The sequence below is a fragment of the Streptomyces longispororuber genome (assembly GCF_014656095.1).
Taxonomy (GTDB): domain Bacteria; phylum Actinomycetota; class Actinomycetes; order Streptomycetales; family Streptomycetaceae; genus Streptomyces; species Streptomyces longispororuber.
Map to the genome: position 1 here is coordinate 85667 of NZ_BNBT01000001.1, position 57671 is coordinate 143337.

At 71.7% G+C, this 57671-nt stretch carries 46 protein-coding genes and 1 riboswitch (1 of these 47 cut by a window edge); of the genes, 31 read left to right on the plus strand and 15 right to left on the minus strand.

Going from position 1 to position 57671, the window contains the following annotated elements; genetic code table 11:
* Nucleotides 1-68: 68 nt before the first annotated feature.
* Nucleotides 69-890 carry an arylamine N-acetyltransferase family protein gene (locus tag IE330_RS00315; protein ID WP_190133732.1) on the plus strand — a complete coding sequence of 274 codons (822 nt, stop codon included), beginning with the start codon at nt 69-71 and terminating at the stop codon, nt 888-890.
* Nucleotides 891-923: 33 nt separating this feature from the next.
* Nucleotides 924-1529, plus strand: coding sequence for a YdbC family protein (locus IE330_RS00320; RefSeq protein WP_190133733.1), 606 nt, complete (start codon nt 924-926; stop codon nt 1527-1529).
* Between the two features lie 87 nt (nt 1530-1616).
* Here the strand turns inward: IE330_RS00320 and IE330_RS00325 are convergent, their stop codons facing one another.
* Nucleotides 1617-2408, minus strand: coding sequence for a TetR/AcrR family transcriptional regulator (locus tag IE330_RS00325; RefSeq protein WP_229925225.1), 792 nt, complete (start codon nt 2406-2408; stop codon nt 1617-1619).
* A gap of 456 nt (nt 2409-2864) precedes the next feature.
* On the opposite strand from IE330_RS00325, the gene abc-f reads away from it, so the two are divergent.
* Genes abc-f through IE330_RS00340 form a run of 3 tightly spaced genes read left to right on the plus strand, consistent with a single transcriptional unit; the run spans nt 2865 to nt 6090 of the window.
* Nucleotides 2865-4475 (plus strand): ribosomal protection-like ABC-F family protein, encoded by a 1611-nt coding sequence (abc-f, locus tag IE330_RS00330; protein WP_190133734.1) that lies wholly within the window; start codon nt 2865-2867, stop codon nt 4473-4475.
* Between the two features lie 34 nt (nt 4476-4509).
* Complete coding sequence (locus IE330_RS00335; protein WP_190133735.1) at nt 4510-5169, plus strand: histidine phosphatase family protein; 660 nt, start codon at nt 4510-4512, stop codon at nt 5167-5169.
* A 12-nt stretch (nt 5170-5181) separates the two neighbouring features.
* Nucleotides 5182-6090 (plus strand): ADP-ribosylglycohydrolase family protein, encoded by a 909-nt coding sequence (locus IE330_RS00340; protein ID WP_190133736.1) that lies wholly within the window; start codon nt 5182-5184, stop codon nt 6088-6090.
* 287 nt (nt 6091-6377) lie between these two features.
* Here the strand turns inward: IE330_RS00340 and IE330_RS00345 are convergent, their stop codons facing one another.
* Nucleotides 6378-7934: an MFS transporter gene (locus IE330_RS00345; protein ID WP_190133737.1), complete on the minus strand. Its 1557-nt coding sequence runs from the start codon at nt 7932-7934 to the stop codon at nt 6378-6380.
* Nucleotides 7935-8059: 125 nt separating this feature from the next.
* Between IE330_RS00345 and IE330_RS00350 the strand changes: the two genes are divergently transcribed.
* The 3 genes from IE330_RS00350 to IE330_RS00360 all read left to right on the plus strand — a co-directional run bounded on the left by IE330_RS00350 (nt 8060) and on the right by IE330_RS00360 (nt 10330).
* Nucleotides 8060-8674 (plus strand): TetR/AcrR family transcriptional regulator, encoded by a 615-nt coding sequence (locus tag IE330_RS00350; protein WP_190133794.1) that lies wholly within the window; start codon nt 8060-8062, stop codon nt 8672-8674.
* 211 nt (nt 8675-8885) lie between these two features.
* Entirely contained in the window at nt 8886-9587 is a 702-nt protein-coding gene (gene rnhB, locus IE330_RS00355) for a ribonuclease HII (RefSeq protein WP_190133738.1), read from the plus strand.
* Nucleotides 9588-9664: 77 nt separating this feature from the next.
* Nucleotides 9665-10330, plus strand: a complete 666-nt coding sequence (locus IE330_RS00360; RefSeq protein WP_190133739.1) for a hypothetical protein — start codon at nt 9665-9667, stop codon at nt 10328-10330.
* 233 nt (nt 10331-10563) lie between these two features.
* On the opposite strand, the gene IE330_RS00365 is transcribed toward IE330_RS00360, so the two are convergent.
* Nucleotides 10564-11292, minus strand: coding sequence for a hypothetical protein (locus tag IE330_RS00365; RefSeq protein WP_229925226.1), 729 nt, complete (start codon nt 11290-11292; stop codon nt 10564-10566).
* 216 nt (nt 11293-11508) lie between these two features.
* Nucleotides 11509-13695 carry a RecQ family ATP-dependent DNA helicase gene (locus tag IE330_RS00370; protein ID WP_190133740.1) on the minus strand — a complete coding sequence of 729 codons (2187 nt, stop codon included), beginning with the start codon at nt 13693-13695 and terminating at the stop codon, nt 11509-11511.
* 133 nt (nt 13696-13828) lie between these two features.
* Here IE330_RS00370 and IE330_RS00375 point away from each other — a divergent pair, with 133 nt between their 5' ends.
* The 7 genes from IE330_RS00375 to IE330_RS00405 all read left to right on the plus strand — a co-directional run bounded on the left by IE330_RS00375 (nt 13829) and on the right by IE330_RS00405 (nt 25453).
* Nucleotides 13829-15427, plus strand: a complete 1599-nt coding sequence (locus IE330_RS00375) for a DUF4192 domain-containing protein (RefSeq protein ID WP_229925227.1) — start codon at nt 13829-13831, stop codon at nt 15425-15427.
* A gap of 273 nt (nt 15428-15700) precedes the next feature.
* Nucleotides 15701-17803 (plus strand): glycogen debranching N-terminal domain-containing protein, encoded by a 2103-nt coding sequence (locus tag IE330_RS00380; protein WP_190133741.1) that lies wholly within the window; start codon nt 15701-15703, stop codon nt 17801-17803.
* A 119-nt stretch (nt 17804-17922) separates the two neighbouring features.
* A complete protein-coding gene (locus IE330_RS00385; protein ID WP_190133742.1) occupies nt 17923-18684 on the plus strand; it encodes an NUDIX hydrolase in 762 nt (253 codons plus the stop codon).
* A 244-nt stretch (nt 18685-18928) separates the two neighbouring features.
* Nucleotides 18929-20980, plus strand: a complete 2052-nt coding sequence (locus tag IE330_RS00390) for an ABC transporter ATP-binding protein (protein ID WP_190133743.1) — start codon at nt 18929-18931, stop codon at nt 20978-20980.
* A 229-nt stretch (nt 20981-21209) separates the two neighbouring features.
* Nucleotides 21210-22097: a FadR/GntR family transcriptional regulator gene (locus tag IE330_RS00395; RefSeq protein ID WP_190133744.1), complete on the plus strand. Its 888-nt coding sequence runs from the start codon at nt 21210-21212 to the stop codon at nt 22095-22097.
* A gap of 735 nt (nt 22098-22832) precedes the next feature.
* Nucleotides 22833-24383: an RNA polymerase sigma factor gene (locus tag IE330_RS00400; RefSeq protein WP_190133745.1), complete on the plus strand. Its 1551-nt coding sequence runs from the start codon at nt 22833-22835 to the stop codon at nt 24381-24383.
* Between the two features lie 221 nt (nt 24384-24604).
* Nucleotides 24605-25453, plus strand: coding sequence for a S1 family peptidase (locus IE330_RS00405; RefSeq protein ID WP_190133746.1), 849 nt, complete (start codon nt 24605-24607; stop codon nt 25451-25453).
* Between the two features lie 475 nt (nt 25454-25928).
* Here the strand turns inward: IE330_RS00405 and IE330_RS00410 are convergent, their stop codons facing one another.
* Nucleotides 25929-26159 carry a DUF7455 domain-containing protein gene (locus IE330_RS00410; RefSeq protein WP_190133747.1) on the minus strand — a complete coding sequence of 77 codons (231 nt, stop codon included), beginning with the start codon at nt 26157-26159 and terminating at the stop codon, nt 25929-25931.
* A 453-nt stretch (nt 26160-26612) separates the two neighbouring features.
* On the opposite strand from IE330_RS00410, the gene IE330_RS00415 reads away from it, so the two are divergent.
* The 6 genes from IE330_RS00415 (at nt 26613) to IE330_RS00440 (ending at nt 33645) form a co-directional block, all read left to right on the plus strand.
* Nucleotides 26613-28736 carry a DNA gyrase/topoisomerase IV subunit B gene (locus IE330_RS00415; RefSeq protein ID WP_190133748.1) on the plus strand — a complete coding sequence of 708 codons (2124 nt, stop codon included), beginning with the start codon at nt 26613-26615 and terminating at the stop codon, nt 28734-28736.
* A gap of 167 nt (nt 28737-28903) precedes the next feature.
* On the plus strand, nt 28904-29392 hold the full coding sequence (locus IE330_RS00420) for a DUF1453 domain-containing protein (protein WP_190133749.1): 489 nt from the start codon (nt 28904-28906) through the stop codon (nt 29390-29392).
* 28 nt (nt 29393-29420) lie between these two features.
* Nucleotides 29421-30569, plus strand: coding sequence for a sensor histidine kinase (locus tag IE330_RS00425; RefSeq protein ID WP_190133750.1), 1149 nt, complete (start codon nt 29421-29423; stop codon nt 30567-30569).
* A gap of 221 nt (nt 30570-30790) precedes the next feature.
* Nucleotides 30791-31447, plus strand: coding sequence for a response regulator transcription factor (locus IE330_RS00430; RefSeq protein ID WP_373314518.1), 657 nt, complete (start codon nt 30791-30793; stop codon nt 31445-31447).
* A gap of 112 nt (nt 31448-31559) precedes the next feature.
* Complete coding sequence (locus IE330_RS00435) at nt 31560-32066, plus strand: DUF485 domain-containing protein (protein WP_229925228.1); 507 nt, start codon at nt 31560-31562, stop codon at nt 32064-32066.
* Nucleotides 32056-33645: a monocarboxylic acid transporter gene (locus tag IE330_RS00440; RefSeq protein ID WP_190133752.1), complete on the plus strand. Its 1590-nt coding sequence runs from the start codon at nt 32056-32058 to the stop codon at nt 33643-33645. The genes IE330_RS00435 and IE330_RS00440 overlap by 11 nt, the downstream gene beginning before the upstream one ends.
* An 84-nt stretch (nt 33646-33729) precedes the next feature.
* Here the strand turns inward: IE330_RS00440 and IE330_RS00445 are convergent, their stop codons facing one another.
* The 4 genes from IE330_RS00445 to IE330_RS00460 all read right to left on the minus strand — a co-directional run bounded on the left by IE330_RS00445 (nt 33730) and on the right by IE330_RS00460 (nt 38809).
* On the minus strand, nt 33730-34410 hold the full coding sequence (locus IE330_RS00445; protein WP_190133753.1) for a response regulator: 681 nt from the start codon (nt 34408-34410) through the stop codon (nt 33730-33732).
* Nucleotides 34407-36233 carry a sensor histidine kinase gene (locus tag IE330_RS00450; protein WP_190133754.1) on the minus strand — a complete coding sequence of 609 codons (1827 nt, stop codon included), beginning with the start codon at nt 36231-36233 and terminating at the stop codon, nt 34407-34409. Before IE330_RS00450 ends, IE330_RS00445 begins: the two co-directional genes overlap by 4 nt.
* Nucleotides 36234-36547: 314 nt before the next feature.
* On the minus strand, nt 36548-37504 hold the full coding sequence (locus IE330_RS00455) for a ferredoxin family protein (protein WP_190133755.1): 957 nt from the start codon (nt 37502-37504) through the stop codon (nt 36548-36550).
* 33 nt (nt 37505-37537) lie between these two features.
* Nucleotides 37538-38809 (minus strand): citrate synthase, encoded by a 1272-nt coding sequence (locus IE330_RS00460; protein ID WP_190133756.1) that lies wholly within the window; start codon nt 38807-38809, stop codon nt 37538-37540.
* A gap of 120 nt (nt 38810-38929) precedes the next feature.
* Between IE330_RS00460 and IE330_RS00465 the strand changes: the two genes are divergently transcribed.
* Nucleotides 38930-40102 carry a citrate synthase/methylcitrate synthase gene (locus IE330_RS00465; protein ID WP_190133757.1) on the plus strand — a complete coding sequence of 391 codons (1173 nt, stop codon included), beginning with the start codon at nt 38930-38932 and terminating at the stop codon, nt 40100-40102.
* A gap of 14 nt (nt 40103-40116) precedes the next feature.
* Here the strand turns inward: IE330_RS00465 and IE330_RS00470 are convergent, their stop codons facing one another.
* The 4 genes from IE330_RS00470 to IE330_RS00485 form a co-directional block, all read right to left on the minus strand.
* On the minus strand, nt 40117-40812 hold the full coding sequence (locus tag IE330_RS00470) for a DUF6082 family protein (protein ID WP_229925229.1): 696 nt from the start codon (nt 40810-40812) through the stop codon (nt 40117-40119).
* Between the two features lie 131 nt (nt 40813-40943).
* A complete protein-coding gene (locus IE330_RS00475) occupies nt 40944-41180 on the minus strand; it encodes a hypothetical protein (RefSeq protein ID WP_190133758.1) in 237 nt (78 codons plus the stop codon).
* Nucleotides 41181-41330: 150 nt separating this feature from the next.
* Complete coding sequence (locus IE330_RS00480) at nt 41331-41567, minus strand: hypothetical protein (RefSeq protein ID WP_190133759.1); 237 nt, start codon at nt 41565-41567, stop codon at nt 41331-41333.
* Nucleotides 41568-41698: 131 nt separating this feature from the next.
* Complete coding sequence (locus IE330_RS00485; RefSeq protein ID WP_229925230.1) at nt 41699-42160, minus strand: DUF6082 family protein; 462 nt, start codon at nt 42158-42160, stop codon at nt 41699-41701.
* Between the two features lie 396 nt (nt 42161-42556).
* Between IE330_RS00485 and IE330_RS00490 the strand changes: the two genes are divergently transcribed.
* Nucleotides 42557-43942 carry a CobW family GTP-binding protein gene (locus tag IE330_RS00490; RefSeq protein ID WP_190133761.1) on the plus strand — a complete coding sequence of 462 codons (1386 nt, stop codon included), beginning with the start codon at nt 42557-42559 and terminating at the stop codon, nt 43940-43942.
* Nucleotide 43943: 1 nt separating this feature from the next.
* Here IE330_RS00490 and IE330_RS00495 read toward each other — a convergent pair whose 3' ends face one another.
* Nucleotides 43944-46400: a DNA gyrase/topoisomerase IV subunit A gene (locus tag IE330_RS00495; protein ID WP_190133762.1), complete on the minus strand. Its 2457-nt coding sequence runs from the start codon at nt 46398-46400 to the stop codon at nt 43944-43946.
* A gap of 410 nt (nt 46401-46810) precedes the next feature.
* On the opposite strand from IE330_RS00495, the gene IE330_RS00500 reads away from it, so the two are divergent.
* The 4 genes from IE330_RS00500 (at nt 46811) to IE330_RS00515 (ending at nt 51934) form a co-directional block, all read left to right on the plus strand.
* Nucleotides 46811-48256: a M16 family metallopeptidase gene (locus IE330_RS00500; RefSeq protein ID WP_229925231.1), complete on the plus strand. Its 1446-nt coding sequence runs from the start codon at nt 46811-46813 to the stop codon at nt 48254-48256.
* Nucleotides 48253-49647, plus strand: coding sequence for a M16 family metallopeptidase (locus IE330_RS00505; RefSeq protein WP_190133763.1), 1395 nt, complete (start codon nt 48253-48255; stop codon nt 49645-49647). The genes IE330_RS00500 and IE330_RS00505 overlap by 4 nt, the downstream gene beginning before the upstream one ends.
* A gap of 268 nt (nt 49648-49915) precedes the next feature.
* Nucleotides 49916-50076, plus strand: a riboswitch (cyclic di-AMP (ydaO/yuaA leader).
* A gap of 13 nt (nt 50077-50089) precedes the next feature.
* Nucleotides 50090-50923: a M23 family metallopeptidase gene (locus tag IE330_RS00510; RefSeq protein WP_190133764.1), complete on the plus strand. Its 834-nt coding sequence runs from the start codon at nt 50090-50092 to the stop codon at nt 50921-50923.
* A 336-nt stretch (nt 50924-51259) separates the two neighbouring features.
* On the plus strand, nt 51260-51934 hold the full coding sequence (locus tag IE330_RS00515; protein WP_190133765.1) for a GntR family transcriptional regulator: 675 nt from the start codon (nt 51260-51262) through the stop codon (nt 51932-51934).
* A gap of 325 nt (nt 51935-52259) precedes the next feature.
* On the opposite strand, the gene IE330_RS00520 is transcribed toward IE330_RS00515, so the two are convergent.
* A complete protein-coding gene (locus IE330_RS00520) occupies nt 52260-52541 on the minus strand; it encodes an HPr family phosphocarrier protein (protein WP_121406547.1) in 282 nt (93 codons plus the stop codon).
* A 179-nt stretch (nt 52542-52720) separates the two neighbouring features.
* On the opposite strand from IE330_RS00520, the gene IE330_RS00525 reads away from it, so the two are divergent.
* The 4 genes from IE330_RS00525 to IE330_RS00540 form a co-directional block, all read left to right on the plus strand.
* A complete protein-coding gene (locus tag IE330_RS00525) occupies nt 52721-55597 on the plus strand; it encodes a bifunctional acetate--CoA ligase family protein/GNAT family N-acetyltransferase (RefSeq protein WP_190133766.1) in 2877 nt (958 codons plus the stop codon).
* Between the two features lie 63 nt (nt 55598-55660).
* Nucleotides 55661-56266, plus strand: coding sequence for a DUF5998 family protein (locus IE330_RS00530; protein ID WP_190133767.1), 606 nt, complete (start codon nt 55661-55663; stop codon nt 56264-56266).
* Nucleotides 56266-57465: an alkaline phosphatase family protein gene (locus IE330_RS00535; protein WP_190133768.1), complete on the plus strand. Its 1200-nt coding sequence runs from the start codon at nt 56266-56268 to the stop codon at nt 57463-57465. The genes IE330_RS00530 and IE330_RS00535 overlap by 1 nt, the downstream gene beginning before the upstream one ends.
* A 70-nt stretch (nt 57466-57535) precedes the next feature.
* Nucleotides 57536-57671 carry the 5' end (the start) of a thymidine kinase gene (locus IE330_RS00540; RefSeq protein WP_190133769.1) on the plus strand. Its footprint extends 539 nt past the window's final position, so only the first 136 of its 675 coding nucleotides appear in the window; the start codon lies at nt 57536-57538; its stop codon lies beyond the right edge, outside the window.

Sequence of the window (57671 nt, forward strand, 5' to 3'; positions counted from 1 at the left end):
TCCCACTGACATCGGTGTTCCGAACCCTCCGCTTTGCCTGCGCCGCCCCGGCGGCGATCATTGTGCCCATGACATGGAACGGGGAAGCACTGGATGTCGAGGCCTATCTGGCCAGGATCGGCTACGACGGGGAAGTGAAGCCGGACCTGGCGACGCTGCGCGCGCTGCACCACGCGCACGTGACGGCGATCCCCTTCGAGAACTTGGAGATCATGCTCGGCCGCCCCGTCCTGCTGGACGTGGCCGCCCTTCAGGACAAGATGGTGCGCCGCCGGCGCGGTGGCTACTGCTACGAACAGAACCACCTGTTCGCCGCGGCGCTGGAACGTATCGGCTTCGCCGTGACAGGGCTCGGCGCCCGGGTCAGGGCCGGAGCCTCCTCCACGCGCCCCGTCACGCACATGCTCCTGAAGGTCGAGGCGGAGGGCGAACTCTGGCACTGCGACGTCGGCTTCGGTGGTGAGGGGTTGCTCGAACCCCTCCTGTTGCGCGACGGCGTTGACGCACGACAAGGAGAGTGGCGGTTCAGCCTGGAGCGCGAGCCGAGCGGCGAGATGGTGCTGCGCACCGAGCACCCCGATGGCTGGTTCGGCCTCTATGCGTACACGCAGACGCCGTACCTCCCCGTCGACTACACCGTCATGAACCACTACACGGCGACGCACCCCCTGTCCCCCTTCGTACGCCGCCCTGTACTGCAACGGGCCACCCCGGAGCTGCGCCGCCGACTGACCGGGGCGGATCTGTCCGTCACGGGGCCCGACGGGAAACCGGACGAACGACAGGTTCCGGTGGACGAGTTGCGGAACGTGCTCGTGGGCCAGTTCGGTATCGATCTCACCGACCAGGAGTTCGCGGATCTGATCCGGGTGCACTACCCCGGAGCGTGACGCGCGCCACGCGCTCCGCCGTACGATGGCGCGGTGCTGGTCAAGTGGATTCGCTGCACCGTCGTGGACCGCCGGGGATTCGAGCGGGCGCAGCGAAAGTGGGCGGGGCTTCTGGGGGAGCCGGGATTCCGGGGACAGGGCGGAGGGTGGAGCCGCAGTCGGCCGAACGTGGCGCACGTCTTCGCGTTCTGGGAGAGCCGGGCCTTCTACGACTCCTTCATGGCGCGCTCGCACGACCGGCTCGCGGCGGCGCAGGTGGGCACGTACAAGGACGCCCAGGTGAAGCTCTTCGACTACCGGTTCGACGTGAAGACGGGCTTTGAGCCGCGCTTCACGGACACCGACGTGGTGCGGGTGGCGCACTGTCGCGTCCACGAGGAGCGCGTGGAGCACTTCGCGCTGATGCAGGAGAAGATCTGGAACCCGGCGATGGCCGGCTCGCCCGGAATGGTCCGGGGACTCTTCGGCGAGGCCCCGGGCCATGAGTTCCTGGTCCTGTCGATGTGGCAGTCCGCAGCCGAGCACGGCAAGTACCGCGTAGAGCGGGTGGAACGTCTCTCGCTGCGGGCCCAGACGGAGGCCGACATCGCGGCGCTCACAGGCGATGTCGTGGAACTGGAGCCGTCGTGGACGGTCTGACCTGAGCCGGCGGTACGCGCCCTGAGGCGCGCTCCGCACGCCCCGGGTCTCCCGTGCCGGGGCCGCGGGGCCCCGGCACGGCTGTTGTCATCGCCGGGCGAAGGCCCCCGCGCGCGTGGCGGCCAGTACCGCTGCGGCCGACTGGTCGGCGAGTGCCGTGTCGATGGGCTCCCGAGTGATGAACAGGCGCAGCATCAGGGGCGCCGACACGGCACGGACGAGCGCCCCGGCGTCGGTGTCCGCGGCCGCCTCGCCGCGCGCGACGGCACGCGCGACGACGGCCTCGCAGCGCGTGAACCGCTCCGCGTAGAAGGCGCGCAAGGCGTCGGCGGCGCGCGGGGACTGGAAGGCGGCCGCCACGAAGGCGGTGGACGCCGCGGCGTCGGCCCGGTCGCCGAACGCGTCGACGACCTCGCGCGCGAGCGCGCGCAGGTCGCCCTCCAGGGTGCCCGTGTCCGGCGGTGTCCAGGTGTCCTCGCCCGCCAGGTCCAGGGCATCGGCCACCAGGCCTTCCAGGCCGCCCCAGCGCCGGTAGAGCGTGGTCTTGTGGACGCCGGAGTGCTCGGCCACGTACTCGATGGTGAGCCCCGGGTAGCCGTGATCGCTGAGACCGCTGAGGACGGCGTCACGCACGGCCGCGCGGGTGCGGGCGGTACGGCCGCCGGGGCGGCGGGTGCCGGGGGGCTGGGGCTTTGTTTGGGACTGCGGCTGAGGGGTGGCGCGGGTCGGCTTCGTGTCGTCGGGGGCGTGGGTGAGGCCGGGGTTGGCGGCGGGAGCGGGGGTGGAGGCGGAGGTGGAGGCGGAGGCGGAGGTGAGGGCGGTGGCGGAGGTGAGGGGGGTGGGTGGCGTGGCCGAGGCTTGGTCGGTCGCTGAGGTCACCGCGGCACCGGGCTTGCCGGGCCTGCTCGCAGAGCTCCTGCCCGGCTTCCTCGTACGGGTTCTCCCCGGCTTGGTCGCGCGACGGGGCCTGCCGTCCCCACCTGCGGAAACTGCCTCTTCTTCCATGTCTGGTCCCTGCGCTCCTCGGTCTCGGCCACATCGACCACGCTCTCAATCGCTACATCTGTTGCATTAGCGAGGCGAGCGTGCCACACTCATCGTAATGCGACAGGAGTCGCGTTAGCTGATGCCGTGCCGTGCGCGGACTCACGCGGTCGGCACGGCGCGCGTGTCCTGCGCGCTCGCGGACTCGTGTGAACCTGCCTCGCGCGCGGAGTGGGCGTGACCTACGACGGCACGGCGCGCGCTGACATGGCCTACGCCGGCTCTCGCCGGTGGACGGCTCGCGGCGGCTTGGTGGCGGTGGATGTGGCTTGTACGGACACGGGGGTGCCTATGCCTACTCAGATCTCAGTACGCGACGTGACCAAGACCCGGGGTGACCGGCTGCTGTTCGACGGTGTCTCCTTCGCCGTCCGGCCGGGCGAGCGTGTGGGCGTGGTGGGGGAGAACGGAGCCGGCAAGTCCACCCTCCTGCACCTCCTGGCAGGCAGCGAGCGGCCCGACACCGGTGAGGTGGTGACGGTCGCGGAGGGCGGCGCCGGGCTCCTGGCGCAGACGCCCCAGCTCCCCGCGGACCGCGGTGTGGGCGACGCGATCGACGCCGCCCTGGCCGAGCTGCGCGCCATGGAGCGGCGCCTGCGCGAGCTGGAAACGGATCTCGGAGCGGCGTCCGATACGGCCTTGGGGGAGTACGGCGATCTGCTCACCGCCTTCGAACTCCGTGGGGGCTACGAGGCCGACGCCCGGGTCGACAAGGCCATGCACGGCCTGGGGCTCGCCCACATCGACCGTGACCGTCGCCTGGGCAGCCTCTCCGGCGGCGAGCAGGCAAGACTCGGCCTGGCCTGCCTCATCGCTGCGGCCCCCGAAGTGATGTTCCTGGACGAGCCGACCAACCACCTCGACGAGGGCGCCCTGGACTGGCTGGAGACCGCCCTGCTCGCGCACCGGGGCACGGTCGTCGCCGTCTCGCACGACAGGACGTTCCTGGAGCGCGTCGCCACAGCGATCCTCGAAGTGGACGAAGCGCGTCGCACGGTCGTGCGGTACGGCGACGGCTACCGAGGCCTGCTGGCCGAGCGCGCGGCGGCGCGGCAACGTTGGGAGCAGGCCTACACCGAGTGGTGCGAGGAGACACGGCGCCTGGAGGAGTTCACCGCGACCACGGCACACGCCGTGGGCGGCGGCCGGGCCATGAAGGACAACAACAAAATGGCGTACGACCGCGCGGGCGGCCGGGTGCAGGCTTCCATCGCGGGTCGCGTACGCAACGCCCAGGAACGCCTCCGCCGCCTGCGCGAGCACCCGGTCCCCAAGCCGCCCGAGCCGCTGCGCTTCACCGCGAGGCCGGCCACCGGAGCGGCCGAGGGGACCCTCGTGGCGCTGCGGGACGTGCGGGTGGCCGACCGCCTCGACGTGCCGGAGCTCACGGTCTCCGCGGGTGAGCGCCTGCTCGTCCACGGGGACAACGGCGCGGGCAAGTCCACCCTCCTGCGCATCCTGGCGGGCGTCCTCGAACCGGACGAGGGCACGGTCCTCCGCCGGGGCCGTATCGGCTATCTCGCACAGGAGATCCCCGTGCGCCGCCCCACCGAGCGTGTGCTGGAGACCTTCGGCCGGGGCCTGCCGCTCACCGAGGAGGAGCGAGCCGAACTGCTTCTCTCCTACGGCCTGTTCCGTCCCCGCGACCTTCACGTGCCCGTGGGCTCGCTCTCCGCCGGGCAGCGCCGCAGACTCGCCCTCGCGCGGCTGCTCGCCCGCCCCGCCGACCTGCTCCTGCTCGACGAACCGGCCAATCACCTGGCCCTCACGCTCGTCGAGGAGCTGGAGCACGCCCTTGACCGGTGGACCGGTGCCCTCGTCGTCGTTTCGCACGACCGGCTCCTCAGGCGCCGCTTCACCGGGCGAATACGCCGGATGGAGGCCGGACGGCTACCCGGCTGAGCCGCGCCCGGAGCCCTCGATCTAGGGTCGACCCATGGCCCGACCCCGGCGCATCGTTCTCGTCCGACACGGCGAGTCGGCAGGAAACGCCGACGACACCGTGTACGAGCGCGAGCCCGACCACGCGCTCGCCCTGACCGAGACGGGCCTCCGACAGGCGGAAGAGGCGGGCAAAGGGCTGCGGGAGCTGTTCGGGCAGGAGCGGATCAGCGTGTACGTCTCGCCCTATCGCCGCACCCACGAGACGTTCCAAGCCCTCCGCCTCGACCCGCAACAGGTACGCGTACGCGAGGAGCCCCGGCTGCGGGAACAGGACTGGGGAAACTGGCAGGACCGGGACGACATCCGGTTGCAGAAGGCCTACCGGGACGCCTATGGCCACTTCTTCTACCGCTTCGCCCAGGGCGAGTCGGGCGCCGACGTCTACGACCGGGTCGGCTCCTTCCTGGAGAGCCTCTACCGCAGCTTCGAGGCGCCTGACCACCCGCCGAACGTCCTGCTCGTCACGCACGGGCTGACCATGCGCCTGTTCTGCATGCGGTGGTTTCATTGGTCAGTGGCCGAATTCGAATGCCTGTCCAACCCGGGCAACGGCGAGACGCGGGCCCTGCTGCTGGGTGAGAACGGCCGATACAGACTCGACCGACCGTTCGAGCGCTGGCGTGAGCCGGAGCCGTACGGCATCACCGGATAGAGTGACAAGGCGATGACCGCTGACCTCTCTCCCGACCAGCGCCTGGGCCGCGCTCTGGCCAGCCTGCGCAGCCTGGCGGTGGGAGACGCGCTGGGCTCCCAGTTCTTCACGCCGGCGCACTACCCACTGCTCAAGCGACGCGAGCTGCCGGACGGCCCCTGGCCGTGGACCGACGACACCGAGATGGCGTGCTCCGTGCTGGCCGTCCTCGCCACGCACGGCAGGATCGACCAGGATGCCCTGGCGCGCTCCTTCGCCGAGCACCAGAACGTGGACCGGGGCTACGGCCCTGCCGTCAGCCGCCTCCTCGCCCAGATCCGGAGCGGAGGGGACTGGCGGGAGCTGGCCTCCGCGATGTTCAAGGGGCAGGGGTCCTGGGGCAACGGCGCCTCGATGCGGATCGCGCCGCTCGGCGCCTGGTACGCCTCTGACCCGGAGCAGGCCACCCACCAGGCCGAGATCTCCGCTTACACGACCCATCAGCACCGGGAAGCCGTCGTCGGGGCCATGGCGGTCGCGGCCGCCGCGGCGCTGGCGGCCGACCCGACGGGACCGCCGGCCGCCAAGGCGCTCCTCGACGGGGTCGTCGACCTGGTGCCGCGCAGTGCCGTGGGGGCAGGACTCCGTCGGGCGCGGGACATGCTCGACTACGACGACCCCGCGACGGTCGCCGCCGTCCTGGGCTGTGGACGCCGTACGACCGCGCACGACACGGTGCCGTTCGCGCTGTGGTCGGCTGCTCGCGCGCTGGACGACTACGAGAAGGCGTTCTGGACCACTGCCGGAGTGGGCGGTGACATGGACACCACCTGCGCGATCGTCGGTGGCGTCGTCGCGGCCGCCGGTGGGAGGCCACCGACGCTGTGGCTCGACCGCACGGAGCCGCTGCCCGGGTGGGTGCCCACCACGGCGGGCTGCTGACCGAGAGCCGGGGAACCGGGCCGGGCAGGACCGGTCGCTTCGTACGGAGGGAAAAGCTTGCTCGTCGGCTTGGGTGAGGGCCTGAGCGAAGCGAGCCGTACGGGCACCCGGGCAGTGACTCGCGCTTGCGGCGGCGGTGTCCGGTGGTGGCCGGCTCCGAGGCGAGGTCGCGCGCGCCTGCGTGTGTGCGGCAGGGGCTGAGCGGCGTACGCCCTGACGGTCGGTGCGGCTCCGTGTGTGCCGGGCCGGGGCCGCCGTCGCGGAGGTCCGGCACACACGGTCCCCCGTCAGCCCCCGGAGGGCCCCGCGGCGCTCGCCGTACCCGCCAGCGCGTCCAGGTCGCTCTTGCGTACCCGGATCACCACGACGGCGGTCAGCAGAGCGAGGAGCGCCATCGCGACGGCCGGCAGGAAGGCCGTGGAGATGCCCTTGGAGAGCACCTCGTGGCCCCACGGCGCCGGGAGCTCGTGCGACTTCGCGAAGGCGGCCTTCTGCTCAGGGGAGGCCTTCGCCAGGAAGTCGGGTATCTGCTCCTTGGCCTCGTCCCGGCTCGCCGTACCGAACACCGTGGTCAGGATGGACAGGCCCAGCGATCCGCCGACCTGCTGCGTGGCGTTGAGCAGCCCGGACGCGGCGCCCGCCTCGTGCACCGCGACTCCGGACACCGCCGTCAGCGTCAGCGTCACGAAGTTCAGGCCCATGCCGAAGCCGAAGAGCAGCATCGGGCCGAGCACCCCGCTGACGTACGAGCTGTCCGGCGTGATGAACGTCTGCCAGCCGAGCCCCAGCGCGACGATCGCCGACCCGGTCACCATGAACGGCTTCGGTCCAAGCACCGGCAGCAACCGCTGGGAGAGTCCCGCGCCGATCACGATCGCGACAGTGACGGGCAGGAAGGCGAGGCCTGCCTCGATGGGCGTGTAGTCCAGCACGTTCTGGACGAAGAGCACGATGAAGAAGAACATGCCGAACATCGCCGCCGCCAGGCTCAGCATGATCACGTACGTGCCCGAGCGGTTGCGGTCGGCGAACATCCTGAGCGGAGTGATCGGTTCCTTGGCCCGGCTCTCGATGACCACGAACGCCAGGAGCAGCACGATGGCGGCGCCGAACGACCCCAGCGTGAGACCGTCGCGCCAGCCGTCCTCGGAGGCGCGGATGAACCCGTAGACCAAGGACGCCATGCCGAGCGTCGAGGTGAGGGCGCCCACGAGGTCGAAGCGCCCCGGGTGGCGCTCGGACTCGCTGATGTAGAGCGGGGTCAGGAACGCGATCAGCACACCGATGGGGACGTTGACGAACAGCACCCAGCGCCAGTCGAGCCACTCGGTGAGCATGCCGCCCGCCAGCAGACCGATCGCGCCGCCTCCGGCGGACACCGCCGCGAAGACACCGAACGCGCGGTTCCGCTCGGGACCTTCGGGGAACGTCGTCGTGATCAGCGCGAGCGATGTGGGTGACGCGATCGCGCCACCGACGCCCTGCAGGGCCCGCGCCGCCAGCAACTGCCACGGCTCCTGGGCGAATCCCCCGAGGAGTGAGGCGAGCGTGAACAGCAGGATGCCGAACATGAAGACCCGGCGGCGCCCCAGGATGTCACCGGCGCGCCCGCCGAGCAGCAGCAGACCGCCGAATGTGAGCGTGTACGCACTGACCACCCACGTGAGGTCCGTCGTCGAGAACTCCAGCGCGTCCTGAATGTGCGGAAGTGCGATGTTCACAATCGTCGCATCCAGGACCACCATGAGTTGGCAGGCGGCGATGATGGTGAGGGCGATGCCGGGATGTCCTTCCCGGCGTGCGGCACCTGGTTGCTGGTCTTGCTTCAACGGAGAGGTTGTCACGATGAGTCCCCCGCAAGTGCGTTAATGAACGCGCCCGTTCACTGTCGCGTCCTACGGTAGTGAAGCCCGGACAGGGAACGCAAGCGTTCACTGGACTTCCTCGAAAGCTCAACGGAGAGATGCAGATGGTTACTTCGCGTTGGAAGACCGCTTCCGCTCAGGCGGTCTCCTCGCGCCGTCGTGGTCCTGTGCTGGAGCGCGCGATCCTGGAGTCCGCGCTGGAGCAGCTCAGTACGGTCGGCTGGAACGGTCTGACGATGGAGGGCGTGGCGGCGGGCGCCCAGACGGGCAAGGCCGCGGTGTACCGCCGCTGGCCCTCCAAGGAGGACCTCGTCGTCCACGCCCTGCAGGCCGGGCTGCCGAAGTTCGACGAGGTGCCGGACTGTGGCAGTGTCCGGGAGGACCTTCTCCGTCTGTGCCGCCAAATGCGCGCGGCCCTGACCTCCCGCCCCGGATACGCGCTGCTGGCGGTCCTTCACGAATGTGATGTCGAGACCGCCGCGCGCTTCCACGGAGTGATCGTCGAGGGCGTCGTCGAACCGAGTGTGGAACTCATCCGGCAGGTGATGCGGCGCGGAATCGAGCGCGGAGAGGTGCGTTCCGGTGCGACGGACCAGTACGTCTGCGAGGTGATCCCCGCGATGATGATGTACCGCTCCAAAGTGTGCGGGAGCGAATGGTCGGACGAGGAATTCGTGGCACTCGTCGATCAGGTCATGGTTCCGCTGCTGCGCCCGTAAGCCGGTTTCGACTGCCCAGGGTGGCGCCTCTCCGGCAGGGGAGGCAGGGGAGGCAGGGGGCAGGAGGGGCACCGTGCGCGCGGAAGGGGAATGTCCGCTCCCGGGAAGGGCGGCCGCGCGGCCCGTGGAGGTGCCGTGGCGCGAAGCCGTCCAAGCCTTGGCCAACCAGGGTGTCGCGAGTGGTCACCGGCGGCGTACGCTGTCAAACGCCATGCCGTACGAAGCACCCACCCATACCGTCGAGCGCTCCTTGCGCGCCACCACCGGAGCGAAGATCATCGCCGGTGTCGACGAAGTCGGACGCGGAGCGTGGGCGGGCCCGGTCACCGTCTGCGCGGCGATCACGGGGCTGCGCAGGCCGCCCGCCGGCCTCACCGACTCCAAACTGATCAGCCCCAAGCGACGCACCGAGCTCGCCGCGGAGCTGGAGGGGTGGGTCACGTCACACGCCTTGGGGCACGCGTCGCCCGAGGAGATCGACGACATGGGCATGACGGCCGCCCTGCGGCTGGCCGCGGTCCGTGCCCTCGACGCGCTTCCGGTCCGGCCGGACGCGGTCATCCTCGACGGGAAGCACGACTACCTCGGCGCTCCCTGGCGGGTCCGTACGGTGATCAAAGGTGACCAGTCCTGCGTCGCTGTCGCGGCGGCGTCGGTCATCGCCAAGGTTCAGCGCGACAAAATGATGGCCGAACTGGGCATCGAACATGCAGACTTCGGTTTTGCGGCCAACGCCGGTTATCCGTCGCCGGTGCACAAGGCCGCGCTGGCGGAACGGGGCCCCACCCCGTACCACCGGCTTTCGTGGGCGTATCTTGATGCGCTGCCCCAGTGGCGGCACCTCAAGAAAGCCCGCGCCTGGGCGGAGGGAAACGTTCCGGAAATCGAGGGCCAGCTCGGCTTTGAGTTCTGATGTTTTCCGCAGTTCCGGTCGCACTCATGTGCCACCCGCCGACGCGTGTCGCATCGGCGTTTGATAGACAACAACGCATGCCTCTCATTCCCGAGGAGCCTCAGATTCACGAGAGTGCCCAGGGTCCCCGCGCCACTCCGGCCACCGGCCGTACCGCGCCGACCCCCCGCCCCGTACCCGGTCCGCGTCCCGCGGCTCCGTCGCGGCCCGGCCGCCCGGGTCCCGTGCGGCCGACGCCGCCCGCGCAGCGCGCGACGCGTGAACCGGCTGTCAAGCCTGGGCCGCCCGCCCAGGCCGCCAAGCCGGGGCCGTCCGCCCCGGCCGCCCCGGAAGCCGCCGCCAACGGTGCCGCGGTCCCGCAGATCCAGTTGATCCCGGCCTCCGCCGACGGCGCTCTCGACGCCGCCGAGGAAGCCGTCGACCTGCTGCTCGACTCGGGTCGCGCCCCGGGCGACGTCCTGGTGATCACCACAGGCGAGCCCCACCCGTGGTCCACGCACGAGCTGTCCTTCGGCGAGGACGCCTACTGGGCCCAGCACGACGCCGGCGACGACGTGTTCTACGCCGACGCCGCCGCCCTGCCGCGCGCCGCGACCCGCCCTGTGGTCGTCGTCGCGCTGAACGGCGGCAGCGAGGAGACCGCGGTCACGGCCCTGCCCGCCGCGCTCAACCGGGCCGGCACCCTGCTGATCGTCTGCGGCGACCCGCAGCGGATCAACACCATGCTGGGCGCGGGCGTCTGACGCTCCCGGCGGGCAGGCCGCGGCGCGTGCGCCGTGGCCGCGGGGTGCCGTGCCGTGCTCGGCTGTGCCCTCCGCGGGTGTGCCCGTACCCGGCCGCGGGCGGGTCCGCCGCAGAGGCGGCATGCCCACGGGAGACGACGTAGAGGCACGGTGGGGCGCGGCTGCCTGCCCTCAGGGGCGCCGCCGCCATGCGGAGGACGACGCAGGGTGCGGTGCGGCGGGACCGTGCGGTCTCACCGCGCCGCCACGCGCCGCGACAGCTCCGACGCCGCACCTCCGGGTGAGGACGGCGACGCCTCGCCTCCGGTCGGTGGCTGGGGTGCCGCACCGTCGGAGGGCGACCGGCGCCGACCGCCGTCGGCTCCAGCGCCTTCCTCGGCGCCCGTGCCGGACGCACCGGCCCTTCCGTCGGGCGCGGGCACGGCGTGCGGCCGACGGCCTCCGCGACCTTCACCGAGGACCTGCCAGCCCTCCCGGGTGAGCGTGATGTACGCCCCACACCTCAGCCCGTGCAGCGTGCACGCGTCCCGCAGGCCCCACATCCACGCGCCGTCCTCCTGCGTCCAACGCGCGTCGCCGTCACGGCAGTAGAGCAGTACGGCGGTGCGAACCGGGGTGCGGCGCCGCAGGTCGTGCGGGATCACCCTGCGCAACTGGGCCAGCAGCGCGTTGCGGAACACCCACCCGTCCACCGTGCTCGCCCGACGCACGAACGAGGCGGACGCCCTGACCCGTTCCTCCGGATCGAGTACGGCCACGATCACGGTGGCCACAGTGGGCCGGTGCCGGGCGTACAGGCCGCTCACGACCTCCCGTGGGTTCCGGAGCAGCGGGATCTCGGCGGCTGACCACTCCGAGGGTTCGAGCATCCGGGTCAGTTGCTCGCCGGTCTCGGGTATCGCGGCGTCGGCCACGGGATCCGGTGCCGACGCCGCAGCGGACGGAGCGATTCCGAAGGTCACGGTCCTCCCTTCGGCTACACGCCCCTGGCAGGGCGGGGTCGGGCTGGGGGACGCACCGCGGCACAGCCCTACCGGACTACGGGGGAGCCGCGCGGGAGCGGTTCCAATTCTTGCCGCCGTCCTGGCTTGCGGCAACGAGCAATTGACCCCGCCGACCCATATCCGGTGATACGTCTCGCATATCCCTGCCCAGGGCGCCGCACGATGATGCGGAGGTCACCCTTGCACGGCCAGGACCAGCGGCAACACCCCCTTGGCGCCCGCCCGGCGCAGCATGCGCGCGGACACCGCGAGCGTCCAGCCGGTCTCGGTCGCGTCGTCGACCAGCAGCACCGGACCGTCCGCCTCCTGGAGGGCCGCGGCGAGAGCGGGCGGCACCGTCAAGGAGCCGTCCAGGGCGCGCAGACGCTGGGCGCTGTTGCTCCTCGGAATCCGCACGTCCGCGACCTCGGCCACGTACTCGAGGGAACCGAGCAGCGGCAGGCGGCCGATCTCCGCGATCCGGGACCCGAGTGACTGGATCAGCCGAGGCTTCGAGCGGGAAGGCATGGTCACCACACCCGCGGGCCGGGGCCCGGCATCGGGAGCGCCCGGAGCCCAGCCGCCCGGGCCCTTCGCCCAGTCCGCCAGGACCTCCACCACGGCCTGGGTGACATCGTCGGGCACCGGGCCGTCCGGCGCCTGCGGGGCGAGCATCGGGCGGAGCCGGTTGCCCCAGCCGATGTCCGAGAGCCGGCCCAGGGCTCGGCCCGGGGCTGCCTGCTCACCGGCCGGAATCCGGCCCTTGAGGGTCATGCCCACGGCGGCGAGGCCGGTGGGCCACATCTTCCGGGGCTCGACCTCCACACCGGGCCGGGCCAGCTCACCGCGTGCCGACTCCAGCGCGGTCGACGTCACGTCCGCCTGGAACCGGCCCCCCACGCAGTTGTCGCAGCGCCCGCACGGTGCGGCCTCCTCGTCGTCCAACTGGCGTCGCAGGAATTCCATCCGGCATGACGTGGTCGCGACGTACTCGCGCATGGCCTGCTGCTCCGCCTGCCGCTGCTTGGCGACCCAGGCGTAGCGCTCGGTGTCGTAGGTCCACGGCATGCCTGTGGCGATCCAGCCGCCCTTCACCCGCTGGACCGCGCCGTCGACGTCCAGGACTTTGAGCATCGTCTCGAGCCGTGATCTGCGCAGCTCGACCAGAGGCTCCAGCGCGGGGAGCGAGAGGGGGCGGTCCGCCCGTGCCAGGACGTCCAGGGTCTGACGCACCTGGTCCTCGGGCGGGAAGGCGAGGGAGGCGAAGTAGTCCCAGATCGCCCTGTCCTCCTGGCCGGGCAGAAGCAGCACTTCCGCGTGGTCGACGCCACGGCCCGCGCGGCCCACCTGCTGGTAGTAGGCGATCGGCGAGGAGGGCGAGCCCAGGTGGATGACGAAGCCCAGGTCCGGCTTGTCGAAGCCCATGCCGAGGGCGGAGGTGGCGACCAAGGCTTTCACACGGTTGGCGAGCAGGTCCTCCTCGGCCTGCTGCCGGTCCGCGTTCTCCGTCTTCCCGGTGTACGAGGCGACGGTGTGGCCGCGCTGCCGCAGATAGGCGGTGACCTCCTCGGCGGCGGCGACCGTGAGGGTGTAGATGATCCCGGAGCCCGGCAGATCGTGGAGGTGGTCCGCGAGCCAGGCCAGACGGTGTGCCGCGGTCGGGAGCTGGAGCACGCCGAGGCTCAGGCTCTCGCGGTCGAGCGGTCCTCTGAGGACGAGGGCGTCCGAACCGCTGCCGGTACCGAGCTGGTCGGCGACGTCCGCGGTCACGCGGGCGTTCGCGGTGGCCGTCGTGGCCAGCACCGGGACGCCGGGCGGCAGGTCGGCCAGCATCGTGCGCAGGCGTCGGTAGTCGGGGCGGAAGTCGTGACCCCAGTCGGAGATGCAGTGCGCCTCGTCGACCACCAGAAGGCCGGTCGCCGCGGCCAGCTTGGGCAGGACCTGGTCGCGGAAGTCGGGATTGTTGAGCCGCTCCGGGCTCACGAGCAGCACGTCCACCTCGCCCGCGGCCACCTCCGCCTGGACGGTGTCCCACTCCTCCGTGTTGGACGAGTTGATAGTGCGGGCACGGATGCCCGCGCGCGCGGCCGACTCCACCTGGTTCCGCATGAGCGCCAGCAGAGGAGAGATGATCACGGTGGGGCCGCTGCCGCGCTCCCGCAGCAGAGCCGTCGCGACGAAGTACACCGCGGACTTTCCCCAGCCGGTGCGCTGCACGACGAGGGCCCGGCGCTTGTCGGCGACCAGCGCTTCGATGGCTCTCCACTGGTCCTCACGCAGGCGCGGGCCGTCCGGCGGCGTCCCGCCGGACGCGGGGGAGGGGCCGCCGACGAGACGGGCGAGGATGGCGTCGGCTGCCGTGCGGAGGTCTTCGTTGCTCATGGCTCCATGCAACCCGATGGGTCGGACATTCGGCGAACGGGTCCGCCGAACTGTGGACAACTCTTGGCGTGACCCTGTCCAGGGTTATCCACAGCCTCAACCGGAGGATGGCATTCCGGTGCAGAGTCGGCACATGACGAATCACAGCGAACCAGCCGACGCGATCGACGAGACCGTCGTCACGCTCCGCACGCCCGCCGAACTCGCCGACGCCCTGCCGTACTTGCTCGGCTTCCAGCCCGAGAACAGTGTCGTCCTCATCGCACTGCACGGCCCCCGGGGCCGCTTCGGCGGACGGGTGCGCCTCGGCATCCCCGACCGACCGGAGGACTGGCCGTGCGTCGCCGAGCAACTCGCCCAGTGCCTGGTGAACGGCTCCCAAAGGCGTGAGGCCCGGCCTGAGGGCGTCGTCGCCTTCCTCTGTCAGGAGCCGGAAGTGTTCGCGGGGGACACTTCCGGCAGGCAGGTCATGGAGCGCCTCAGGCCGCTTGCCCAGGCCCTCCGTACCCAATGCGGCGGCCTCGACGTCCCCGTGCTCGAGGTCGTCTGCGTCTCGGACGGCCGCTTCTGGACGTACTGCTGCCCGGACCAGCGATGCTGCCCGCCGGAAGGCACCCCGCTCCTCCCCGCGGGTACGTCCGTCCTGGCGGCCGCCACCGTCTACGCGGGCTTCCAGGTAGGCCCGTCGCAGGGGCGGATCAGGGCCCGGCTCACGCCGTGGCGGACCGGCGCCGCGAGCGATCAGGAGCGCGCCTTGCACGACGCGGCCTGCGCGCTCGTGCCCCGCATCCTCGACGACGGTGGACATGCCGAAGTCGCCGAGGAGACCATCGGCTTGGCTCGCCACGTCATGGAGCGCCTCGCCGCCGCGCCCCCCATCCCCGACACCCTGGAAGCCGATGTCTACGACGACGAACTGATCGGTCACGACGAGGCCGCCGCGCTGATCCTCGGCCTCCAGGACCGCACGACGCGCGACCGGGCGGCGGAGTGGATGGAGGGCGACGAGGCGGCTCCGGCGCTCCGGCTCTGGCGCACCCTGGCCCGGCGCTGTGTGGGGGAGTACCGTCAGCACGCCGCCGCGCCCCTGACCCTCGCCGGTTGGGTGGCCTGGTCACTCGGCGACCTCGCGGAGGGCCAGGAGGCGCTGACCATGGCGTTGATCTCCGATCCGCAGTACGCCTTCGCCCTGCTGCTGCACCCTGCGTGCAGCGCGGACGAGGACCCCGAACCGATCCGCCGCATCTTGCGGAACGAGCGCTCCCAGCGGGACGGTGCGGCCGCGCAAGGCCACCCGCTCAACCGCGCGGACTGCCGGAAGGCGGCCGGGCAAGGCCACCAGCTCGACCACACGGGCTCCCAGAATGCAGCCGAAATCAAGCGGGAGACGGCCGAGCGCCCAACGGAGGCGGCAGGGGCTCGGCAGGAGACCGCTGAAGCCCATAAGGAAGCCGCTGCGGTACAGGAAGAGCTCGCCGAGGTGCCGAGGGCCGCCACGATCAAGGATCCCACCGGTTCGCCGGAAGGCACCTCGCCCGCAGGTGCGCCGAAGCCCCAGGAGGACGCGGACGACCTGGACCACGCGGGGGCCGGCGTCGGCGTCAGGGCGACACCGCGTGGCCGCCGCTCTCCTCGCGTCTCCGGGCCGGGCTCACGCGGCGTCGGCGGTGCGGGCACGGGACCGCGGAACCGACGGGACACGATTCGCCGCGGCCCGAGGGGCGACCGGTGACCAGGGCAGTGGCCGAGACGGTGACCAGGACGGTGAGGAGCAGAGGGCAGGCGAGGTTCGCGCAGGCCAGGACGTCGAAGGAGCGAGCCGGATCTGCGCACAGGGTGGAAGCGGGTACGGTGACGCGCCACCGGCTGAGCGGCTTCCTGGAGCGCGTGCGTGACCTGGGACGGTCCCAGACCGTTCACCTGAGTGGCGGTACCCGCGTCCGGCTCGTGCCGCTGCTCCGCGACCGAGTCTCCGTAGCGCAGAGAACGCAGAAGTGGCTACCCCATGCCCGTTCCCGGCTCGTCTCCTGTCTCTCCCCGGCCCGGCGGCAACGACGGCCCGGAGCCCCCCGGCTTCCGCGAGCTCGTCTCGGCCCCGAGGCGCCCGTCCACCGGTCGGCCACCCGCCCCGGGAGCGCGCCGCCCCGCCGCGCTGCCACCCGCGCACGCCTTGCTCGTCTGTGTCGCCCTTCCCGCGCTCGCGATCTCCACGGAGCACGGCCAGTTGAACGGCCAGGGGCTGGAAGGGTTCTATCGGTCCGGTCGCCGGTTGCTGTCCCGCTGCCAGGTGCGTGTGGCCGGCCGCGAGCCGGTCGCCGTGCAGGCCCGGATGCTGTCGGCGGACAGCGCCCGCTTCGTGGCGACGCTCCTTCCCGCGGCGGATGGAGGGCCGGACCCGGACGTCCTGGTGGAGCGCACACGGCACGCCGACGGCACCGAGCGGATCACACTCCACAGCGCGGCCAGCCGTCCTCTGAGGCTGCCCGTCGAGGTGGCGCTGGGCACCGACCTCGCCGAGCTCGGTGCGGTCGCCTCCGGCCGCGCCGGCCCCGAGCTGCCTGCCAGCGTGCACGACTCGGGCATGCGCTGGTCCTCCGGAGAAGGAGGCCACTGTGTGGTCACGGCCGTGCCGGCGCCCAAGGACGCGCTCGCTTCCGCGGGGCTGCTGCGCTGGGAGGTGCACCTGCCGCCGGGAGGCAGCCAGAGCGTCGAGCTGAGGGTCCGCCCTCATGGTGCCGGTCCTCTCAGAGCGGTCGGGCACGGCGTCACCAGCCCGTTGTCCTCGGCCCAGGCGACCGGCGACGACCCGGCGGTGCAGCGCTTGCTGGACACCTCGGTGGCCGACCTGCGGGCGTTGCTGCTGCGCGCCCCGGCCCACCCCGCCGATCTCTACGTAGCCGCTGGAGCGCCCTGGCGCTGCGGTCTCGCACCCGTCGAGGCCCTCGCGGCCGCGCGGATGGTCCTGCCACTCGGCACCCGGCTCGCGGAGAGCACGCTCCGGGCACTCGCCCGCGACCAGCTCACGGGCCCCGGCCTCCGGGCAGGCATGATCCCCGGACCCATGCGGGACACCGGCCCCCACCTGCCGCCCGTGTGCACAGGGATCGAGGCCACGCTCCTGTTCCCCGCCCTCCTCGCCGAGGCATGGCGGTGGGGCATGGCGGGCGCCGACGTGGCGGAGCTGCTACCCCCGGCGGAGCAGTGCCTGCGCTGGCTCCTCGCCGTGGCCCCGGACGGGACCTTCGTACGGGATACCCAACCGGACGCCCCGTCGGCCGGTCCGGCCCGCTGCGAGACACAGGCGCACGCACACCGTGCCGCGCTCCTGGGCGCCGAGCTGCTCGACGCCCATGGGCGAGCAGGTGGCGTGGAGCTGCGGCGCTGGGCCGAGCGGATGCGCACGCGATTCAGGGAGGAGTTCTGGGTGGCGGACCGGAGCGGCGGCAGACCCGCTGCGGCGCTCCAGGCCGACGGACAACCGTTGCCGCACCTCACCGGGGGCGCGGCCCACCTCCTCGACACGGGCCTCATCGGGGGCGGTGAGCTCGCGCCCGGACTGCTCGACAAGGTGCAGACCGAACAGGTGGCCAGACTGCTGGGCATGCCCGCCATGGACTCCGGCTGGGGCCTGCGCAGCCTGGGGGCGAAGGAGGAGGCGTACAACCCCTTCGGACACCGCGGGGGAGCGGTGCGCGTCCATGAGACGGCCACGGCCGTCGCGGGTCTGGCGGCGGCGGGCTACGAGAAGGAAGCCGGTTCGCTGCTGCGCGGCGTGCTGGACGCGGCCGCCGCCTTCGAGTACCGGCTGCCGGAGATGTACGGCGGTGAGCAGCGGGCGGCCGGCGGTGCACCACTCCCGCACCCGGCGGCCTGCCGCCCCGCAGCCGTCAGCGCGGCCGCTGGAGCACAGCTCCTGACGGTGCTGGCCGGGATCCGCCCGGACGCACCGGCAGGCACGGTGACGTTGCGGCCGGTCCGCGGCGCGCCCCTGGGAGAGATCGGTCTGACGGGTCTGCGCGTGGCGGGTGCCCCGTTCTCCGTGCGCGTCAGCAGGCTCGGCCTCGCCATGGTCGAGGAGGCAGCCGACGGGCTGCAGTTGGGGGTCTGATGCCGTTGAGCGGCACTGCCATGAATGTGACATGCCGGACAGAGGGTTCCCGGGAAGCGGGGCCGGAAGCAGACGGCACAGGAGGTGTTTATCGTCAGGCAGACGACTATGATCGCGGCATGTCGCCCTACGACCCGTCGGCCTTCCCGCCCTTCGCTGTCACCGTCGATCTGGTCGTGCTCACCGTGCGCCGCCACGCCCTGTGCGCACTGGCCGTGCGCCGTGGTGAGCCGCCGTTTCAGGGGCGTTGGGCACTGCCCGGAGGCTTCGTACGGGCGGACGAGGACCTCTCGGCAGCCGCGGCGCGTGAGCTGGTGGAGGAGACGGGGCTCTGCGCGCACGACCCGGACAGCCCGGTTCAGGCCAACGGCGCGCACCTGGAGCAACTGGCGACGTACGGCGATCCCAAGCGCGATCCACGGATGCGCGTGGTCAGTGTCGCGCACCTGGCCCTCGCGCCGGACCTGCCCGCGCCCCGCCCGGGAGGCGACGCCCACAGCGCACGCTGGGCCCCTGTCGAGGCCCTGCTCCACCAAGGCGGGTACGGCCGTGAAGGAGAGCAGGCCGCGCCGCTGGCGTTCGACCATGCGCAGATCCTCGCGGACGGGGTGGAGCGGGCCCGCTCGAAGATTGAGTACTCCTCGCTGGCCACGGCTTTCTGTCCGCCGGAGTTCACCGTGGGGGAGCTGCGGCGCGTGTACGAGGCCGTGTGGGGTGTCGCACTCGACCCGCGCAACTTCCACCGCAAGGTGACGGGCACCCCCGGGTTCCTCGTGCCCACGGGGGGAACGACCACCCGCCAGGGCGGGCGCCCGGCGCAGCTCTTCCGGGCGGGAGGCGCGACGCTCCTCAACCCTCCGATGCTGCGACCCGACGCCTGAGCGTGCGCTGACCGACGCCTGATCGTGCGCTGATGGCCTTGCGCGGTCCTGGCGGCTGAGCCGTCGCGAACGCTGTCGTGCTCACTTTTAAGACCCGTGCTTGACACCCGCGAGGCACGCCCTCAGCGAAAAGCCGGATATGTCGCGTTATCTTGCTGCGGTACCCACGGGGTTCGTCCGTCACCGAGCCGGAGGACGTGCGTGCCCTGGCCGCCGCGCGGTCGCACATCCTGCGAGAGAAGCGATGATCCAGGCCATCGGACTGACGAGCAGCCCCCGCAAGGACCTTCCGCCCGCCCTCGACAACGTTTCCTTCGAAGCGCGACCGGGCTGTGTCACCGCACTCCTCGGCACCCACGGCGCAGGGAAGACGACAACCGTCAGACTGATGCTGGAGCTCCAACCGGGGCGTGGCATCACGTACTTCAGGGGCAGGCCGCTGCACCGCATCGCACACCCCTCCCGCGAAGTGGGTGTGTTGCTCGGCGACGTCCCCGGCCACCCGGCACGCACAGTGCGCGGGCACCTGCGCATGCTTTGCGCCGCGGTGGGTGTGCCGGCCTCCCGCGCCGATGACGTGCTCGAGGCGGTCGGGCTCGTCAGTCTGCGCGACCAGCGTCTTGGCACCCTCTCGCGCGGCATGGACCGCCGTCTGGGCCTGGCGTGCGCGCTCCTCGCCGATCCGCACGCCCTCGTCCTGGACGGACCCACCGTCGGACTCTCCACCCGGGAGGGGCGCTGGCTGCAGGGCGCCCTGCGAGTACATGCCACCCGGGGCGGCACTGTCCTGTTCACCACGGACGATCCCAAGGAGGCCGCGCGGGCCGCTGACAGGGTTGTCACGCTGGACGCGGGGCGGCTTGTCGCCGACCAGGAAGCGGTGGAATTCGCCCGCACCCGGCTCAGGCCCCGCGTCGCCGTGCGCAGCCCGCACGCCGCGCGCCTCGCTGCCCTGCTGGCCAAGGAGGCGCGCTCCCGCCGCCGAGCCGTCGAAGTGGTGCGAGAAGGAGGCAGCCGGCTGTCGGTGTACGGAAGTACCTGTGGGGAGGTGGGGGAGACCGCGTTCCGGCACGGCATCCTCGTTCATCAACTCGCCGACGAGATCGGGGACGCCGGGCCTTCAGCGGACGCCGATGGTCCCTCGCTGTTGTCTGATGGGCCTCCTAGGGACACCGGGGCATCGCGAGCCGAGGCGCGACAGCCGGTGCCGGCGGTGCCGGGGCCGGAGGCCGAGGGCGTTGACGACGTAGGGAACGGGCCGGTGAGCCTCCCGTCCGCCGATGCCAAGGCAGACCAGGAAGGGGCGGAACCCGTGGCACCTGTAGCGGTTGCCGAGGGCGCGCATCAGCAGTCCGAGTCCCCCGACGCATCGCCCGAGCCCAGCGCCGCGCTCGAGGAATCACCGGACACCGACGAGGACACCCCCCGAACGCCGTCGTCATCGCTGCCGCCGTCACCCCAGCTCATGCTTTCCCTGCCTTCGCCAGCCCCGTCCCCGCTCCCTCCTCCCCTCACCACCCGAGCCGCCCCGAGCCCTCTCCGTCCGCTGCGCTACGAGCTGCACCGCGTCACCGGTGTCGGCACCGGGTACTTCACGGTGGCCGGCGTCATTGCCGTGTCCGCGGTCCTCTGCCTCTTCCTCGCTCGGACCGGGCACACACCGCAGCACTACCTGCTTGCTTCCTGGCCGGACGAGCTTCCCCTGCCGCCCGCCGCCCTGGGCGCGGGGCTGCTCGGCGCGTTCGCCTTCGGTGAGGAGTTCCGCCACCCCGCCCTCGCGGCGGACCGCGGTGCCGTGCCCCGCCGCCTGAGCTTCCTCACCGCGAAGCTCGCCGTCGCCGCCACCACCGCGCTGCTGCTGGCCGGGCTCACCGTGGGGTGCGACGCCGTGCTGCTCCACCTGGTATACGGCGAGGAGCTCACGAGAGTTCCCGCCGACTGGCTTTCCCTGAGCGTCAGTTGGACGTGCCTGATGGTTGGCTGCGCCTGGGCCGGTGTGCTGGCCGCGGGCATCTTCCGGTCCACCACCGCCGGGCTCGCGGCAGTGCTGGCGGTGCCGATCATCGTCGTACCGGTCGTACGAAAGGCGCTGGAAGGGGCGTCGGTGCGATCGGCCGCCGGGTTCCCGGGGAGGCTGCGTCATCTCACCCTGGTGCAATGGCCGTTCGGTATCGAACGCTTCGTTGTGGGAGTGCTCAAAGTCGTGGCCCAACCCGTGGGCGGCGCACTGATGTTGTCACTGGCCACCCTGCTCGGCGCGTACCTGCTCACGGCGGTGCGTGGGCGGGCCCGCTGACCTCTCCCTGTCGTCGACGACGCGGATCGATGGTGGTCTTCTGTCGCTTACGGCGGGGTTCCCTGACGGTCTTCTGGCACCTTTCGTTCCCCTGCTGAGCACAAGTCTTCGTAGAGCAGCCACTTCTTTCCGATAACGCGTCAATTGCGGCGAGGTAAGCGATCACCCTTTCGTGTGCTTTTCACCAAAGACCTCAAGGGACTTGGACGCCCGGCCGACAACTGAATCCGTGAGTACCCTTGCGCACACCATGATGACCGCCGCCCGTTCCGCAGACTCCGGCCTCGCCGGCCCGGGCGAACTCGACCGCTACCCCTACACCGAGGCCCACGGCGCCGACCGCGTGGTCGCGCCCGCCTGGGAGAGCGCCGACCAGGAACTGGGCCGCGTCGGCCGAAGGGCAGCCGGCAGCCGGGGCCGCGGACTGCATGGCCAACTGGTCCAACAACTGGGCCAGATGATCGTCTCCGGGGACCTGGGCGCCGACCGGCCGCTCGTCCCGGAGGAGATCGGCCAGCGGTTCGAGGTCTCCCGCACCGTCGTCCGCGAATCACTGCGCGTACTGGAGGCCAAGGGCCTCGTCAGCGCCAGGCCCAACGTCGGCACCCGCGTGCGTCCCGTCAGCGACTGGAACCTGCTCGACCCGGACATCATCGAGTGGCGGGCGTTCGGCCCGCAACGCGACGACCAGCGCCGTGAGCTCAGCGAGCTGCGCTGGACCATCGAGCCACTGGCCGCCCGGCTCGCCGCCGGGCACGGCCGGGAGGAGGTGCAGCAGCGCCTCTCCGACATGGTCGAGATCATGGGGCACGCGCTGGCACAGGGCGACTCGATCACCTTCACCCGCGCCGACGCCGAGTTCCACTCACTACTCATCCAGGTCGCGGGCAACCGCATGCTCGAGCACCTGTCCGGCATCGTCTCGGCCGCCCTGCAGGTCTCCGGGGGCCCGGTCACCGGCTGCGACCGACCCACCGAGGCCTCCCTGACGCACCACGCCCGGATCGTCGACGCCCTCTCCTCCGGCGACGGACCCGCGGCCGAGGCCGCCATGCGCCAGCTCCTGACCGTCCACCCGGAGGTGGAGCGGGTCGTGCCCGCTCCGCGCGAGCACTGACCGCGGTCCCGCGTCGCCACCGCAGCCGTGCGCGCCGCGCAGCATCGTTTCGCTGCTCCCCCTCCCGCTGACCGCTCCCGTGTCGCCGGACTCCCGGGGCCTTCCAGGTGCCGAGGGCTCGGCGACACGGGCGTAACGGCTCGAACCCGCGCGGAGGTGCACCCTGCCGGGGAGTACGCGCCTCCGGCGCCCGCCTAGACGCGCGTACCAGGCTCAAGAACGCGTACCGACTCAAGAACGCGTACGCAAGTGCGCGTCCCTACTCAAGAACACGTATCTACTCAAGAACGCGAGAGCGCGTGCCCCGCCCGTGAAGGGGTAGCCGGTCTGCAGGGACGGTCATACGGCCGAGTAGTTGACAGTTGAAACTTCGCTGGCCGCGAGGGTGCGCTCCGGCGTTCGCCGCGGAGGTTGGGCGGCCCTTCTCTGTACGTATGACCGGTCTTAGACCCATGAGCGGTCGACCTTCCCGCGGCAGTGGTCGTTTCTGACCGGATCTAGACGTTTTTCAGCCCCTATGGGGTGTGACTCGGGCCACGTAGATTGGGCGTAACGCTCCTAGAGGCAGCGCGATGACCTAAGAGGTGATAGCCGAGGAGGGAATACAGACGTCGTGCCAGACGCTGTCCAGCTCCACGGTCCCGCCCGCGCCGTCGGCACAATTCCCAGCCGTCGGTCGTCGGCTCCGATCCAGGGTGGACGGGGCCGGAAGCCGTTTTCCAACGTTCCGAGAGGTTGTTCGTGTCGGCCAGCACATCCCGTACGCTCCCGCCGGAGATCGCCGAATCCGTCTCAGTGATGGCGCTCATCGAGCGGGGAAAGGCTGATGGGCAGATCGCCGGCGACGACGTGCGTCGTGCCTTCGAAGCTGACCAGATCCCGGCCACTCAGTGGAAGAACGTTCTGCGCAGCCTCAACCAGATCCTCGAGGAAGAGGGTGTGACGCTGATGGTGAGTGCCGCGGAGCCCAAGCGCCCCCGCAAGAGCGTCGCAGCGAAGAGTCCGGCCAAACGCACCGCGACCAAGACGGTCGCGGCCAAGACCGCCACCGCGAAGTCGGCCACCGCCACAGCCGCCTCGGCGAAGCCCGTTGCCGAAGGCGTGGCCGAGGACAGCACGGGCACCAAGAAGGCTGCTGCCAAGAAGACGACGGCCAAGAAGGCCGCCACGAAGAAGACCGTCGCCAAGAAGACAACGGCGAAGAAGACCGCCTCCAAGAAGGACGCCGGTGAGCTCCTGGACGAGGAGGTCACCGAGGAGACCCCCGTCGTCGGCAAGCCCGGCGAGGGCGAGCCCGCGGAAGAGGGCGCTCAGGGCTTCGTCCTCTCCGACGAGGACGAGGACGACGCGCCCGCTCAGCAGGTCGCGGCGGCCGGCGCCACCGCCGACCCCGTCAAGGACTACCTGAAGCAGATCGGTAAGGTCCCCCTGCTCAACGCCGAGCAGGAGGTCGAGCTCGCCAAGCGCATCGAGGCGGGTCTGTTCGCCGAGGACAAGCTGGCCAACGCCGACAAGCTCGCGCCGAAGCTCAAGCGCGAGCTGGAGATCATCGCCGAGGACGGCCGCCGCGCCAAGAACCACCTCCTGGAGGCCAACCTCCGCCTGGTGGTCTCCCTGGCCAAGCGCTACACGGGCCGCGGCATGCTCTTCCTGGACCTCATCCAGGAGGGCAACCTCGGTCTGATCCGCGCGGTCGAGAAGTTCGACTACACCAAGGGCTACAAGTTCTCCACGTACGCCACCTGGTGGATCCGTCAGGCCATCACCCGCGCCATGGCCGACCAGGCCCGCACCATCCGCATCCCGGTGCACATGGTCGAGGTCATCAACAAGCTCGCGCGCGTGCAGCGCCAGATGCTCCAGGACCTGGGCCGCGAGCCCACCCCGGAGGAGCTGGCCAAGGAACTCGACATGACCCCGGAGAAGGTCATCGAGGTCCAGAAGTACGGCCGCGAGCCCATCTCCCTGCACACCCCGCTGGGCGAGGACGGCGACAGCGAGTTCGGTGACCTCATCGAGGACTCCGAAGCCGTCGTTCCGGCCGACGCGGTCAGCTTCACGCTCCTCCAGGAGCAGCTCCACTCCGTCCTCGACACCCTGTCCGAGCGCGAGGCGGGCGTCGTCTCGATGCGTTTCGGTCTCACCGACGGTCAGCCGAAGACCCTCGACGAGATCGGCAAGGTGTACGGGGTGACGCGTGAGCGCATTCGCCAGATCGAGTCGAAGACCATGTCGAAGCTGCGCCACCCGTCGCGTTCGCAGGTCCTGCGCGACTACCTGGACTAGGTCCCGACCGCCAGGACCGCGCCCTGCTTCGGGACCAGCCGTCCCGTCCGTCAGGGCCAGGTCCTGGCCATCCGGACCAGGCCTCTGAGTGCCTCCGAAAGACCCGGAGCCCTTCCACGCGAAGGCTCCGGGTCTTTCGTCTGTTCGCGCGGACAGGGTGCGGCGGCTGCGACGGCGGATGACTCTGGGTACGCGATGGCAACCCGGAGTGAGGAGAACGCATGCGTCGCCCCTTCGCCCGAACGCTGGCGGGAACGCTGATCCTGGGGGCCGCCGCGGCGGCTCTGCCCCTTGCTTCCCCGCCCCTGGCGGTCGCCGACAGCGTGATCGTCGGTGGCACTCCGGCCCGCGTGGAGGACAGTCCGTGGGCCGTGGCCCTCTCCAGTCGTGACCAGTTCGGGGGTACTCGCTCGGGTCAGTTCTGCGGGGGCGTCGTGGTCGCGCCGTCCACGATCCTGACCGCGGCGCATTGCATGAGCGAAGAAGTGCTCGGCGTGCCTCTGCAGCAGTTGCGGGACCTGAGGGTCCTCGCCGGACGCGAGGACCTGCACACCGACTCCGGGGATGAGATCCCGGTGAGTGATGTGTGGGTCAACCCTGAGTACGACGCCTATACGAACGACGGCGACGTCGCCGTCCTGACCCTGTCCAGGGCGCTCCCGCAGAAGTACGTGATCCCGATGGCACGCAGGGGAGACCCCGCGTACGAACCGGGGACCGGCGCTGCCGTGTATGGCTGGGGAGATACCACGGGCGCAGGTGACTACGCGCACGTGCTGCACTCCGCGCGCGTGACGGTCCTGGCGGATTCCGTGTGCGACGAGGCCTACCAGGGCAGCGTCGACGGGACGTACACGCGGACGTCGATGCTGTGCGCGGGTGAGCGTCGAGGCGGGCGGGACGCCTGCCAGGGCGACAGCGGAGGCCCCCTGGTGGCTCGCGGGCGGCTCATCGGGCTCGTGTCCTGGGGGAGCGGCTGCGGCCGGGCGGACAGTCCGGGGGTCTATACGCGCGTCTCGGAGGTTGTCCGGCTTGTGGAGCGGACGGGTGGCAGCGCGCCGGGAGCGTGAGCTGCAGGGCGCCTCGAGGGGCTGCCCAGCGGAACCGGCCGAGCCCCTTGCTAGTGGTGGCTCCCCCGCTGGGACGGCGTGTGCAAGGCGGCGGCCAGCTCCTGGTGAGCGCAGCGTCGGCGCGACGTCTGGGGGCGGTTCGCAGGTCTAGAAGGGGCTCCACGGGGGCGGGTGGCCTCGGCGTGGCCCTGTGAGGCGTCTCAGCGCCCCGCTGCCGGGGTATGCCGTGTCCTAGGCCTTCCGGGGCCTTCGACTCCTCCGGGAGCTGTCAGAGCGCGGCTGTCACGGCCCGGGTTGCCAGGTCCCGGCCCGCGCCGGGAAGACGATCCCCGCCGGGAAGACGATCCGCGCCGGGAAACGTCAGGGATCGGGAAGCGCCAGGAAATGACGACGGGCGGCCGCTCCTGGTTCACAGGGGCAGCCGCCCGGTCGCCGGTCTGGTGGTCCGGCGCTCGCTCGTCGTGGGTGCGAGGCGTCAGCGGTCCTCATCGGACGCGGTGGCCGGAACGGCCGTCAGGCGCTCCGTCTCGTCCTGTATCTCGGCGGCGATCTTCTTGAGTTCCGGCTCGAACTTGCGACCGTGGTGGGCGCAGAAGAGCAGTTCACCGCCACTGAGCAGCACGACGCGCAGGTAGGCCTGGGCGCCGCACCGGTCGCAGCGGTCAGCGGCCGTCAGGGGGCTCGCGGGGGTCAGAACAGTAGTCACGTCGCCTCTTCTCTAGCTCGACGAGCTGTCGTACCAGGGTCAACATCCAACCAGGCCGAAAACGTTCCCGCTCGTGGCTTTTCCTCGAAATTCTCTTTCCGAGGTGGCTGTCTGCTGCCGGTTGGCGGCGAATGTGCCGTAGTGCGTGTCTTACGTGTCGTACGGTTTCGCGCTGTCTGTCAGGTCGGGTCCTGCCGGCTGGCTTGCCGGTTGTTCATGAGGACGTGCCCGGAGCCTAAATGGTTCATGCCTGGAAGGGAACGTGACGTGCGCTTCACTCCATCGAGGGATCGAACACGCGTACGCTTCTGGACTAGTCTGGACCTGGTCGGGGGTGATGGCGAGGGTGGCGTGGCAGCGGCTCTACCAGGCCTCGGTACCCTCTGACGGGCAGCAGAAGCCGAGCCCTTACCCCCAAGGGCCCCTTATGAAATTCAGCGAGGAGCGAACCGCGTGACCGCCGAGACGTCCGTGCCGTCCACAGCGTTGCTGACCGGAGCAGACCGGGACGGTTCCAACTACACCGCGCGGCACCTGCTCGTCCTGGAGGGGCTCGAGGCGGTCCGCAAGCGCCCGGGCATGTACATCGGCTCCACGGACAGCCGGGGCCTGATGCACTGCCTCTGGGAGATCATCGACAACTCCGTCGACGAAGCCCTGGGCGGGTTCTGTGATCACATCGAGGTGATCCTGCACGACGACGCCTCCGTGGAGGTCCGGGACAACGGCCGGGGCATCCCCGTCGACGTCGAGCCGAAGACCGGGCTCTCCGGCGTCGAGGTCGTCATGACCAAGCTGCACGCGGGCGGCAAGTTCGGCGGCGGTTCGTACGCGGCCTCCGGCGGTCTGCACGGCGTGGGCGCCTCCGTGGTGAACGCCCTGTCGGCCCGCCTGGACGTCGAGGTGGACCGCGCCGGGCACACCCACGCCATCAGTTTCCGGCGCGGCGTTCCCGGTGCGTTCGCGAAGACGGGGCCCGAGGCCCCGTTCGACGCCAAGGCCCGCCTGACCAAGGTCAAGAAGATCCCCAAGGCCCGTACGGGTACCCGCGTGCGGTACTGGGCGGACCGCCAGATCTTCCTCAAGGACGCCAAGCTCAACCTGGAGACGCTGCACCAGCGCGCCCGACAGACCGCGTTCCTCGTACCGGGCCTCACGATCGTCGTCCGTGACGAGTACGGGCTGGGCGAGGGCGGTACGAAGGGTGAGGAATCCTTCCGCTTCGACGGTGGCATCAGCGAATTCTGTGAGTTCCTGGCACAGGACAAGGCGGTGTGCGACGTACTGCGCTTCACCGGGCAGGGCACCTTCAAGGAGACCGTGCCGGTCCTGGACGAGCGCGGGCAGATGACGCCCACCGAGGTCACCCGTGAACTGGGCGTGGACGTCGCCCTGCGCTGGGGCACCGGCTACGACACGACGATCAAGTCGTTCGTGAACATCATCGCCACCCCCAAGGGCGGCACCCACGTCACCGGCTTCGAGCGCTCGCTCACCAAGACCGTCAACGAGGTGCTGCGGGCGCAGAAGCTGCTGCGGGTGGCCGAGGACGACATCGTCAAGGACGACGCCCTCGAGGGGCTGACCGCGGTCGTGACCGTGCGGCTTGCCGAGCCGCAGTTCGAGGGCCAGACCAAGGAGGTCCTGGGCACGTCGGCGGCCAACCGGATCGTGGCCAACGTCATCGCCAAGGAGCTCAAGGCGTTCCTCACCTCGTCCAAGCGGGACGCCAAGGCGCAGGCGCGGGCCGTGATGGACAAGGTCGTGGCAGCGGCGCGGACCCGCATCGCGGCACGGCAGCACAAGGACGCCCAGCGGCGTAAGACGGCCCTGGAGTCGTCGTCCCTGCCGGCGAAGCTGGCGGACTGCCGCAGTGACGCGGTGGACCGCAGCGAGCTGTTCATCGTGGAGGGGGACTCCGCGCTGGGCACGGCGAAGCTGGCGCGCAACTCGGAGTTCCAGGCGCTGCTACCCATCCGCGGCAAGATCCTCAACGTTCAGAAGTCGTCGGTCTCCGACATGCTGAAGAACGCCGAGTGCGGTGCGATCATCCAGGTCATAGGGGCTGGGTCCGGCCGGACCTTCGACCTGGACGCCGCCCGCTACGGCAAGATCATCCTGCTGGTGGACGCCGACGTCGACGGGGCGCACATCCGCTGCCTGCTGCTGACGCTCTTCCAGCGCTACATGCGGCCCATGGTCGAGGCTGGCCGGGTGTTCGCGGCGGTGCCGCCGCTGCACCGCATCGAGCTGTCCCAGCCCAAGAAGGGGCAGGACAAGTACGTCTACACGTACTCCGACCGCGAGCTGCGCGAGACGCTGCTGGAGTTCGAGCGCAAGGGCGTGCGGTACAAGGACTCCATCCAGCGCTACAAGGGCCTGGGCGAGATGGACGCCGACCAACTGGCGGAGACCACGATGGACCCGCGCCACCGCACCCTGCGCCGTATCAACATCAGCGACCTGGAAGCGGCCGAGCAGGTCTTCGACCTGCTGATGGGCAACGAAGTCGCGCCTCGCAAGGAGTTCATCACCAGCTCCGCCGCCACGCTCGACCGGTCGCGCATCGACGCGTAACCGCGGTCCGGGCGCCACGTCGCCCCGCCGCGTCCGGTGCCTCCACCCTCGGGTGGAGGCACCGTTCCACCCGGACTCCACCTCCGCTCCGATCCGCTGACCTGGGCCGATTCCGTACCGTCGAAGGCGTCGTACTTCTTCGTCCGCGCACGCCATCGGAGGCCGTGATGCCCGGGTTCGCCAACGCGCTGCTGATCACCGCCGCCGTCGGGCTGCTCGTCATACGCCGGACGAAGCCGCAGCGCGTGAGGGCGGCCAAGCGCTGGTGGCTGGCGCCTGCCGTGCTCGCCTACTGCAGCCTGCGCGGACCGGGCTTCATCGATGTCCACCACCGCTGTACGTCGATCGCGCTCCTCGGCGCTGACCTGTGCGTCGGCGTGGCGATGAGCGCGGCTTGGACCCGCACCAACCACGTCTGGACTGAGCCGGACGGTCGCGTGTGGAGTCGAGGGACCAGAGCCACGGCCGGGGTGTGGGCCGCGGGCACCGCCTCACGGCTCGGGCTCGTAGGCATAGCCCTGCTCATCGGCATCCACCAGGGCGCTGGCGCGCTGCTCCTCGCCCTGGCGGTGTCCCTGCTGGTCCGCACCGGCTTCCGGGAACTGCGAGTCCGCGCAGTGCGTCCGGCTCCGGCACTCACCGCCGCCGTGCGGTGACCGGGCATACCGACCGGAAGGAGCAGGCATGACGCGCGACAACTGGACGCGCTGGCCCGTACGGGAAGCGCTCAGCCCGGAGGGCTTGACCCGGCCCCGGCGTGTGCTCACCTGGGTGGTGCGTGCGGTGTTCATCGGCGTGCTGCTGTGGAGCACCTTCGCCCGGCGTGACATGCCGGCCTGGGGCAGTGCCCTCGCGATGCTCATGGTCGTGCTCTGTGCGGCGACCATCGCGTGGTATTTCCGCGCCACCCTGCAACGGCAGGCCTGGACGTCCCTGTGCTCCCTCGGTCTGCTGGCGGCGACAGGCGCGGTGGCGCAGGGGACCGGGTTCCACATGCCCGCGGCCGTGCTGTGGTGCTCCTGCGCCATCCTGGCCTTGGAGCGACTGCCCCTGGGTGCGGCGATGGCCGCCGCCGTACTGGCACTGGGGGCGTTCGCCCTGGTGAATGAGGACCTCTGGCCGGTTACCGCGGCCGTCACCGTGGGTCTTGGCCTCGCTGGTTACGTCCTGCGGCTGGATGCCGAGGCCCGGGGCAACGCCCAGCGGCTGCTCGCGCAGGAGCGGGCGGCGCGGGCCGCCGAGGCGGAGTCCGCCGCCTTGGCCGAGCGCGCCCGGATCGCCCGGGAGATCCACGACGTCCTTGCGCACAGTCTCTCCGCGCAGATGGTCCACCTGGAGGCGGCCCGGCTGCTGATCGAACGGGACGCGGACCGGAAGCAGATCCACGAACGAGTGGTGGCAGCACGAGCCATGGCTGCGGAAGGACTGGCCGAGACCCGCCAGGCGCTGTCCGCGCTGCGCGGTGAGATGACCCCGGTCGAGGACTACCTCTGCCAGCTCGCCGGGGAGGACGGGACCCGGGTCGCGGTCTCCGGGGAGCGCCGGGCCCTTGCCGCGGAGGCTTCACAGGCGGTGCGGAGAGTCGCGCAGGAGGCCCTGACGAACGTACGGAAGCACGCACCGGGCGCCAAGGTGACCATGTGCCTGGAGTACGGGAAGGAGCAAGTCACGCTGGACGTGCGGGATTCGGGCGGAGCGCCGGGTGATCTGACGGCGTCGGGAGCCGGGTACGGTCTGCTCGGAATGCGGGAGCGCGCCGAGTTGCTCGGCGGCTCGCTGGAAGCGGGGCCGGAGGCGGATGGCTTCGCGGTGAGGCTGAGGGTGCCGGGATGACAGGAGACGACGGGCGCAGCGACGGTGTGACCGTGGCTGGTGCTGGTGCTGGTGCTGGTGCTGGTGCTGGTGCTGGTGCTGGCGTGGGTGGCGGGCCTCTGGCGGGCGGGCCGAGAGCGAGCCGCGGGGTTCGCGCGGAGGCTGGCGTCAGCGCGGGGGCGAGGGCCGGGGCGGGGGCGGTGGCCCAGGAGGTTGCGGCAAACGGGAAGGCGGCCGCGCGTGTGGTGGTGGTCGATGACCAGACCGTGGTGCGTGAGGGCATCGTGATGCTGCTGGGGCTGCTGCCGGGGATCGACGTCGTGGGTGCCGGGGGCGACGGCGAGGAAGCGGTACGGCTCGTGGCCGAACTCGCTCCTGATGTCGTGCTGATGGACCTGAGGATGCCTCGTTGTGACGGGGCGGAGGCGACGCGCCGGATCCGCGCCGACCATCCGGGTACGCAGGTCGTGGTGCTCACCACGTATGACGACGACGAGTCGCTGTTCCCCGCGCTCAAGGCCGGGGCGCGGGGGTACCTCACCAAGGACGCGGGCGGTGACGAGATCGTGCGGGCCATCACGGACGTGCTCTCGGGAAAGGCCGGTCTGTCACCGCAGATCCAGCGGCGGCTCCTGGAGCGGCTCGCGGAGCCGGAGCGTCCGGCGCGCCCGGTGGAGCCTCCGGACGGCCTGACGCTGCGGGAGACGGAGGTGATCGGACTGATTGCGGAAGGGATGACGAACCAGGAGATCGCTCGCGCGCTGCATGTCTCCACGGCCACCGTGAAGACCCACATCAACAACCTCTTCGCCAAAACGGGGCTCAAGGACCGCGCGCAAGCCGTCCGGTACGCCTATCGACACGGTCTCGCGCAGCCACCGGGAGGTACGCGCAGGTGAGAAACCATTTCACCTGATGGGGTGAAGAGCGGAAGGAGGCAAGCCAGGGATCTTCCCGTTCTGCTCATCCTTGGGCACGCGGCCGAACATGGACGCGGGCGAGGAGAGTTCGGTGGAGAAGGACGACGGCCGTGATGCCGGGCGGGACGGACCAGGCGATCTGCGGGATCCGTGGCACGACGCGCTTGCCACGGGGTGGGGCGAGCCCGACGGTGTGGGTACACCGGCGCCCAAGAGCCCGGCCGTTCCCGTGCCCGAGGGGGACAGGAGCGCGACCGACATCTACCTGCAGGTGCAGGCGAGCGCGGCGTTTCAGGAAGTGCGACGCCGGTACCGAAGGTTCGTGATCCCCGGGGTGGCCGTCTTCTTCACCTGGTACGTGGCGTACGTCGTGACGGCGACGTCGGCACCGGGGCTGATGGCGCGGCCCGTCACCGGTGCAGTGAACGTGGCGATGCTGGCGGGGCTCGGGCAGTTCGTCACGACGTTCCTGCTGACGTGGGCGTACGCCCGGCATGCGCGGCTGCGGCGGGACCGGGCGGCGCTCGATCTGCGCTGGGCCGTGTTCGAGCAGGAGAGGGAGCGGGAGCTGAAGCAGGGGGCGAGCGGTGACCGGTGAGCACCAGACGCCGGCGCTCGTGCTGTTCGGTGTGTTCGTGGCGGTCACGCTCGCCATCACGACGTATGTGAGCCGCAACAGGCGGGGCTCGGCGGAGGAGTTCTACGCGGGCGGACGGCTGTTCTCCCCCATGGAGAATGGTTTTGCCATCGCGGGGGACTACATGTCCGCCGCCTCGTTCCTCGGCATCTCGGGGTTGATCGCCCTGTACGGCTACGACGGGCTGCTGTACTCGGTGGGGTTCCTCGTGGCGTGGCTGGTGGTGCTGTTCCTCGTGGCGGAACTGGTGCGCAACTGCGGGCGGTTCACGCTGGCCGACGTCGTGGCGGCGCGGATGCGGGAGCGTCCGGTGCGCATCGCCGCGGGAACGTCCTCGGTGACCGTGTCCGTTCTCTATCTGGTGGCGCAGATGGTGGGAGCCGGTTCGCTGGTCGCGCTGCTGCTCGGGGAGACGGGCGAGGCCGCGCAGGCGTGGACGGTCGTCGGTGTCGGCTTGCTCATGGTCGTCTATGTGTCGCTGGGAGGGATGCGGGCCACCACGTGGATCCAGATCGTCAAAGCGGTCCTGTTGATGGGTGGGGCCGTCGCGCTGACCGTGCTGGTACTGATGCGGTTCCAGGGCGACTTCAACCACCTGTTGCGTACGGCTGCCGACCGCAGTGGGCACGGGAGCGCGTTCCTGGCGCCCGGTCTGAAGTACGGCGGGGACTGGACCGCGCGCCTGGACTTCATCAGCCTGGGGCTGGCGCTCGTGTTGGGGACGGCCGGGCTGCCGCACATCTTGTCCCGCTTCTACACCGTGCCGACCGCGCGGGCCGCCCGTCGCTCGGTGGTCTGGTCGATCGGTCTCATCGGCGGGTTCTACCTGATGACCATCGTGCTGGGCTTCGGTGCGGCCGCGATCGTCGGTGCCGACGCGGTCCGCGGGTCGAACGCCGCGGGGAACACGGCGGTGCCCCTGTTGGCGCTCGATCTGGGCGGAGGCGCGGATTCCACCGGAGGAACGGTTCTCTTCGCGGTCGTCGCGGCCATCGCGTTCGCCACCATCCTCGCCGTGGTCGCCGGGATCACGCTGGCGTCCTCGGCGTCCGTGGCCCACGACCTGTACGCGTCCCTGCGGCGGCGCGCCGAGCCGCGCAGTGAGGTGGCGGTGGCGCGTGTCGCCGCGGTCGGGATCGGGGTGGTGGCGATCGGCCTCGGGTTGCTGGCCAAGGACCTCAACGTCGCGTTCCTGGTGGGGCTCGCGTTCGCGGTGGCCGCGTCCGCCAACCTGCCGGTGCTGCTGTACTCGCTGTTCTGGCGGAGGTTCACGACGCGAGGGGCCGTGTGGTCGGTGTACGGGGGCCTCCTGCCCGCGCTGGTGCTCGTGGTGCTGTCGCCGGTGGTGTCCGGGAGCCCGGACGCCTTGTTCCCGGGCGCGGACTTCCAGTACTTCCCGCTCGACAACCCGGGCCTGGTCTCCATCCCGCTGGGCTTCCTCGCGGGCTGGCTGGGCACGGTGACCTCGGCGGACAGGGCGGACGAGGGCAAGCACGCGGAGACGGAGGTGCGGTCGCTGACGGGGGCGGGCGCCGTGTAGGCCGACCGGAGGCGAGGGAAGCTGTGGGGCCGAGGGTTCGGGGAGGTGACGTCCGGGGCTCCGGACGGCGCCGCTATCGCGGGACTAGCGGCCGCTCGACCACTCGTAGCGGTGCTCCGGACGGCCCGTGTCACCGTACTTCAGGCTCAGCCGCACCCGGCCCGTGCGCTCCAGGAGCTTCAGGTAGCGCTGTGCGGTCTGACGGCTGAGCCGGGTGCGTTCTCCCAGCTCCTGGGCGGACAGGGGGCCCTCGGCGGCCAGCAGGGCCCTGCGGACCAGTTCCGCCGTGGTGGGGGAGTGTCCCTTGGGCAGTACGGACGCCGCGGTCGTCGCGGAGAGCGCGCCGAAGATCCGGTCGACCTCCGCCTGCTCCGCCTCGCCCCCGCCGTCCAGGGTGCGGCGCAGCGTCGCGTAGGCCTCGAGCTTCACGCGGAGCCCCGCGTACGAGAACGGCTTGACCAGATACTGCAGCGCGCCGTGGCGCATCGCGGCCTGGACGGTGGTGACGTCCCGCGCCGCCGTCACCATGATGACGTCGGTCTGGTGACCGCGTTCGCGCAGCGTACGCACCACGGCGAGACCCGTCAGGTCCGGCAGGTAGTGGTCGAGGAGTACGAGGTCGACGGGCACCTCCTCGACCAGCCGCAGTGCCTCGGCGGCGCTGTGGGCGCGTCCGGCGACCCGGAAGCCCGGGACCTTCTCGACGTAGGCGGCGTTGACGTCCGCGACCCGGACGTCGTCGTCCACGACCAGCACCTCGATCATCGCGCCTCCTCGGGAACGAACGGCTGTGGTTCCGCCGGGTCCGGCTGTGTGCCCGCGGCGGGCGACGGTTGCTTCCCCGCGGGCGTCGGCAGTGGACCAGACGGGCCAGAACGCGGACCCGTCGCGGCGGAGGCGGGCTGGGGTTCCGCGGTGGCCCTGGGCAGCCCTGCTGTGGCCGTGGGCAGCCCCGCGGTGGCCGGTCGCGGCTCCGTGAGCCCTTCGGGCAGGACGACGGTGAACTCGGCGCCTCCGTCCGGGCCCGTGCCGACCCGGGCGCTGCCGCCCTGGCGCTCGGCGAGCCGGCGCACGAGCGCGAGACCGATGCCCCGTCTGCCGTGTGCGGGGGCCTCCTTGGTGGTCCAGCCCTCCGTGAAGACCGCCTCGCGCTGCGCGGGCGGGACACCGGGACCGGAATCGCGTACCCGAAGGACAACTGTGCGTCCCTGGAGACCCTCGGTCCGCAGAACGACCTCCACGCGCGCGTGCGGTGTGCCTGCCGCCGCGTCCAGCGCGTTGTCCACGAGGTTGCCGACGATCGTCACGAGGCCCCCCGGGTCGACGAGACGGTCCGGCACGGCGGTGTCCTCGGAGACGACGAGTGCCACGCCGCGCTCCGTGGCCACGGTCGCCTTGCCGACGAGCAGGGCCGACAGGAGCGGATCGTGGATCTTCTCGGTGATCTGCTCGGCCGTCACCCGGTGCGCGCCCGCCACCTCGCCGACGAACTCCGCGGCCTCCTCGTAGAGCTCCAGTTCCAGCAGGCCGAGCAGCGTGTGCATACGGTTGGCGTGCTCGTGGTCCTGGGCGCGCAGGGCGTCGATGAGGCCGCGGGTGGAGTCGAGTTCGCGACCGAGCTGCTCCAGCTCGGTGCGGTCGCGCAGGGTCGCGACGGCGCCTCCGTCGTCCGTGGGCATGCGGTTGGCGACCAGGACGCGCCGGCCCCGTACCGTCAGCAGGTCGGTGCCCGTGACCCGGCCCGCGAGCACGTCCGTCGTGCGCCCCGGACCGAGGGCCACGTCCAGAGGACGGCCGATCGCCTCCGTGCCGAGCCCCAGGAGGCGCTGCGCCTCGTCGTTGAGCAGCCGTACGCGTCCGTCGCGGTCCAGGGCGACGACGCCCTCCCGGATGCCGTGCAGCATCGCCTCCCGCTCGGCGAGCAGCGCCGCGATGTCGGAGAAGGCGAGGTCCCGGGTCTGGCGCTGGACCCGCCGGGAGATCAGATAGGCGGCGAGGGCGCCGACGGCGAGCGCCCCGCCCGCGTACGCGAAGAGACCGGGGATCGTGTGGATCAGCCGGTCGCGGACGCTGTCGTACGCGATGCCCACGGAGACCGCGCCGACGATGTCGCCGCTCGGGACCCGCAACGGCACCTTCCCGCGCGCGGAGCGGCCCAGGGTGCCGCTGTCGATCTGCATGACGTCCCGGCCGTCCAGCGCGTCGCTGGGGTCGGTCGAGACGACCTTGCCGATCTCACCGGGTTCGGGGTGCGACCAGCGCACCCCGAGCTTGTTCATGATCACGACGTACTCGGCCCCGCTGGCCTCGCGGATCCGCTCCGCCGCCGCCTGCACGGGACCGTCGGCCGCCGGTCGCGTCGAGGTGAGGTCCTGGGCGATCCGCGGCTGGGCCGCCGTCGTCTGCGCGATGGCGAGCGCGCGGCGCATCGCCTGGTCGTCGAGCTGCTTGCCGAGCGGCGCGAGGAACAGCCCCGTCGCGAGCACCGCGACCCCGGCGGCGATCGCCAACTGCATCAGCAGGACCTGCGAGAACACACGCCGTGGCAGGCCCAGGCGCAGTCGTCGGGCAGGGGAGGTCGGGCTCATGGGACGAACGGTACGGCGGTGGGTGCTCCTCGCCTACGGGAGTGTGGCGCGGATCTCGCACGCCCCCGGGGTGGGGCGGGATCCCTCTTGGGTGGCAGAGGCTCGGACGCTCCGGCGCCACGACATCCAGGCCACTGGCGGGTGCGCCGCCCCCGGGGACAGGGGTGCCCACATAGAGACTGCGCCGTTGTACGCTCCCGTGCGCCGGGCGATAGGCGGACGCGCCGGGCTCTAGGCGGGGCGGATGCGCCAGGCCTGAGCGGGCACTCCAAGCCTAGGCGGGTGCACCCCAGATGCAGGCGGGTGCGCGACCCCTAGGGGGACAACCCGCGCGTGGACGCGCCCCCGTCTGTGGCGGACGGGGCCTTGGTGATCTCGCGGATCGCCGTCACGTCCATTCGCGCGGGCGACCCGAGATCCGCGCCGCAGCTCTCCGGGCGGGGCGGGAGCGAGGTGCCCTGGGCGACGGTGACGTGCCAGCGCCGCCCGTCGGTGTGGACGACCGTCACCTCCCACTGCGGGGCGTCACCCGTCGTCCGTACGACGTGCAACACGTCCGCCCGGTGTTCGCGTACGGCCGTGCGCACGGCGAGCTCGGCGGCCTGCCCGGGGCGCGTCCAGGCGCTGTTGCCCCGGCAGCCCTCAGTGACGACGTGGCCGTCCCGCGCGGCGCGCAGTATGTCCTTCACCGCGTGCGCGGCCATCCGGCCGTACGCGTATCCGTACGGCAGCACGAGCATCGTGGGGGAGAAGCGATGACCACCTAGATGAGTGATCTCCCAGACGCCTTCCTCTCCGGAAGCGGTGAGGTCACCGGCGAGCGGGCGGCCGAGCAGGGCGCAGCAGCGGTCGCGCTTGCCGTTCGTGCAGACGAGCGCGAGCGGGACCCCGGCGTACGGGCTGCCGAAGCCGCCGTGGTCGCCCGCGCCGAGCGCGACGAAGTCCAGGTCGAGCAACTGCCGCGGGTCGTCGACCGTGTGCGAGCGCAGCCAGCCCGCGCCCGGCGGGGTGTGGGCCACGTACACCTGGTGCCGGGCGGGGGTGTGGCAGTCGGCGTGCCGCCCGGGGCGCCGGATGAGCGCCACCCGCACGCCGGTCGACTCGGCGGCGCTCTCCAGCGCGCGGCCGACCTCCGGGTCCAGGTGGCTGGACGTGAGCGCCTTGGCGCCCCAGGGGCCGGGCTGTTCGACGAGCAGCCACGTCCTGGCGGTGGCCGCGGTGCCCGCGAGGGGCTCGTTGAGGTCCCGCGAAACGGTCGCGCACGTACTCACGGAGGGGAGCCTAACCTGTGGCCCTGGCCTTCATCAGATTTCGGGCTCCGGAGGCAGCGGTTGCGGTGGGCGCAGCCCGGTGTACTGGCCGACGGGACGCATACGCATCGGCCGCTCCGCGTACTCCTCCAGGGCGTGCGCGATCCAGCCCGCCGTGCGCGCCACGGCGAAGATCGTCTCGCCTGCCTCGGCCTGCATGCCGCACGATGCGGTGAGGACGGCGAGCGCCAGGTCCACGTTGGCGTGCAGGCCGGTGTGGCGTGCGGTGGTCGCCACCACGTCGCGTGCCGCCGCGAGGGCCGGGCCGGCCTTGGGCACCACTTCGAGCAGACCGAACAGTGCCTCCGCGCGTGGGTCCTCGCCCGCGTACAGGCGGTGGCCGAGGCCGGGGACGCGGCGTCCCGCGCGCAGCTCGGCCGCGACGACCGGCGTCGCGGTGCCCCGGTCGAGGACCTCCATGAGCATGCGGTGGGCGAGGCCGCTGGCCGCGCCGTGCAGGGGGCCCTCCAGGACGCCGAGGCCGGCCGACACCGCCGCGTACGGGTGGGCGCGCGCGGACGCCGCGACCCGCACCGCCAGGGTGGACGCCGCGAGGTCGTGGTCGACGAGCAGGGCGAGTGCGGCGTCCAGGGCGCGCAGCGAGGCCTCGTCGGGGTCGTGGCCGGAGAGCCGCGCCCACAGACGGCCGGCGAGCGGTCCGCCGTCACGGTGCCCGGACCGCAGGGGCGGGAGCGCCGCCACCAGGGTCGGGATCATCGTGCGGGCCGTTCCGACGACGGCCTCCTCGGAGAGGTCGAAGCGGAGCGGGTCGGCGGCGGCCGCGGCGATGGTGGCCACGCGCAGCCGGTCCGTGGGGGTGCAGTGCGCGGGCAGGGCACGCACGGCGAGCCGCGCGGAACCGGCGGGCTCCGGAGGTGCCGTGAAGTGGATGCCGGGGCGCAGCACGCCGGTCCACAGCCACTCGGCCACCTCTTCGTAGGAGTGGCGCAGGGCCAGGTCGACGGCGTCCACACCGCGGAAGTAGTAGCGGTCCTTCTCGATCAGCGTGATGCGGGTGCGTACGGAGAGCTCGTGGGCCGCGGAGGTGGCGGCGGGCTCCCGTCGGTTTCTGCGCGCGAGGGCCTGGACCTCCTTCGGGTCGAAGGTGCTGCCGCGCCCGCCGGGGCCGCGCCTGCTGGTGAGCTGGCCGCGGCTGACGTAGGCGTACACGGTCTCGGCTTTCACGCCGAGCAGCTCCGCCGCCTCCTTGGTGCTGATCCGTCGACTCTCGCGGGCGGCCGTCGCACCCGCTTCATGATCCGTCATGGGCGTCACCGTATCCGCGTCACGACACCTGTATGTGCACATTGATTAAATCAATATTGACAGTGGTTAAGTCAAGCATGGACAGTCAAGTCAAGTTCTGGGAGGAAGACGAGGAACCCCATGCCGATCAATGGCTCCGCCACCGCCCCCGCAACCCCCGTCGAGGTCCCCCGCGGCCTCGCGGGTGTCGTCGTCACCGAGACCCGTCTCGGGGACGTGCGGGGGCGCGAGGGCTTCTACCACTACCGCCAGTACTCCGCCGTGGAGCTCGCCCGGACCCGCGGCTTCGAGGACGTCTGGTACCTGATGTTCCACGGCGAGCTTCCCGACCCCGCCCGGCGGGCCGCCTTCGCGAAGCAGACCGCGGCGCTGCGCCACCTGCCCGAGGACGTGCGCGCGGCCCTGCCCGCCATCGCCCGGGCCGGCACGCTCTCCGGGCCGCTCGCCGGACTGCGTACCGCGCTCTCGCTGTTCGGCGCCTCGAAGGGGTTCCGGCCGGTGTACGACATCGACGGCGACCGGCGCCGTGCCGACGCGCTCGCCGCGTCCGCCGTCGTGCCGACCCTGTTGACCGCGCTGTACCGGCTCGGCCAGGGGCTGGATCCGGTGGAGCCGCGCGACGACCTGTCGTACGCCGCGAACTATCTCTACATGTTGACCGGTGCCGAGCCGGATGAAGACCGGGCCCGGGCCATTGAGCAGTACTTGATCTCGACCATTGACCACGGTTTCAACGCGTCAACCTTCACGGCCCGTGTCATTGCGTCGACGGGCGCGGACGTCGCGGCCTGCCTCGGCGGCGCCGTCGGCGCGCTCTCCGGCCCCCTGCACGGGGGTGCGCCCAGCCGGGCCCTGGACACCCTCGACGCGATCGGCACCCCCGACCGCATCGACGAGTGGATCCGGGAGCGGGTTCTCGCGGGCGAGCGGATCATGGGCTTCGGGCACCCCGTCTACCGCACGGAGGATCCGCGCTCCCGGATGCTGCGGGGTATCGCGCAGCGGTTCGGCGGGGAGCTGGTGGAGTTCGCGGTGGAGGTGGAGCGCCAGGTAGAGGCGATCCTGGCGGAGCTGAAGCCGGGGCGCGAGCTGCACACCAACGTCGAGTTCTACGCGGGCGTGGTCATGGAGCTGTGCGGGCTGCCGCGGGAGATGTTCACGCCGACGTTCGCCTCGGCGCGGGTGGTCGGCTGGAGCGCCAACATCCTGGAGCAGGCCGAGGACTCGAAGATCATCCGCCCGGCGGCCCGGTACGTGGGGGCGGCGGCGCCTGAGCCGGTGCCGGCCTCCTGAGCCGAGAGGTGCGCCTACGCTCGGGGTGGTGTCGCGCCACCTCGACGCTCGGCCAGTGCCTGTTCGAAGAGCTGGAACACACGCCCTTCGGGACTGTCCGGGGACAGTTCCGCCTTGCGTGCCCGCGCGGCATCCCAATAACGCCGAAATGCGGTACTGCCGAGGAGGTTCTTCGCGTGGATCAGTAATTCCGCTTCGGTGTAGCTTCCCCAGCTAAAAGCGAGCACGTAGTGGCTGAAGGTCAGGTTGGCGAAGAGGTTCTGCCGGAGTACGGGGGAGGGGGTGTCGGGGTAGTCGTTCCATACGTGCGCCAGGGAAGGGTCTTCCATGGCCATTTGCGTCAGTTGGACGTGCAGCGCACGCATGTCGGCCTCGGCGCTGCGGCGCAGTTCGTCGTGGGTCGCTCCTAACTCCGCTCGCTGCAGGGCGAGTTCGCGGCGCTGTAGTTGCAGCTCCCGCTGCTGGAAAAGGAGGGTGGCGACGAGCAGAAGAAGGGCGATGCCCGAGAACACCGCGCTCACGCCCCCGAAGTAGTCGCCGAGTGAACTGCGCTTCTCTGCGACGTCGTGATCGCCGTTGACAGCCTCCACGCCGCTTATCAGCCAGCCGCTGATAACGATGGATGCTCCACCGACCAGCGTGATACCCGCCGCGGCGGCAGCCGCCCACGTGATCCAGCTCGCCGGGCGCCACCTGTGCTGACGTGTCATCAAGGCCCTCCCGAGTCCGCCGAATCCTTCCCGGGGTGCCGGACGGGAAACGACCCCCGCCCTTCGAGGGGCGGGGGTCGACCCGAGAGGCACCGCCGAACTCCATCGGGTGCCGCGGCGGGCGCCCACCGTCAGGCGTCGGGGATGTCGGCCTTGGCGTGGGTGAGGGTGCTGCGGCTGATGACCACGATGCGCTCGTAGTCGGCGCGTGCGGCACCGTTCGGCAGTGCGCTCTCGAGGTCTTCCGTCGCGTCCGTCCCGATGACGGCGAAGTTTCCGTCGATGAGTTCGAAGATGTCGGGGCAGGTGTCGCCAGCCAGGCACCCCCGGTCACGCGGGGGCAAGCCTATGCGGCGTCGTATGGACACATTGCGGACGCTTCTGCGCCCGTGAGCAGCGGACATTCAGTGATCCTTGTGTGACGGGGAATGCGAGTGTCACCTTGCGAGGGGTCACCTACTGTGACGCGAGGTTCGTGTCGACACACTTGGGTTCGGAGTGACACGGTCTCGGAGGGCTCAGGCGTCGGGGATGTCGGCCTTGGCGCGGGTGAGGGTACTGCGGCTGATGACAACGATGCGCTCGTAGTCGGCGCGTGCGGCATCGGCCGGCAGCACGCTCTCGAGCTCTTGGGTCCTGTCCGTCCCGATGACGGCGAAGTCGCCGTCGTGCAGTTCGAAGATGTCCGGGCAACTCTGGCCCGTTGCGCTGCCCCGCTCGCGGGGAGAAGCGCCGATGCGGCGCGCGATCCTCAAAGGGGTACCGGTCCTTGCTGGGTGGTTCTGGATGATCAGGGCGGAGGACAGGTTAGTCGCTCACCGCTGTCGCTCCGGCTCCAACCTGTGCCGACATGCCCACCAGACGTGCCCCCCGATGACCGTTGGCCCTACTGGGGGGAGGACGGGTTGCCCACGACCCACCACTCTTCCGTGTCGGCCTCCGCCAGATCGCGGGCCAGACGATCCGTCATCCGGCCCACCTGCGCTTCCTTGGACGAGTCGTGCAGGCTTGCGCGGTGGTGTCGCGTTGCTTCCCAGTACTCCCGGAACACCTCGTTCTGGCACATGATGCGGAGGTGCCCGTAGAGCTCCTCAATGGTCATGGCACCGGTGCGCAGCGCGTGGACAGCATTGATGTACAGCGCGTTGGCGAAGAGGAACTGCCGCTGCTTCTCCAGGGGCACGTCCTCGTCGTAGGTGTCCAGTACGACGGTCAAGGCGGGGTCGTCCATGGCCTTGCACAGCAGGTCGAAGTGGAGCCGGTGCTGTTCTGTGAGCGCGGTCTGCCTGCGCTGGTGCGCCGCACGTGCGACGAAGGTCGCGATCGTCAAGGCGAGTCCGGCGGCCATGGCCGGGCCCGCACCTCGTATCCCGTAGTTCTGTGTGGTCATGTCAATCCCCGAATCAGGCGACCGTCCGCCGGTCTTCGGGCGCGGGGCGGCGGGGTGCGGACCGGCGAGCGATGGGCGACGCTTGCCGTCTCCCAGAGTGCCGAGCGGCTCTGATCGGCCGGGAGGCGGAGAGGAGGCGCACGGAAGCACGGCGGGCAGCCGTACTCACACATCCCTGCGCCGTGTCCAGGATGTGCCCCGCCGGTGCCGCGCGGAACCGTTCGCCAACCGGAACGTCTACGCGCACATATCCTTGAGCGATGTTCGGATGCCGTACATGCTTGTCGCTCACGCGTGGTAGGCGTTCCGAGCGACTTGATACGCCTTGATGTGTGTTGATGCGAGGGGCCACACGTGAGTCAGCAGCAGATCCCGGTCATCGTCCTCACGGGATTTCTGGGATCCGGCAAGACGACCCTGTTGAATCATCTGTTGCACCGCAGCGGAGGCAGCCGGATCGGCGCCATCGTCAACGACTTCGGCTCCATCGAGATCGACGCCATGGCCGTCGCCGGGCAGCTCGGCGACTCCACCGTGTCCCTCGGCAACGGATGCCTGTGCTGTGCGGTGGACGCCGGCGAACTCGACGTCTACCTGGAGCGGCTCGCGCGGCCGTCCGCACGCATCGACGTCATCGTCATCGAGGCGAGCGGGCTCGCGGAGCCGCAGGAACTCGTCCGGATGGTGCTGGCCAGTGAGAACCCGGGCATCGTGTACGGGGGCCTGGTGCAGGTCGTGGACGCGGCCGAGTTCGACGCCACCAGGCAGCGCCACCCCGAGGTGGACCGGCACCTGAGGATCGCGGACCTCGTCGTCGTCAACAAGGTGGACCGGGTGCCGGGGCCGCAGCGCGACCGCGTCCTGGCCGAGGTCCGCCGCCACACCGATCGGGCCGCCGTCGTCGCCGCCTCGTACGGACGCGTGGACGTGGAGCTCGTCCTCGACCGCAAGCCCGTGGGGGAGCGCGTCGGGCAGCTCTCCTTCGACGACCTGCACGACCATGGCGAGGACCTGCACGACCACGGCGAGACACCGGCCGCGGAGGGCGGCCGCCAGGAGGGCCCGGCCGCCGACGGGGCCGACGGCGCCTGCTCCTGCGGCGACCCCGACCACGCCCACCTGCACGCGGGCTACGAGAGCGTCGCCTTCACCTCGGAGGCGCCGCTGAACCCGCGCCGCCTCATGGCCTTCCTCGACAGCAGGCCCGAAGGGCTCTACCGCATCAAGGGGTACGTCGACTTCGGCGCCGCCGATGCCCGCAACCGCTACGGCGTGCACTCCGTGGGGCGGTTCCTGCGCTTCTATCCCGAGCCGTGGGCGCCCGGCGAGAAGCGGCTGACACAGCTCGTCCTGATCGGCTCCGGCATCGACGTACCGGCGCTGCACGCGCAGTTGACGTTGTGCCGGGAGAACGAGGAGGACGCCCCGGCCACCGACGAGTTCGGCATGTGGGGCGTCCTGCGCTTCGTACAGGAGCCGGCGGGGGAGGAGGCGCCGGGAGCCGGGGCCGACGGTCCGGCCGAGGACGAGGCCGAGACCGGGGACGCGGCCGAGACCGCGGCCGGCGCGGGCTCGGGCCTCGGGCCGGACGGCGGACGGGCCTCCGCCCACGCGCTCGACCCGGGCCGCGGGGCCTACGACGAGCCCGAGCCCGACCCCGACCCCGACCTCGACTTCGGCCCCAGCACCGGGCCCGGGCCGGACGAGGACCCGGAGCCCGGTACCGGACTCGGCGGCTGAGCTAGGCCGCCGGGCCCGCGATCGCCGCCACCGGCTTCGCCAGCGAGACCCCGGAGCCGTCCCGGCGCGGGTCGGGCTCTGGCAACTGCGCCGGCAGGCCCGTGCGCTGTGCCGCGCGCGGCGGCGTCGGGCCCGCCCAGGCGAAGCTCAGGCAGTCCTCGCCCTTCAGCAGGCGCTGGCAGCGCACGCCGCCCGTCGCCCGCCCCTTGCGCGGGTACTGGTCGAACGGCGTGAGCTTCGCCGTCGTCTGCACCGAGTCGTCGAGGGTGCCGCGCGAGCCCGCGACCGTGAACACCACGGCGTCGACCGCCGGGTCGACCGCAGTGAAGGAGATGACCTTCGCGCCCTGGGTCAGCTTGATGCCCGTCATGCCGCCGGCCGGACGGCCCTGGGGCCGCACCTGCCCGGCGGGGTAGCGCAGCAACTGCGCGTCGTCGGTGATGAAGACGAGGTCCTCCTCGCCCGTGCGCAGCTCCATCGCGCCGACGATGCGGTCGCCGTCCTTGAGGGTGATGACCTCCAGCTCCTCCTTGTTGGCCGGATAGTCGGGCACCACGCGCTTCACGACGCCCTGCTCGGTGCCCAGCGCCAGGCCGGGCGAGGACTCGTCGAGCGTCATCAGGCAGATCAGCTTCTCGTCCGCCTCCAGGGAGAGCAGCTCCGCGACGGGGGCGCCGCCGGAGAGGTTCGGCGCGGACGCCGTGTCCGGGAGCTGCGGCAGGTCGACCACGGAGAGCCGGAGCAGGCGCCCCGCCGAGGTCACCGCGCCCACCTCGCCGCGCGCGGTCGCCGGCACCGCCGAGACGATCACATCGTGCTTGACGCGCTTGCCGTCGCCCTCCGGGAGGGGCTCGCCGTTGACCGTCCGGGCGAGGAGCCCCGTCGAGGACAGCAGCACCCGGCACGGGTCGTCCGCGACCTGGAGCGACACCGCGGCGGCGGGGGCACCCGCGGACTCCAGGAGCACCGTGCGCCGGTCCGTGCCGAACTTCTTGGCCACGGCGGCCAGCTCCGAGGAGACCAGCTTGCGCAGCTCCGCGTCCGACTCCAGGATCCGGGTCAGCTCGTCGATCTCCGCGTTCAGCTTGTCCCGCTCGGCCTCCAGCTCGATGCGGTCGTACTTGGTGAGGCGGCGCAGCGGGGTGTCCAGGATGTACTGCGTCTGGACCTCGCTGAGCGTGAAGCGCTCGATCAGGCGCTCCTTGGCCTGGGCGCTGTTCTCGCTGGAGCGGATGAGGCGGATGACCTCGTCGATATCCAGGAGGGCGATGAGCAGGCCCTCCACCAGGTGCAGCCGGTCGCGCTTCTTGCCGCGGCGGAACTCGCTGCGGCGGCGCACCACCTCGAAGCGGTGGTCGAGGTAGACCTCCAGGAGCTCCTTGAGGCCGAGCGTGAGGGGCTGGCCGTCCACCAGCGCCACGTTGTTGATGCCGAAGGACTCCTCCATCGGCGTCAGCTTGTAGAGCTGCTCCAGGACGGCCTCCGGGACGAAGCCGTTCTTGATCTCGATGACCAGGCGCAGGCCGTGCTCGCGGTCGGTGAGGTCCTTGACGTCCGCGATGCCCTGGAGCTTCTTGGCACCCACCAGGTCCTTGATCTTGGCGATGACCTTCTCCGGGCCGACGCTGAACGGCAGCTCCGTGACGACCAGGCCCTTGCGGCGCGCGGTCACGGCCTCCACGGACACCGTCGCGCGGATCTTGAAGGTGCCGCGCCCCGACTCGTACGCGTCCTTGATGCCGGACAGGCCCACGATCCGGCCGCCCGTGGGCAGGTCGGGACCCGGGACGTACTTCATCAGCGTCTCGAGGTCGGCGCCCGGGTGCTTGATCAGGTGGCGGGCGGCGGCGATGACCTCGCCGAGGTTGTGCGGCGGCATGTTCGTCGCCATGCCGACGGCGATGCCGGACGAGCCGTTCACCAGGAGGTTCGGGTACGCCGCGGGGAGGGCGACCGGCTCCCGCTCCTGGCCGTCGTAGTTCGGGGTGAAGTCGACCGTGTCCTCGTCGATCGACTCCGTCATCAGCGACGTGGCGTCCGCCATGCGGCATTCCGTGTACCGCATCGCGGCGGGCGGGTCGTCGTTGCCCAGCGAGCCGAAGTTGCCGTGGCCGTCCACCATGGGCAGGCGCATGGAGAAGGGCTGCGCCATGCGGACCAGCGCGTCGTAGATGGACGCGTCGCCGTGCGGGTGCAGCTTGCCCATGACCTCGCCGACGACGCGGGCGCACTTCACGTACCCGCGCTCGGGGCGCAGGCCCATCTCGTTCATCTGGTAGACGATGCGGCGCTGCACCGGCTTCATGCCGTCGCGGGCGTCGGGCAGGGCGCGGGAGTAGATGACCGAGTAGGCGTACTCGAGGAAGGAGCCCTGCATCTCGTCGACGACGTCGATGTCGAGGATCTTCTCCTCGAACGCGTCGTCGGGCGGTGGGGTCTTCGTGCTGCGGCGGGCCATCGCTGCTGCGGCTCCTTCACCAACAAGTGTGAGATCTGACGCCGACCATTGTGGACCGTCCCACTGACAACCCGGACCACGACCCGTCCGGGACCCCGGCCCCGACCGGGCGGTGACCAGCCAGGGACCCGCGCACGCCCCGGCCCGAGCGCCGCCCCGCCCCGACCCCGCACCGACCCGGGCCCCCCTCCGCCCGACCGCGACCCGCCCCCGGCCCGAGCGCCGCCCCGCCCCCGCCCCGGCCCGGCCCCGCCCCACACCACGCGGAACCCGCCCGCCCCTGATCACGCCCACGGCGAACATCGACTACGCGAGGGGCGGAACGGGAACTTCGCCAGGCGTCGGCGGGCTTGCATACAGTGGCAGGACTGGCAGCAGCCAACGAGGATTCCGCGATCGAAGGGACGTACATGCCCATGGGTCACACGGCCACAGCCGAGGCAGGCTCCGGCGGCCTGACAGCGACCGAGCACCGGCTGGCCAACGGCTTGCGCGTGGTGCTCTCCGAGGACCACCTGACCCCGGTCGCGGCGGTGTGCCTCTGGTACGACGTGGGCTCGCGCCACGAAGTCAAGGGACGCACCGGCCTGGCTCACCTCTTCGAGCACCTGATGTTCCAGGGCTCCAAGCAGGTGCACGGCAACGGCCACTTCGAGCTGGTGCAGGGAGCCGGCGGCTCGCTGAACGGCACGACGAGCTTCGAGCGCACCAACTACTTCGAGACCATGCCCGCCCACCAGCTCGAGCTCGCGCTGTGGCTGGAGGCGGACCGCATGGGCTCCCTCCTGTCGGCCCTCGACGAGGAGTCCATGGAGAACCAGCGCGACGTGGTGAAGAACGAACGCCGCCAGCGCTACGACAACGTCCCCTACGGCACGGCCTTCGAGAAGCTCACCGCGCTGTCGTACCCGGAGGGCCACCCGTACCACCACACGCCGATCGGCTCCATGGCCGACCTGGACGCGGCCACGCTGGACGACGCCCGCGCCTTCTTCCGCACCTACTACGCGCCCAACAACGCCGTCCTGTCGATCGTCGGCGACATCGACCCGGAGCAGACGCTCGCCTGGGTCGAGAAGTACTTCGGCTCCATCCCGTCCCACGACGGCAAGCAGCCGCCGCGTGACGGCTCGCTGCCCGAGCGCATCGGCGAGGAGCTGCGCGAGGTCGTCGAGGAGGACGTGCCGGCCCGCGCCCTGATGGCCGCCTACCGCCTGCCCGAGGACGGCACGCGCGCGTGCGACGCCGCCGACCTGGCCCTGACGGTGCTCGGCAGCGGCGAGTCCTCGCGGCTGTACAACCGCCTGGTGCGCCGTGACCGCACCGCCGTGACGGCCGGGTTCGGCCTGCTGCGGCTCGCCGGGGCGCCCTCGCTCGGCTGGCTCGACGTGAAGACCTCCGGCGACGTCGAGGTCCCCGTCATCGAGGCCGCCGTCGACGAGGAACTGGCCCGCTTCGCCGCGGAGGGCCCGACGCCCGAGGAGATGGAGCGCGCCCAGGCGCAGTTGGAGCGCGAGTGGCTCGACCGCCTCGGCACGGTGGCGGGCCGCGCGGACGAACTGTGCCGGTTCGCCGTCCTCTTCGGCGACCCGCAGCTCGCCCTCACCGCCGTCCAGCGCGTCCTCGACGTCACCGCGGAGGAGGTCCAGGAGATCGCCAAGGCCCGCCTGCGCCCCGACAACCGCGCGGTGCTCGTGTACGAGCCCGTCGCCTCCGCGGACGGCGCCGGGAACGCGGCGGACCCCGAGGGAACCGCAGACGCCGCCGACCCCGAGGGCACCGTGGACGCCGCGGGCTCCCCGGCCCCCGGCAACGCCGCCGACGAGACCCAGCAGGAAGAGGAGGCGGCGAAGTGACCGAGGCCGCGACGTCCGTGACGATGGAGTTCCACCCGCAGCCCCAGGCGGGCACCGCCAAGCCCTGGGCCTTCCCGGCCCCCGAGCGCGGCGCGCTGGACAACGGCCTGACGGTGCTGCGCTGCCACCGCCCCGGCCAGCAGCTCGTCGCCGTCGAGGTCCACCTCGCCGCGCCCCTGGACGCCGAGCCGCAGGGCCTGGACGGCGTGGCCACGATCATGGCGCGGGCCTTCTCCGAGGGCACCGACAAGCACTCCGCGGAGGAGTTCGCCGCCGAGCTCGACCGCTGCGGCGCCACGCTCGACGCGCACGCCGACCACCCAGGGGTCCGGCTCTCCCTCGAAGTGCCCGTCTCCCGCCTGCCGAAGGCCATGGGCCTGCTCGCCGACGCGCTGCGGGCGCCCGCCTTCGAGGACGGCGAGATCGAGCGCCTGGTCCGCAACCGCCTGGACGAGATCCCGCACGAGGCCGCCAACCCCGCGCGCCGCGCCGCCAAGGAGCTCTCCAAGCAGCTCTTCCCGGCCACCTCGCGCATGTCGCGCCCGCGCCAGGGCACCGAGGAGACGGTCACCGCCATCGACTCCGCGGCCGTACGCGCCTTCTACGAGAAGCACGTGCGCCCCGCCACGGCCACCGCCGTGGTCGTCGGCGACCTCACCGGCACGGACCTGGACGCCGTCCTCGCCGACACCCTCGGCGCCTGGACGGGGGACACGGCCGAGCCGCGCCCGGTGCCCCCGGTCACCGCCGACGACACCGGTCGCGTCGTCATCGTGGACCGCCCCGGCGCCGTCCAGACGCAGCTCCTGATCGGCCGCGTCGGCCCGGACCGGCACGACCGCGTCTGGCCCGCGCAGGTCCTCGGCACGTACTGCCTGGGCGGCACCCTGACCTCGCGCCTGGACCGCGTGCTGCGCGAGGAGAAGGGCTACACCTACGGCGTGCGCGCCTTCAGCCAGGTCCTGCGGTCGTCCCGGGACGGCTCGGGCACGGCCATGCTCGCCATCAGCGGCTCCGTGGACACACCGAACACGGGACCGGCCCTGGACGACCTGTGGAAGGTGCTGCGCACCCTGGCGGCCGAGGGCCTCACGGACGCCGAGCGCGACGTGGCCGTGCAGAACCTGGTGGGCGTGGCCCCGCTGAAGTACGAGACCGCGGCCGCCGTGGCCGCGACGCTCGCCGACCAGGTCGAGCAGGAGCTGCCGGACGACTTCCAGGCGAGCCTGTACCGGCAGTTGGCCGAGACGGGCACCGTGGAGGCCACCGCGGCCGTCGTGAACGCCTTCCCGAGCGACCGCCTGGTGACGGTGCTCGTGGGTGACGCCGCGCAGATCGAGGAGCCGGTGAAGGCCCTCGGCATCGGTGAGGTGACCGTCGTTTCCGGCTGATCGCCCACCGGCCGCTCCGGCTGCGAAAGCTACGAGGGCTGCGACGGCAGGGGCGGAACGGCAGGAACGCCGCGTGACGCAACGGACCCCGGAGGCCCATGATGCCTCCGGGGTCCCGCATGTCGCCATATGCCCGAATTGGCATGGAGGTTGGCTGTCTGCCGTGTGGCGTGCGCTACAAAAGGCGGGATCCGTTTGTCGATTGAAAGAAGAGGCGTTTAGCGTCAATCCGGCTGTCCGTCAGGCAGTACGCCGCACCCGCGGCGCCGGACAGTCATCGCCGAGTCCCCGTACGGCGCGAGCCAGGGGAGCCGGGGACCCACACGTCCCTGGGGTGAATCGGACCCCCCGCCGCCAGTCGGGGAGCCCGTAGGAGACCTTCCTGCTCCGAACCCGTCAGCTAACCCGGTAGGCGAGAAGGAAGGAAAGGACCAGCCGCTTCATGGCGCTCATCCGCCCGACCGGCAAGCACCGCCGCCCCAGCCGCATCACGCGTACCACCGCCGGCGCCGCGGGCGTCGCCGCCCTCACCACCACCGGCGTCATATCGGGCCTGGCCGCTCCGGCGCTGGCCGCCGACAGCTCCGCCGACCACGCGAGCACCGGCCTCACGCAGGCCATCGCCATCAACGACACCCTGGCCGACGAGATCGACGCCCAGGCCGCCGCGCAGAAGCAGGCCGCCGTCGAGGCCGCCGCGCAGAAGAAGGCCGAGGACGCCGCGCGCCAGAAGGCCGCCGAGCAGAAGCGCAAGGCCGAGGCCGCCGCCAAGGAGAAGGCGAAGAAGGAGGCCGAGGCCAAGGCGGCGAAGGAGGCCAAGGAGCGGGCCAGGGAGCGCGCCGCCCGGGACGCCGAGCGCAAGCGCCTCAACGGCTACGTCGCCCCGGTCGCCGGGTCGTACGTCTCCACCAGCTACAAGGCCGGCGGCGCCATGTGGTCCTCCGGCAGCCACACCGGCATCGACTTCCACGCCGCGTCCGGCACCTCGGTCCAGGCGGTCGGCGCGGGCACCGTCGTCGAGGCGGGCTGGGGCGGCGCCTACGGCAACAACGTCGTGATCAAGATGAATGACGGCACGTACACCCAGTACGGGCACCTGTCGTCGATCAACGTGACCGTCGGCCAGAGCGTCACGCCCGGCCAGCAGATCGGCCTCTCCGGGTCCACCGGCAACTCCTCCGGCCCGCACCTGCACTTCGAGGCCCGCACCGGCGCCGAGTACGGCTCGGACATCGACCCGATCGCCTACCTGCGCTCCCACGGCGTCGCCGTCTGACCCGTCTCGCGCCGCACGGCCCGCGCCGCCGCGTACCGCACCGCGCACCCTGAAAAGCCCCGGCTCCCGCGAGCCGGGGCTTTCGGCATGTGCGCGCCTTTCGCCCGCCGACGCGTTCCGTCAATTGACCCTGTCCTCATGGCCAAAAGATATCCATGGATTCCTCCACGCCATCGGAAAATCCGGCGGCCTGCAATAGAGTCCGAGGCGACAGCGTCCACCAGGTCGCCGCACCGACGCCATTCGCCGCGTCGTCACGACCCGCGAAGTGAAGCGCGGACGGCGACGCGCGAAGCGTTTCGCGGGCAATGAAAGGCATGAAAGCGGAGGTCCGTCATGCGTGTTCCCGCGCACTCGGTCTGCACGGCCATCCGGGACGACATCGTCTCCGGCGTACACGAACGGGGCGCGCGGCTCACCGAAGAACTCCTCGCCCGCCGCTACGGCGTCTCCCGCGTCCCGGTGCGCGAGGCCCTGCGCACGCTGGAGGCCGAGGGCTTCGTCGTCACCCGCAGACACGCGGGCGCCTGCGTCGCCGAGCCCACCGAGCAGGACGCCGCCGACCTCCTGGAGATCCGTACGCTCCTGGAGCCCCTGGCCGCAGCCCGGGCCGCGCAGCGCCGCACCGACGCCCACCTGAAGGTGCTGCGCGGGCTCGTCCGGCTCGGCCAGGAGCGGGCTCGGCGCGGCGGCGCCGAGGACCTGCGGGCGCTCGACACCTGGTTCCGCGAGACGCTCACCCAGGCCTCCGCCGGCCCCGGCCTCATCGCCCTGCTCACGCAGCTACGCCACAAGATCGCGTGGATGTACGTGGCGGACGCGCGGGCCGCGGCCACGGAGGTGTGGGCCGGGTACGCCGCCCTCACCGACGCGGTGGCCCGCCGGGACGCCGACCGGGCCCGCGCGCTCGCCCTGCTGGGCGCCGAGCGGGCGGCGGCCGCGTGCCGGCTGCGCGCCGGGCGTGTGAGGAACCCGCAACAGGCCGGGAACAAGGTCGGCGCACCGAATTAACACGGGGCCTGTATACCGACAGACGTATACCGGAAGCCCGGTATTCGGTTCGGTCGGCGGTTCTGGTGGTTGTTCCGTTGCCGATTCCGTTGCCGCTTCTACTGTCGACCCTGTAGTCGGTTCTGTTGCCGCTTCTCCTGTCGACCCGGGCACGAGTTCCGCTCAGAAGTTCCGCACAGGCTCCCCAGAGTTCCCCGACCCGAGTTTTCTTGAAAAGCGAAAGAGCCGCCCGGGCCCTGGACGGCCCGCGCGGCTCCTCGATGCCGAGCCCGACGGTGTCAGCCGGTGATGTGTCAGCCGGTGACGGCGTCAGGCGGTGACGGCGTCAGACGGTCTCCGGAAGCTCGTCGAGCCCCTCCGCGACCAGCTTGGCCAGACGGTCCAGCGCGGCGTCCGCGCCCTCGGCGTCCGACGCGAGCACGATCTCCTCGCCGCCCTGCGCGCCCAGGCCGAGCACCGCCAGCATGGAGGCGGCGTTGACGGGGTTGCCGTCCGCCTTGGCGATCGTGACGGGCACGCCCGAGGCCGTGGCCGCACGGACGAAGATGGAGGCGGGCCGGGCGTGGAGGCCCTCGGCCCAGCCGACGTTGACGCGGCGCTCAGCCATGTGTTGCTGCCCTTCCAGGAAACTTCCACTTGTCTAGACCAGTGTCTCATGCCGTCCCGGGTGCTCCCGCTGGGCCGGTGACGCACCGCCCCACAACCTACGTTCCGCCGCCCGGCCGCCGTTCGACCCCTCCTACACTGCCCCGGCCCACGCACCCCCGCGACCCGTACCCTTGCCCCATGCAGACCCCGGTGGACGGCCCCGAGGAGACCCCGGCGGACCGGCACGCGTACCCCTCCCACTGGGAGGCCGACGTGGTGCTGCGTGACGGGGGCACCGCCCGCATCCGGCCCATCGCGCCCGCCGACGCGGACCGCCTGGTCAGCTTCTTCGAGCAGGTCTCCGACGAGTCGAAGTACTACCGCTTCTTCGCGCCCTACCCGCGCCTGTCCGCCAAGGACGTGCACCGCTTCACGCACCACGACTACGTGGACCGCGTCGGCCTCGCGGCCACCGTCGGCGGCGAGTTCATCGCCACCGTCCGCTACGACCGCATCGACGCCCAGGGCCGCCCCGCCTCCTCCCGCCCGGCCGGAGGGAGCTCCGCCCCCGTGCCCGTCCCGGACGAGGCCGAGGTCGCCTTCCTCGTCCAGGACGCCCACCAGGGCCGCGGCGTGGCCTCCGCGCTGCTCGAACACATCGCCGCCGTCGCCCGCGAGCGCGGCATCCGGCGCTTCGCCGCCGAGGTCCTGCCCGCCAACACCAAGATGGTGAAGGTCTTCACGGACGCCGGTTACCAGCAGAAGCGCAGCTTCGAGGACGGCGTGGTCCGCCTCGAACTGGATCTGGAGCCCACCGACCGCTCCGTCGCCGTCCAGCGCGCCCGCGAGCAGCGCGCCGAGGCGCGCTCCGTGCAGCGGCTGCTCGCCCCCGGCTCCGTCGCCGTGATCGGCGTCGGCCGCGCCGAGGACAGCGTCGGCCGCACCGTCCTGCGCAACCTGCTGCGCGCGGGCTTCACCGGCCGTCTGTACGCCGTCAACCGCGCCTTCCCGGACGCCGCCCTCGCCGAGGGCGTCGAAGGCGTGCCCGCCCACCGCTCCGTGCGCGACGTCCCCGGGGACGTCGACCTCGCCGTGGTCACCGTCCCCGCCGAGCACGTGCCCGAAGCCGTCGCCGCGTGCGGCGAGCACGGCGTCCAGGGGCTCGTCGTCCTCTCCGCCGGATACGCCGAGAGCGGTCCCGAGGGCCGCGACCGGCAGCGCGCGCTCGTCCGCCAGGCCCGCTCCTACGGCATGCGCCTGATCGGCCCCAACGCCTTCGGCGTCATCAACACCTCCGCCGACGTCCGCCTGAACGCCTCCCTGGCCCCGGAACTCGCCGCCCCGGGGCGCATCGGCCTGTTCACCCAGTCCGGCGCCATCGGCATCGCCCTGCTGTCCCGGCTGCACCGGCGCGGCTCGGGCCTCACCGGCATCTCGACGTTCGTGAGCGCGGGCAACCGCGCCGACGTCTCCGGCAACGACGTCCTCCAGTACTGGTACGACGACCCGGACACCGACGTCGCCCTGATGTACCTGGAGTCGATCGGCAACCCCCGCAAGTTCACCCGCCTCGCCCGCCGCACCGCCGCCGCGAAGCCCCTCGTCGTCGTCCAGGGCGCCCGGCACAGCGGCATCGCCCCCACCGGGCACGCCGGCGCCGCCACCCGCCTGCCGCACGCCACCGTCTCGGCCCTGCTCCGCCAGGCCGGGGTCATCCGCGTCGACACCGTCACCGAGCTCGTCGACGCCGGGCTGCTCCTCGCAGGACAGCCGCTGCCCGCCGGACCCCGGGTCGCCATCCTCGGCAACTCCGAGTCCCTCGGCCTGCTCACCTACGACGCGTGCGTCGCCGAAGGCCTGCGCCCGCTGCCCCCGCGCGACCTGACCACGGCCGCGACCCCCGAGGACTTCCGCGCCGCGCTCGGCGCCGCGCTCGCGGCCGACACCTGCGACGCCGCCGTCGTCACCGTCATCCCCTCCCTCGGAGAGTCCAGCCGCCGGGGCCAGGGCGAGACCCTGGCCACCGCGCTGCGGGCCGCCGCGGCCTCCTGCCCCGGCAAGCCCGTCGCCGTGGTCCACGTGGAGCTCGGCGGCCTCGCCGAGGCCCTCTCCGCCGCCGCGAGCACCAAGCCCCACGCGCCCGGCGCCCGGCCCGCGGACCCGCCGCCCGCCACACCGCCGGAGGCCGCCGCCCCGCCGCCCCACGCCCGCATCCCCGCCTACCCCGCGCCCGAGCGCGCCGTCCGCGCCCTCGCCGAGGTCGTCACGTACGCCCGGTGGCGCCAGGACATCGCCGACCCCGGCAAGGTGCCCGAGTACGACGACATCGACGAGCAGGGCGCCGCCGCGCTCATCGCGGCCCTCCTCGCCAGGAGCGGCGACCCGCACGGCCTCACCCTCGGCCCCGACGACGCCCAGGACCTGCTCGGCCGCTACGGCATCACCGTCCGCCCGGCCCTGCCCGCGCCCGACGCGGACGCCGCCGCCGACGCCGCCCGCCGGCTCGGCTACCCGGTGGCCCTCAAGACCACCGCGCCCCATCTGCGCCACCGCCCCGACCTCGGCGGCGTACGCCTCGACCTCGCCGACGAGGACCAGCTCAGGCGCGCCTACCGCGAGCTCACGCAGGCGCTCGGCCGCCCCGCCGAGCTGCGGCCCGTCGTCCAGGCCATGGTCGCGCGCGGCGTCGACACCGTCGTGCGCGCCGGACACGACGCCGCCGCCGGAGCCGTGCTGTCCTTCGGCCTCGCGGGCGCCGCGTCCGAGCTGCTCGGCGACACCGCGCACCGGCTGATCCCCGTCACGGACCGCGACGCCCGCACCCTGGTCCGGTCCATCCGGACCGCGCCCCTCCTCTTCGGCTGGCGCGGCTCCGCGCCCGTCGACGCCACCGCCCTCGAAGAGCTGCTCCAGCGGGTCTCCCGGCTCGTCGACGACCACCCCGAAGTGGTCACCGTCTCACTGGAACCGGTGGTCGTCGCCCAGGAGGGCCTGTCCGTCCTCAGCGGCACCGTCCGCCTCGCCCCGCCCCCGGCCCGCGACGACCTGGGCCCGCGCACCCTGCCCGCGTACTGAGTCCGCCCGCGGCGGCCGCCACCGCGCACCTCGGGGCGGGCGCCGGGTCGTAGGATGGGCGGCATGGCAAAGACCGGTACCACGACCCAGGGGCTGCGCGCGGCGATCGAGCGCAGCGGCTACTACCCGGCCCTCGTGGCCGAGGCGGTGGAGGCCGCGGTCGGCGGCGAGGCCATCGGGTCGTACCTGGTCCACCAGGAGACCACCTTCGACGCGAACGAAGTACGCCGTCACGTGACGGTGCTCGTCCTCACCGACACCCGCTTCATCGTCAGCCACACCGACGAGCAGGCGGCCGACAGCACCTCGCCGACCCCGTACGCCACGACCTCCACCGAGTCCGTGAAGATCGGCCGGATCTCGTCGGTCGTCGTCAGCCGCGTCGTCGCCAACCCGGAGAAGTACGTCCCCGGCTCCCTGCCCCGCGAGGTCGTCCTCACCATCGGCTGGGGCGCCGTCTCCCGCATCGACCTCGAACCCGCCGCCTGCGGCGACCCCAACTGCGAGGCCGACCACGGCTACACCGGCAGCTCCACCGCCGACGACCTGAGCCTGCGGGTCAGCGAGGCCGGTGACGGCCCCGACACCGTGCGCCAGACCCTCGCCTTCGCGCAGGCGCTGTCCGAGGCCACGGCGGCCGTCGCCGGCGGCACGGGCGCCGGCCGCTGATGGCCACAGCCGACTGGGTCGACGGCTGGGACGACGTACAGCCCCTGGACCCGGCCACCGCGCCCCTGCCGCAGTACGGCGCCGGATCCCTCGCCGACCTGCTGCCCACCCTCGTCGCGCACCAGGGGGTCGACGGCTTCGCCCCCGTCATCCCCGAGCTCGCCCCCGCCGACCGCGTCTGCGTCTTCCTCATCGACGGGCTCGGCTGGGAGCAGTTGCGCGCCCACCCCGCCGAGGCGCCCTTCCTGACCTCGCTGCTCGGCTCCTCCCGCGGCGGCACCGGGCGCCCCCTGACCGCGGGCTTCCCCGCCACCACCGCCACCTCGCTCGCCTCCGTCGGCACGGGCCTGCCCCCGGGCGACCACGGACTGCCCGGGTACACCGTCCGCAATCCGGACACCGGTGAGCTGATGAACCAGCTCCGCTGGAAGCCCTGGACCGACCCGCACGCCTGGCAGCCGCACCCCACGGTCTTCCAGCGCGCCCACGCCGCCGGCGTCCACACCGCGCAGGTCTCCTCGCCGACCTTCGAGCACACCCCGCTCACCAAGGTCGCGCTCAGCGGCGGCACCTTCCGCGGCCGCCTCTCCGGCGAGGACCGCATGGACCTCGCCGCCGAGCAACTGGCCGCCGGGGACCGCTCCCTCGTCTACACGTACTACGCGGAGGTCGACGGCAAGGGCCACCGCTTCGGCCTCGACTCCGACCCCTGGCGCGGCCAGCTCATGTACGTCGACCGGCTCGCCCAGCGCCTCGCCGAGCAGCTCCCGCCGCGCAGCGCCCTGTACGTCACCGCCGACCACGGCATGGTGGACATCCCCTTCGACGACCGGGCCCGCCTCGACTTCGACGAGGACTGGGAGCTGCGCGCCGGCGTCGCCCTCCTCGGCGGCGAGGGCCGCGCCCGCCACGTCTACGCCGTCCCCGGCGCCGAGGCCGACGTCCTCGCGGTCTGGCGTGAGGTCCTCGGCGACCGCTTCTGGGTCGCCGGGCGCGAGGAGGCCGTGGCCGCGGGCTGGTTCGGCCCGCGCGTCGACGAGCGCGTCCACGGTCGCATCGGCGACGTCGTCGCCGCCGCCCACGACGACGCCCTGATCATCGCGTCCCGGACCGAGCCCCACGAGTCCGCGATGGTCGGCAACCACGGCTCCATGACCCCCGCCGAACAGCTCGTACCGCTGCTCGAAGTACGCTCCTAGCCCCTCCCGACCGCCCGGCGGCCCACGCCGCCGCCCGCCCGCACACACGATGAAAGGCCCGCAACCGCCCATGCCTGAGCTGGTGTTCTTCTCCGGAACGATGGACTGCGGGAAGAGCACCCTCGCGCTGCAGATCGAGCACAACCGCTCGGCCCGCGGCCTCGAAGGCATGATCTTCGCGCGTGACGACCGCGCGGGCGCGGGCA

What these genes read in the sequence shown, in the direction of transcription:
- IE330_RS00510 (WP_190133764.1), top strand. Translation starts at nt 50,090, where the DNA reads ATGGCGCTCATCCGCCCGACCGGCAAGCACCGCCGCCCCAGCCGCATC.
- IE330_RS00460 (WP_190133756.1), bottom strand. Translation starts at nt 38,809, where the DNA reads ATGACGGATCATGAAGCGGGTGCGACGGCCGCCCGCGAGAGTCGACGG.
- IE330_RS00350 (WP_190133794.1), top strand. Translation starts at nt 8,060, where the DNA reads ATGGTTACTTCGCGTTGGAAGACCGCTTCCGCTCAGGCGGTCTCCTCG.
- IE330_RS00500 (WP_229925231.1), top strand. Translation starts at nt 46,811, where the DNA reads ATGCCCATGGGTCACACGGCCACAGCCGAGGCAGGCTCCGGCGGCCTG.
- IE330_RS00445 (WP_190133753.1), bottom strand. Translation starts at nt 34,410, where the DNA reads ATGATCGAGGTGCTGGTCGTGGACGACGACGTCCGGGTCGCGGACGTC.
- IE330_RS00535 (WP_190133768.1), top strand. Translation starts at nt 56,266, where the DNA reads ATGGCCACAGCCGACTGGGTCGACGGCTGGGACGACGTACAGCCCCTG.
- IE330_RS00335 (WP_190133735.1), top strand. Translation starts at nt 4,510, where the DNA reads ATGGCCCGACCCCGGCGCATCGTTCTCGTCCGACACGGCGAGTCGGCA.
- IE330_RS00470 (WP_229925229.1), bottom strand. Translation starts at nt 40,812, where the DNA reads ATGACACGTCAGCACAGGTGGCGCCCGGCGAGCTGGATCACGTGGGCG.
- IE330_RS00385 (WP_190133742.1), top strand. Translation starts at nt 17,923, where the DNA reads ATGTCGCCCTACGACCCGTCGGCCTTCCCGCCCTTCGCTGTCACCGTC.
- rnhB (WP_190133738.1), top strand. Translation starts at nt 8,886, where the DNA reads ATGCCGTACGAAGCACCCACCCATACCGTCGAGCGCTCCTTGCGCGCC.
- IE330_RS00520 (WP_121406547.1), bottom strand. Translation starts at nt 52,541, where the DNA reads ATGGCTGAGCGCCGCGTCAACGTCGGCTGGGCCGAGGGCCTCCACGCC.
- IE330_RS00380 (WP_190133741.1), top strand. Translation starts at nt 15,701, where the DNA reads ATGCCCGTTCCCGGCTCGTCTCCTGTCTCTCCCCGGCCCGGCGGCAAC.
- IE330_RS00450 (WP_190133754.1), bottom strand. Translation starts at nt 36,233, where the DNA reads ATGAGCCCGACCTCCCCTGCCCGACGACTGCGCCTGGGCCTGCCACGG.
- IE330_RS00515 (WP_190133765.1), top strand. Translation starts at nt 51,260, where the DNA reads ATGCGTGTTCCCGCGCACTCGGTCTGCACGGCCATCCGGGACGACATC.
- IE330_RS00495 (WP_190133762.1), bottom strand. Translation starts at nt 46,400, where the DNA reads ATGGCCCGCCGCAGCACGAAGACCCCACCGCCCGACGACGCGTTCGAG.
- IE330_RS00390 (WP_190133743.1), top strand. Translation starts at nt 18,929, where the DNA reads ATGATCCAGGCCATCGGACTGACGAGCAGCCCCCGCAAGGACCTTCCG.
- IE330_RS00425 (WP_190133750.1), top strand. Translation starts at nt 29,421, where the DNA reads ATGACGCGCGACAACTGGACGCGCTGGCCCGTACGGGAAGCGCTCAGC.
- IE330_RS00525 (WP_190133766.1), top strand. Translation starts at nt 52,721, where the DNA reads ATGCAGACCCCGGTGGACGGCCCCGAGGAGACCCCGGCGGACCGGCAC.
- IE330_RS00485 (WP_229925230.1), bottom strand. Translation starts at nt 42,160, where the DNA reads ATGGCCGCCGGACTCGCCTTGACGATCGCGACCTTCGTCGCACGTGCG.
- IE330_RS00405 (WP_190133746.1), top strand. Translation starts at nt 24,605, where the DNA reads ATGCGTCGCCCCTTCGCCCGAACGCTGGCGGGAACGCTGATCCTGGGG.
- IE330_RS00420 (WP_190133749.1), top strand. Translation starts at nt 28,904, where the DNA reads ATGCCCGGGTTCGCCAACGCGCTGCTGATCACCGCCGCCGTCGGGCTG.
- IE330_RS00530 (WP_190133767.1), top strand. Translation starts at nt 55,661, where the DNA reads ATGGCAAAGACCGGTACCACGACCCAGGGGCTGCGCGCGGCGATCGAG.
- abc-f (WP_190133734.1), top strand. Translation starts at nt 2,865, where the DNA reads ATGCCTACTCAGATCTCAGTACGCGACGTGACCAAGACCCGGGGTGAC.
- IE330_RS00465 (WP_190133757.1), top strand. Translation starts at nt 38,930, where the DNA reads ATGCCGATCAATGGCTCCGCCACCGCCCCCGCAACCCCCGTCGAGGTC.
- IE330_RS00315 (WP_190133732.1), top strand. Translation starts at nt 69, where the DNA reads ATGACATGGAACGGGGAAGCACTGGATGTCGAGGCCTATCTGGCCAGG.
- IE330_RS00370 (WP_190133740.1), bottom strand. Translation starts at nt 13,695, where the DNA reads ATGAGCAACGAAGACCTCCGCACGGCAGCCGACGCCATCCTCGCCCGT.
- IE330_RS00360 (WP_190133739.1), top strand. Translation starts at nt 9,665, where the DNA reads ATGCCTCTCATTCCCGAGGAGCCTCAGATTCACGAGAGTGCCCAGGGT.
- IE330_RS00375 (WP_229925227.1), top strand. Translation starts at nt 13,829, where the DNA reads ATGACGAATCACAGCGAACCAGCCGACGCGATCGACGAGACCGTCGTC.
- IE330_RS00340 (WP_190133736.1), top strand. Translation starts at nt 5,182, where the DNA reads ATGACCGCTGACCTCTCTCCCGACCAGCGCCTGGGCCGCGCTCTGGCC.